This window comes from Pseudomonas siliginis, assembly GCF_019145195.1.
In the GTDB taxonomy this organism is placed as follows: domain Bacteria; phylum Pseudomonadota; class Gammaproteobacteria; order Pseudomonadales; family Pseudomonadaceae; genus Aquipseudomonas; species Aquipseudomonas siliginis.
The window spans coordinates 115,343-173,013 of the sequence record NZ_JAHSTW010000002.1; the positions used below are offsets into that span (position 1 = coordinate 115,343).

Below are 57,671 nucleotides of genomic sequence, written 5' to 3' on the forward strand. Positions count from 1 at the left end.
CTTCCGGCTCGCCCAGCAGCGCGGCGATCTGTTCGTGCAGCGGGGTGTCTTTGGACAGGTCGACGACCTCAAAGCCCTGTGCCTTGGCGTGGGCCAGGCGGATGGTGTTGACGTCGCCGACAATCACCACCGCCGCACCGAGCAAACGTGCGGAAGCGGCAGCGGCGAGGCCGACCGGACCGGCGCCGGCGATGTACACGGAGCTGCCCGGGCCAACACCGGCAGTAACCGCGCCGTGATAGCCGGTCGGGAGGATGTCGGAGAGGCAGGTCAGGTCGCGGATTTTCTCCATGGCCTTGTCGCGATCCGGCAGTTTCAGCAGGTTGAAGTCGGCGTACGGCACCAGCACGTATTCAGCCTGGCCACCGGTCCAGTCGCCCATGTCGACGTAACCGTATGCGCCGCCGGCACGGGCCGGGTTGACGGTCAGGCAGACGCCGGTGTGTTGCTCCTTGCAGGAACGGCAGCGCCCGCAAGCTACGTTGAACGGAACAGAGACCAGATCGCCGATCTTCAGGTTTTCGACGTCGGAGCCCTTTTCGATCACCTCGCCGGTGATTTCGTGACCCAGCACCAGACCGGTCTGCGCCGTGGTCCGGCCGCGCACCATGTGCTGGTCGGAGCCGCAAATGTTGGTGGAGACCACTTTGAGTATGACCCCGTGCTCGATCTTGCGACCACGCGGGTCCTGCATTTTCGGATAGTCGATTTTCTGCACTTCGACCTTGCCAGCGCCGAGATACACCACACCACGATTGCCAGACATGCTTTCACCTCGCTGTTGTTTTTATGGAACTGCGTTGCCCCGGTTGGGCAGCGCGTTGAGTGCTCGGGTATTGCTTGTTGGTCTTGCGTTGTTTGTTATGGCCCCTTCGCGAGCAGGCTCGCTCCCACATTGGAATGCATACCCCTGTGGGAGCGAGCCTGCTCGCGAAAGCGATCTAGAGAACGACGGTTCTGTTGGCGTTCAAGAACACCCGTCTTTCGATGTGATACCCAACCGCCCGCGCCAGCGTCAGGCCTTCGATATCGCGCCCCTTGGCGATCAGGTCCTCGGGGTAATGACTGTGATCCACCGCCTCGACGCCCTGGGCGATGATCGGCCCTTCATCGAGATCGTTGTTGATGTAATGCGCCGTCGCGCCCACCAGTTTCACGCCCTTGTTGTAAGCCTGGTGATAAGGCTTGGCGCCCTTGAAGCCCGGCAGCAGGGAGTGATGAATGTTGATCGCCTTGCCATCGAGCTTGCGGCACAGCTCCGGCGACAGCACCTGCATGTAGCGGGCGAGGATCACCAGTTCGGCACCGGCCTCTTCGATCACCTGCCAGACTTGACGCTCCTGCGCCGGTTTGTCATTGGGGTCGAGAGGGAAATGGTAGTAGGGAATCTGGTGCCAGTCGGCCAACGGCTTGAGATCCGGATGGTTGGACACCACCGCCGCGACGTCCATCGACAACTGGCCGATGCGCTGGCGGTAGAGCAAGTCGTTGAGGCAGTGATCGGCCTTGGAGACCATGATCACCACTTTCGGCCGGTAGTTCGGCGCGGTCAGCTCGAAGAGCATGCCGAACGCCTGTCCGCGCTCGGCCAGCCCGGCGCGGAAGGATTGCTCGTGGAAGCCGTCGGGCTGACGGAATTCCACGCGAATGAAGAAACGCCCGGAGAGGCGGTCATCGAACGAATGATGCTCGGTGACATAACAGCCCTGCTCGAACAGAAAACGCGTGACCGCGTCCACCGTGCCGAGGACGCTGGGACAGTCGGCGGTCAGAATCCATGTGTCTGGGGCGCGGCTCATGGTGCGGTGACTCCTGTTCGTTGTGCGGGGTGTCAGGTTTTTCCCTCACCCTAGCCCTCTCACAGAGGGAGAGGGGACTGACCGAGTTGTTTTCTCGTATTACGCCGACCTGAAATATCCCGTCGAACTCAGGCTCGAAAAACACACAAATCTGCTCCCTTTCCCCCTCTCCCCCTCAGGGGGAGAGGGCTGGGGTGAGGGGGTGGCTTTTGATCTTCAGGCCTGAACGCTCAGCCCGTACTCGGCCGAAGCATCCTGCAACCACAACCACCAGTAATCCGAGAAGCTGCGACGGATCAGCAATTCCCAGGTGTCTTCGGCGGTATGACGAATCATCAACTGCGACTTGGCGAACACCGTGCCCACCGCTTTGCCGACCGGGAAGTTGTTCGGGTGCACGTCGTAGCTGGTCGACTTCATCAGCACCTGACGCACGTTCGGGCCGCTTAATTCGAGAATCTGCTGGCCGCCGCTGACGTTGACGATGGCAATGTGCAGATCGCCCAGCGCTTCGCGCAGTTTCTGCTCGGCGGCGAATTCCTCACCGCTTGGCACGATCAGCAGCCACTCGTCCGGGCCCATCCATTGCAGGCTGGTTTCGCCTTTGACGATTACGCTCAGCGCACCGGGCAATTCAATGCCAAGCGCCTTGTGCACACCGGCAGCGAACGCGGCATCGTGACCATCACCACGAATGGTCAGGTGGCCGAGGAGTTTCTTTTCCCGCACGATCACGCCGGCGTTCTTGCGGCCCTTGCCGACCAGGCTGGCGAGGTCGGCATGGTGCAGCGACGATTCGGCCTTGGCGCCAGTGGTCGGGCGTTGCTGGTAAACATTGGCTGTGGTCATAAAGCACCTGTTGTTTGATTTGATCGTTCCCACGCTCTGCGTGGGAATGCCGCCATGGACGCTCTGCGTCCGCTCTTGGGACGCGGAGCGTCCCGGGATGCATTCCCACGCGGAGCGTGGGAACGATCAGTGTCAGATGTTCTGGCGATCACCCTTCGGATCGAAGAACACCGAAGAAACAATCTCCGCCTCGATCACGCTGCCATCGGCCAGCGGTGCGAACACCCGCTCGCCCATGCGCTTGAGACCGCCCTTGACCACACCCATGGCAAACGAATAACCGAGGGAGTTGTGCGCGTAGCTGGAGGTCACGTGGCCGACCATGGTCATCGGGATCGCCTGTTTGGTGTTGAACACCAGCTGCGCACCTTCCGGCAGCCATTTGGTCGGATCGATCGGCTTGAGGCCCACCAGTTGCTTGCGCTGGTCTTTCACGCAATCTTCGCGGTTCATGCCGCGCTGGCCGATCCACGAGAACGGTTTGGTGCGACCGACACACCAGCCCATGTTCAGGTCGTCCGGGGTCATCGAGCCGTCGGTGTCCTGGCCGACGATGATGAAGCCCTTCTCGGCCCGCAGCACGTGCATGGTTTCGGTGCCGTACGGGGTCAGGTTGTACTGCTTGCCGGCCTCGACGATTTTCTCCAGCACGCCCATCGCATAATCGGCCTGCACGTTGACTTCGTACGACAGCTCACCAGTGAACGAGATACGGAACACCCGCGCCGGCACGTCGCCGACCAGACCTTCTTTCCAGGTCATGAACGGGAACGCTTCGTTGCTCAGATCAATGTCGGTCACGGCGCTGAGCAGCTTGCGGCTGTTAGGCCCGGACAGGGTCATGGTCGCCCAGTGATCGGTAACGGAGGTGAAGTACACCTTCATATCCGGCCATTCGGTCTGGTGGTACAGCTCCAGCCATTGCAGCACGCGAGCCGCGCCGCCGGTGGTGGTGGTCATGACGAAATGGTTGTCGGCCAGGCAAGCCGTCACACCGTCGTCGAAGACCATGCCGTCTTCTTTGCACATCAAACCATAGCGAGCCTTGCCCACGTCGAGCTTGGTCCAGGCGTTGGTGTACACGCGGTTGAGAAACTCGCGGGCATCCGGGCCTTGAATGTCGATCTTGCCGAGGGTCGAAGCATCGAGCAGGCCAACGCTGTCGCGCACGGCTTTGCATTCGCGCTTGACCGCCGCGTGCAGGTCTTCACCGTTTTTCGGGAAGTACCACGGACGCTTCCACTGACCGACGTCTTCAAACTCGGCGCCGTTCTTCACATGCCAGGCATGCAGCGCGGTGTAGCGCACCGGTTCGAAGATGTGCCCGCAGTGTCGACCGGCCACGGCGCCGAAGGTCACCGGCGTGTAGTTCGGACGGAACATGGTGGTGCCCATCTGCGGGATGGTCACGTTCAGCGAACGGGCGGCAATGGCCAGACCGTTGACGTTGCCGAGCTTGCCCTGATCGGTGCCGAAGCCCAGCGCGGTGTAGCGTTTGACGTGCTCGACCGACTCGAAACCTTCGCGGGTCGCCAATTCGATACCACCGGCGGTGACGTCGTTCTGGAAGTCGACGAATTGCTTCGGTGCACGCGCCGAGTTCTTCTCGTGCGGCACCTGGAACAGCGCCAGGGTCGGCTCTTCGAGACGGCTCAGGGCTTTCGGCAACACGCCTTCGACGGTCTGGAAACCGGCTTCAGCGGCAGCGCGCACGCCACCTTCGAAACCGTCGGCCAGCGAATCGCCCAGCGCGTAGACGCCATTGATGCCACCGACGCACACGCGCTTCTGCGGTGCTTCGCCCGGTACGAAACCGAGAATGTCTTCGCGCCAGACCGGTTTGCCGCCGAGGTGCGAAGCCAGGTGAACCACCGGGCTGTAACCACCGGAGCTGGCCACCAGATCGCAGTCGAGCCATTCGCCCGGACTGGTTACGGCGTGTGCTTTGACGTCAATCGCGGCGACGCGGGCAGCGGTCACACGCTTGCTGCCACGCACTTCGATGACGGCGCTGCCGGTGAGGATGCGAATGCCTTTGGCGCGCGCTTCTTCGACCAATGCACCGCGCGGATTGCTGCGGGCATCAGCGATGGCGACCACTTGCAGACTGGCATCGAGCCAATCCAGAGCGACGCGATAGGCGTGATCGTTGTTGGTCGACAGCACCAGTTTTTTGCCCGGCGCTACGCCATAACGACGCACGTAGGTCGACACCGCGCCGGCTAGCATGTTGCCCGGCACGTCGTTGTTGCCGTACACCAGCGGACGCTCGTGGGCACCGGTTGCCAACACCACGCGCTTGGCGCGGACACGGTGGATGCGCTGCCGCACCTGTCCGATCGGCGCGCGGTCACCGAGGTGATCGGTGAGGCGTTCGTGAATGGTCAGGAAGTTGTGGTCGTGGTAACCGTTGACCGTGGCGCGCGGCAACAACAGCACGTCCGGGGTGTTCTTCAATTCAGCGATGACACTGGCGACCCATTCCATCGCCGGTTTGCCGTCGAGGCTTTCGCGCGAGTCGAGCAGGCTGCCGCCGAACTCTTCCTGCTCATCGGCCAGAATCACGCGGGCACCGCTGCGCGCAGCGGCCAGGGCAGCGGCGAGACCGGCCGGGCCGGCACCGACGATCAGCACGTCGCAGTGCTGGTTCATGTAGTCGTAGGTGTCCGGATCGTTCTCGGTCGGCGAACGGCCGAGGCCGGCAGCCTTGCGGATGTACTTCTCGTAAGTCATCCAGAACGATTGCGGGTACATGAAGGTTTTGTAGTAGAAACCCGGCGGCATCAGCTTGCCGCCGACCTTGCCGAGAATCCCCATCATGTCGTTGTTGACGCTCGGCCAGCCGTTGGTGCTGGTGGCGACCAGGCCCTGATACAACGCCTGTTGCGTGGCGCGCACGTTGGGAATCTGCGTGGCTTCGGTAGCACCGATCTGCAGCACCGCGTTCGGCTCTTCGGAACCAGCCGCGAAGATGCCGCGAGGGCGCGAATACTTGAAGCTGCGGCCGATGATATCGACGCCGTTGGCAATCAGTGCGGCGGCCAGCGAGTCGCCTTCATAGCCTTTGTAGGTCTGGCCGTTGAAGGTGAAGCTCAGCACTTTGTTGCGGTCGATCCGTCCACCGTTGGACAGGCGATTGGTCTGGCTCATACCTTCTCTCCCAGCGCCGTCGTGGCTGTTTTCGCAGTGCCAGCCTTGTCGGTGAATTGCGGCTTCTCGCCGATCTTGTAGCTCTCGAGAATCTCGTAGGTCACGGTATCGCGAGTGACGTTGAAGTACTGGCGGCAACCGGCAACGTGGTCCCACAACTCATGGTGCAGACCGCGCGGGTTATCGCGAAAGAACATGTAGTCGCCCCACTCTTCATCGGTGCAGGCGTTCGGATCCAGCGGCCGCGGGATATGCGCCTGACCGGATGCGTGGAATTCCTCTTCAGAGCGCAGTTCGCCGCAGTGAGGACAGAAGATATGCAACATGGGGATTTCTCCTGTTAGTGGGCAACCGCAGCAGCGCCGTGTTCATCGATCAACGCACCGTTGTGGAAACGGTCGATGGAGAAAGGTGCAGCCAATGGGTGCATTTCACCCTTGGCCAGACTCGCGGCAAACACGTTGCCCGAGCCGGGTGTGGCCTTGAAGCCACCGGTGCCCCAACCGCAGTTGAAGAACATGTTTGGTACCGGCGTTTTCGAGATGATCGGGCAAGCGTCCGGGGTGGTGTCGACGATACCGCCCCACTGGCGGTTCATGCGTACCCGCGAGAGCACCGGGAACATCTCGACGATGGCCTGGATGGTGTGTTCGATCACCGGGTACGAACCACGCTGGCCGTAGCCGTTGTAGCCGTCAATACCGGCGCCGATCACCAGGTCGCCCTTGTCGGACTGGCTGATGTAACCGTGCACGGCGTTGGACATGATCACGCTGTCGATAATCGGCTTGATCGGTTCGGACACCAGCGCTTGCAGCGGGTGGGATTCGATCGGCAGGCGGAAACCGGCAAGCTTGGCCATGTGCCCGGAGTTACCGGCCGTCACCACGCCGACGCGCTTGGCGCCGATGAAACCCTTGTTGGTTTCGACGCCGATGCACACACCGTTTTCCTTGCGGAAACCGATCACTTCGGTCTGCTGGATCAGGTCCACGCCCAAGGCATCGGCGGCACGGGCGAAGCCCCACGCCACGGCATCGTGACGGGCGACGCCGCCGCGACGCTGCACGGTCGCGCCCATGATCGGGTAGCGGGTGTTTTTCGAGCAGTCCAGGTACGGAATCTCGTCCGCAACCTGCTTGGCGTCGAGCAATTCGCCGTCGACGCCGTTGAGGCGGTTGGCGCTGACCCGACGCTCGGAATCACGGATGTCCTGCAGGGTGTGGCACAGGTTGTAGACGCCACGCTGGGAGAACATCACGTTGTAGTTGAGATCCTGCGACAGGCCTTCCCACAATTTCATCGCGTGTTCGTAGAGGTGCGCCGACTCGTCCCACAGGTAGTTGGAACGCACGATGGTGGTGTTGCGCGCGGTGTTACCGCCGCCCAGCCAGCCTTTCTCGACCACGGCGACATTGGTGATGCCGTGCTCCTTGGCCAGATAGTAGGCCGTCGCCAGGCCGTGCCCGCCGCCGCCGACGATGACCACGTCGTAGACTTTTTTCGGGGTGGGGGTGCGCCACATGCGCTGCCAGTTTTCGTGGTGGCTGAGCGAGTGTTTGAACAGGCCGAAGCCGGAATAGCGTTGCATAGTCATTACTCCAAAACCGACTCAGCGATAAACCGGGAAGTCTGCGCACAGGGCCGAGACCTGCTGGGCGACATTGGCCTCGACATCGGCGTCGCCGAGGTTGTCGAGGATGTCGCAGATCCAGCCGGCGAGGGTTTCGCACTGGCTGACCTTGAAGCCGCGCGTGGTCACCGCCGGGGTGCCGATGCGCAGGCCCGAGGTCACGAACGGCGACTGCGGGTCGTTCGGCACGGCGTTCTTGTTCACCGTGATGTGCGCACGGCCCAGCGCGGCATCGGCGTCCTTGCCGGTCAGGCCCTGACGGATCAGGCTGACCAGGAACAAGTGGTTGTCGGTACCGCCGGACACAACATCGTAGCCACGCTTGATGAACACGCTGGCCATCGCCTGGGCGTTGTCGATCACTTGTTGCTGATAGGCCTTGAAGCCAGGCTCCAGCGCTTCCTTGAAGCACACCGCCTTACCGGCGATGACGTGCATCAGCGGACCGCCCTGGGCACCGGGGAACACGGCGGCGTTGAGCTTCTTCTCGATCTCTTCGTTGGACTTGGCCAGGATCAGCCCGCCACGCGGACCGCGCAGGGTCTTGTGCGTGGTGGTGGTGACCACATCGGCGTACGGCAGCGGGTTCGGGTACAGGCCGGCAGCGACCAGACCGGCGACGTGAGCCATGTCGACGAACAGCAGCGCACCGACCTTGTCGGCGATCTGACGGAAGCGCGGGAAGTCCAGAGTCTTCGAGTAAGCCGAGAAACCGGCAACGATCATTTTCGGTTTGCACTCGACCGCCAGACGCTCGACTTCGTCGTAGTCGATCAGCCCGGTGTCGGTGTTGATGCCGTACTGCACGGCGTTGTAGAGCTTGCCCGAGGACGACACTTTCGCGCCGTGGGTCAGGTGACCGCCGTGGGCCAGGCTCATGCCGAGGATGGTGTCACCCGGCTGGATCAGCGCCAGGTACACGGCGCTGTTGGCCGAGGAGCCGGAGTGCGGCTGGACGTTGGCATAGTCGGCACCGAACAGTTGCTTGGCGCGTTCGATGGCCAGCGCTTCGACTTTATCCACATGCTCGCAGCCGCCGTAGTAGCGCTTGCCCGGATAGCCTTCGGCGTATTTGTTGGTCAGGCCGCTGCCTTGCGCCTGCATGACGCGCTTGCTGGTGTAGTTCTCCGACGCGATCAGCTCGATGTGATCTTCCTGACGTTGCTCCTCGGCATTCATCGCCGCCAGCAGTGCATCGTCGTAACCCTGGATCTGGTCTTGCTTGCTGAACATCGCGTCTCTCCCAGCGGCATCTGTGCGCCATTCGTCTCGGTAAGGCACCGGCAATCGCAGCGGTGCCCTTTGATGCGATGGTATGACCGGCACAGACAGCTCAAATGCCTGCGGACGCCACGCAAAGGTGCGTTTACGACATGGCTGGAAATGACCTTGTGGGAGCTGGCTTGCCAGCGATGGCGGCGGCACATCTGGCATGGATGGTGGCTGAACCACCGCTATCGCTGGCAAGCCAGCTCCCACAGGGTTAAGCGGCGAGCTGGCGGATAAGTAGCAGCAGGAGGAAATGCGCGGGATACAGCGCATATGCCCAGCGCCGCATCGGTGGTGGCTGCAGATGTCGCCCATGTCGCAACAAGAACATTCCCAGCATCGGCGCAAACAGACATGTCGCCAGGCCGAGAATCGCCACGCTGTTGCCGAAGCGCGCCGATTCGAGCAACACCTGCCATTGGTTCGCCGCCAGACACACCAGCCCCGGCAACAGGCTGAAATACCAGGGTCGGCAAAACACCAGCAGCAGCGCCAATGGCAACAATACGCCGAAGAAACCGAACATCAGTCGTTCTGAAAAAACCGCCGCAACCACCAGCGCGGCCAGTGCGAGCAATCGCGCCACCGATGCTGAATCCTGCCAGCCGCGCGCCACCAGCAGGCCCAGCGCCAGCGTCGGCATCACGTTGAACGTGTCAGGGTCGGGGATATAAAAGCGATAAGGGATTTCGCTGATTGCACTGAACAGCAACAGCCAGCCCAGATAGCGCCATTCCATTTTGCGCGAACCGTCTCGTGCCAGATTCGCCGCCATCGCCAGGCAAAACCATGGAAACGCCAGGCGACCGGGCACATAAAGCCAGTCGGCGAAGAAGCCGACATATCGCAGGTGATCGAGCAACATGCTCAGCAACGCCAGCCACTTCAGCAGATCCAGGGCACCGTCGCGTTGGCTCAGGTGCATAATCGGCCCATAAACTGGTAATTTTCCCCACCCGACATCGCATGTGCTCCCCGAAAGATCTTCGGTAAAGTGCGCATCCTCATTGACCACGAGCCTTCACAAGAGTCTCGATTACGGAAGCCGGCCATGACCGACAAGAGCCAACAATTCGCCAGCGACAACTATTCCGGGATCTGCCCTGAAGCCTGGGCTGCCATGGAACAGGCCAACCACGGCCACCAGCGCGCTTACGGCGACGATGAATGGACCGCCCGCGCGGCGGATCATTTCCGCAAACTGTTCGAAACCGACTGCGAAGTGTTCTTCGCCTTCAACGGCACCGCCGCCAACTCGCTGGCCCTGTCGTCGCTGTGCCAGAGTTACCACAGCGTGATCTGCTCGGAAACCGCCCACGTCGAAACCGACGAATGCGGCGCTCCGGAATTCTTCTCCAACGGCTCGAAGCTGCTGATCGCCGGCACTGAAAACGGCAAGATCACCCCGCAATCGATCCGTGAAGTCGCGCTCAAGCGTCAGGACATCCATTACCCGAAACCGCGCGTGGTGACCCTGACTCAAGCCACCGAAGTCGGCAGTGTCTACACCCCGGAAGAAGTCCGCGCCATCAGCGCCACCTGCAAAGAACTGGGCCTGCACCTGCACATGGACGGCGCGCGGTTCTCCAACGCCTGCGCATTCCTCGGCTGCTCGCCCGCCGACCTGACCTGGAAAGCCGGCGTCGACGTGCTGTGTTTCGGCGGCACCAAGAACGGCATGGCGGTGGGTGAAGCGATCCTGTTCTTCAACCACAAACTGGCCGAAGACTTCGACTACCGCTGCAAGCAGGCCGGGCAACTGGCATCGAAGATGCGCTTTTTGTCGGCACCGTGGGTCGGCATTCTGGAAAACGACGCCTGGCTCAAATACGCCCGCCACGCCAACCACTGCGCGCAACTGCTGGCAGAACTGGTCAGCGACATTCCCGGCGTCGAACTGATGTTCCCGGTGCAGGCCAACGGCGTGTTCCTGCAACTGTCCGAGCCGGCCATCGCCGCGTTGACTGCAAAGAACTGGCGCTTCTACACCTTCATCGGCAAGGGCGGCGCACGTTTCATGTGCTCCTGGGACACCGAAGAAGAGCGCGTGCGCGAACTGGCGCGCGATATTCGCGAGGTCATGTCGGCCTGATCCCCCCCGCATTGATCGTTCCCACGCTCCGCGTGGGAACGCCTCCCGGGACGCTCCGTGTTCCAGCCTCACCATTATCGACACGGTCAAGACCGCTATGACGCAGAGCGTGGGAACGATCTTTATCTCCACATCTGCCCCACCCTGATCGTTCCCACGCTCCGCGTGGTAACGCCTCCAGGGACGCTCCGCGTTCCAGCTTCACCCTTGGCGACAGGCTGAAAACCGCTATGACGCAGAGCGTCAGTGGCTGCATTCCCACGCAGAGCGTGGAAACGATCTTTGGACCGGAATGACTTTTCCCACCGTGGTACCAGAAGCCTCTTCTAGCGCAATTATGTCGCCCGCCCCATTCTGATCGTTCCCACGCTCCGCGTGGTAACGCATCCCGGGACGCTCCGCGTTCCATCTCCTTCGCACCGCAAGATTCAAGGATCGAATCCCATGGGCCGCAGCCGCTATACGATTACCGAAGCCGACAAACCGCATTTCCTGACCTGCACCGTAATGGAGTGGTTACCGTTATTCATCCGCCCGTACATCGTTGAGCACCTGCTCAACTGCTGGCGATATCAGCAGACACATCATGACTTGAAGCTATACGGCTACGTGATTCTGGAAAACCATCTTCACTTTGTCGCCCAAGCGCCTGACCTGAGCAAATGTCTCAGCCAGTTCAAGTCTTTCACTGCGCGACAGATCATCAACGACTTACAAACCAAAGGCGCAGACAAAGCCTTGCAACGCCTGCGCTTCAATAAGCGTGCACACAAACAGGATCGGGTTTATCAGCTGTGGCAAGAAGGTGCGCACGCGGAGATGGTCTACAGCGAATCGGTGATGCGTCAGAAGCTTGAATATATCCACAACAACCCGGTGAAACGCGGGTATGTGGATTTACCGGAGCATTGGCGTTATTCGAGTGCCAGGGACTACGCGGGAACTGAGGGACTGATCGAGGTTCAGCGCTGGTATTGAAATGGGACGCGGAGCGTCCCGGGCGGCATTCCCACGCGGAGCGTGGGAACGATCATAATTACTGATTAAAACTCAATCCGCACATCCCCCTTCGGCACGCTGCAGCACGACAGGATAAACCCTTCCGCCTCGTCGTCCTCGGTAATCCCGCCGTTGTGCTCCATCTCCACTTCGCCGCCCAGTTTCATCACCTTGCATGTCCCGCAAATGCCCATGCCGCAGGCTTTCGGGATCATCAGGCCGAGTTTGGCGGCGGCTGCGTGGACGGTTTCGCCCGGGCCGACGCGAATGCTTTTGCCGGAGGCGGTGAATTCGACCTGATGCAGATCCGCGGCGTCGATTTCCGGCGCATCGGCGGCTTGTTCGGCCTGTTCCACCGCGTCGGCGCGGGCCTCGGGTGGCGTGGCGCCGAAGGATTCTTCGTGGTAGCGCGACATGTCGTAGCCGGCCGCTTCCAGCAAGCGTTTGACCGCAGTCATGTACGGCGTCGGGCCGCAGCAGAACACTTCGCGTTCGAGGAAGTCCGGAACCATCAGTTCGAGCATCTTGTGGTTCAGGTAACCGCGATAACCGGCCCATGGCTCACCGAGGCCGTGTTTTTCGCAGATCAGGTGCAGGCTGAAGTTGTCGATCCGCGACGCCATGTGCTCAAGCTCGCGGTGGTAAATGATGTCTTTCGGCGACCGCGCGCTGTGCACGAACGTCATGTCGACATTGGCGTTGGTGTCGTAGAACCAGCGCGCCATCGACATGCACGGCGTGATGCCGACGCCGCCGCTCAGATACAGGACCTTCGGGCTCGGGAAGTCGATCGCGTTGAACAGCCCGACCGGGCCGTGCACCGCCAGCTCCTGACCTTCATGCAAAGTGTCGTGCAACCAGTTCGAGACCTTGCCGCCCGGCACGCGTTTGATCGTCACCGAGAAGCTGTACGGCACCGACGGCGAGCTGGAAATCGTGTACGAGCGCATGATCGGCTGGCCTTCGATTTCCAGCTCCAGCGTGACGAACTGCCCCGGTTTGAAGAAGAACAGGATCGGCTGGTCGGCCATAAAGCAGAAGGTGCGCACATCCCAGGTTTCCTGGATGACTTTGACGCAACGGACAATGTGTCGGCCATTGGCCCAGGTCTGGGTGGTGACCGGATTCAGGAAGCTGTTGGACATGCTGTTCTCCACGGCCGACTGTCGGCCTCTTGTCGGCGATTCTGCGTATAGCGCAGACCGTGCGTTTACCTATCCGCGACATTGACATACTTATCGCGACCAGCCCTTGAACACCGGGGCTTGCGCGTCGGGAACAGATTGCGCCATGTCGCGCATGGATAAGGTTCCCCCCAGCGCCGGCCCCACACTCGCCCCAACACAAGACGACTTCTTTACACCTTGCGTAGCAACCGTTTTGCAGCACACCTGATCAGCCACTTTCGCCGGCCACGCAGAGGGCCATGAGGATTACATCGATGGACGTCACCGCAAAAATCAGCCTGGGCGATCCGCTGGAACCCGCACGCAAGGCCACCGCACAAATGCTCCAGGAGCGCGAGCGCACTTTTTCGCTGCCACAGCCGTTCTACAGCGACGAGCGCCTGTTCGATATCGATATGCAGGAGATCTTCCAGAAGGAATGGTTGATCGCCGGCATGACCTGCGAGATCCCGGCCAAGGGCAACTACCTGACCCTGCAGGTCGGCAAGAACCCGATCATCGTCATTCGTGGCGCCGAGGGCGTGGTGCACGCGTTCCACAACGTCTGCCGCCACCGTGGCTCGCGCCTGTGCACCAATGAAAAAGGCAAAGTCGCCAAACTGGTCTGCCATTACCACCAGTGGACTTACGAACTGGACGGTCGCCTGCTGTTCGCCGGCACCGAGATGGGCGCCGACTTCGACATGAAGCAATACGGCCTGAAACCGGTGAACGTGAAAACCGCTGGCGGCTACATCTTCATCAGCCTGGCGGAGAACCCGCCGGCCATCGATGACTTCCTGTCGACGCTCAACCATTACATGGAACCGTACGACATGGAGAACACCAAGGTGGCGATCACCACCACCTTGATGGAAAAGGCCAACTGGAAACTGGTGCTGGAAAACAACCGCGAGTGCTACCACTGCAACGCGTCGCACCCGGAGCTGTTGAAAACTCTGCTGGAGTGGGACGACGTCACCGACCCGCGCGCCGATCAGGCCTTCAAGGATCACGTCGCCGCCTCCGCCGCTGCCTGGGAAGCGGAAAAGATCCCTTACGCCCACGCCAGTTTCGGCTTGCGCAACCGTATCGTGCGCATGCCGCTGCTCAAGGGCACCGTGTCGATGACCCTCGACGGCAAGCAAGGCTGCGCGAAACTGATGGGCCGGATCAAGAACCCGGACCTGGGCTCGATGCGCATCCTGCACCTGCCGCACTCGTGGAACCACTGCATGGGCGACCACATCATCGTCTTCACCGTGTGGCCGATCAGCGCTCAGGAAACCATGGTCACCACCAAGTGGCTGGTGCACAAGGATGCGGTGGAAGGTGTCGATTACGACGTCGAGCGCATGCGCCAGGTGTGGGACGCGACCAACGATCAGGACCGCCGTCTGGCCGAGGAAAACCAGCGCGGGATCAACTCCACCGCTTACCAGCCGGGGCCTTACTCGAAGACCTATGAATTCGGCGTGGTCAACTTCGTCGACTGGTACAGCGAGCGGATGTTGAACAACCTCGGGGCAGAGCCTGCGCCTTACCTCAAAGGTGTACCGGTTCAGGGCTGATCAGGAGCAAAAGATCGCAGCCTGCGGCGGCTCCTACAGGTGGAATGCATTCCCCTGTGGGAGCGAGCCTGCTCGCGAAGGCGTCCTGACCCACGCTACATCATTCAGTTGATCAATTTCCGACCAATCACCCCCGCCCCCATACCCACCAAGCCCTCCAGCCTTCCGCAAACAAGTTATCCACATACCCGCCCACAGCAAATGGGGGTAACTGTGGATGACTCAAAAAATATCCTGCTGATTTGCAAAGAAAAATCGTGACTTATGCTGAACCGCGATTTCTCAAAACAATTGATCATTTTTTGATCAAGCTCGTACACAGCACGGATTTAAAGGCCTGTAGCGGGTAGCGAACACGTTATCCACAGAAGCGCCAACAGAGATCGGGGACAACTTTCAATCTCCTGTGGAAAAACACCTATGACTGGGGAAAACCCCTCGCGTTGACAGCTCTCGGCGCCCTGGAATCACATTTGATCAATAATTGATCAAATCCATGTAAGCCCTGCTCCATATGGCCTACAGCTGGTAGCGAACATCTTATCCACAGAAGCGCCAACAGAGATTGGGGGCAACTTGTCGATTTATACCGAAGGAAAAGCCCGAGAAATCCGTGAGTTACGCTGATCGTTTTTTGATCTTATGGCTGAAAGGCTTGAATGGCGTGGGGTGCGAGCAAGGGCGAACACGTTATCCACAGCTTCGCCAACAGGGATTGTGGGTAAGCAGTACAGATTGGCGATGAGTGAATACCAAATGTGGGAGCGAGCCTGCTCGCGAAAGCGGACTATCAGCTGATACATGTATCGACTGACCCATCGCTTTCGCGAGCAGGCTCGCTCCCACAGTGGTTATTCCATGCCAGGAAGAGGTGACTAGCGGACAACGCCCTCTTCAATCAGCAGCTTCAGAATGGCTTCAGCCCCAGCCTGCGCGGTGACGCCTTTGAGCACCTGCCCCCCGCCGCCACTGGCCTTGGCTGTCGCGGCCTTCATCCGGTCGGCACCGCTCTTGGCCTTGATCACCTTCAAGCGCTTGGGCCGTGGCTTGGCCGGTTGCAGCGTGGCCACGGCCAACAATTGGTCCTCCACCACTTCAACGTCATCGGCGGCCAATTCGCCCCGTCGTGCCGGACCATACGCACTTTGCCGAGGCTTCGGCGCGGCGTTATCCACAGTGGCCAGAAACGGCAGTTTGACCTTCAAGCGGCGTCGCTGGCCGCGCGGCAACGCTTGCAGGACCAGCGCCGACCCGTCATTGATTGATTCGACCTGCGCTAGGCCCACCACCAGCGGCCAGCCCAGGCCTTCGGCCAGCAGGAACGGCAACATGCCCGAACCCTCACCGGTTTCCGCCTGGCTACCGGTCAGCACCACCTGCGCACCGGCATCGCGCAGGTACGCGGTCAGCGCCGGCAAGGCATCGGCGCCAGCGGGTTGTTCCAGCACATGCAGCTGTTCCAGGCCCATGCCCAGATAGGCACGAAGTGCCGGTTCGGCAACATCACCGGCGTGCAGCACCTGCAGGTTATCCCCAGCCAGTTGCAGGCCCAGTTCCACCGCGCGCGCATCCTGATCGGCGCGCCGTGGCCGACCTGAGGTCGGGTGAGCGCCGATCGAGACCAGACTGATAACGTTCGTGTTCATAGGGTTTCCTTAAGCCGCATCGCGCTTGGCTTCGTTGCGGTAAGCCGCGACCGCTTCGATCAACGCTTGCAGAATCTCTGCGCTTTCGCCGATTACCGAAAGGTCGGCACGCTTGATCATGTCGCAACCCGGATCGAGGTTGATCGCCACCACCTTGTCGCAAGCGCCAATGCCTTGCAGGTGCTGGATCGCGCCAGAGATACCCACAGCCACATAGACCCGCGCGGTGACCCAGGTGCCGGACGCGCCGACCTGACGATCTCGGGCCATGAAGCCATCGTCCACCGCAACCCGCGAAGCGCCTTCGGTGGCGCCGAGGGCCGCCGCTGTTTCGTGAAACAGCTGCCAATCCTTGACCCCGTTGCCGCCGGAGAAAATGAATTCCGCTTCGGCCATCGGAATCGCTGCCGGATCCACCGCCACGGCACCAAGATCTTCGATTCGCGACAAGCTGCGCGCGACGCTTGTGGATAACTCCACTGGCAACGCTTCGTGACGGGTTTCGCTGACCGGCTCCGCGCATTCGGCAGCGGCGAGAATCAACCGCGCCACCGGACGCGCCAGGTCTTGCAATCCGGCCCCGGCGCGGCCGATGCACTCCTGATCCTTGACCTGCCAGACCCGCGTGGCCGGGCGCTCGCCCAAGGCTGCAGCAAAGCGCCGGCCGAGTTCGCCGCCACCGCTGCGGCTGTCCGGCAGCAACCAGTGACGCGGGTTGAATTGGTTATCCACAGCGCGCAAACCCTGCACCCGCTGCTCCGGTGCATAACCGCTGAATTCCTCGCCTTCAAGCACCAGCAAGCGATCAACGCCCGCGGTTTCGAAAGCGCTTTCCTTGTGCTCGCCGAACACCACGGCGAGCACTGCACCATCTCTGCCGGCCAGTTGGTGAGCAAGGCCGAGCAGATCACGGTCGTGGCTGCTCAGGCGACCGCCGACCATATCCGGCACCACGCTGATGTAGAACGCCGGGGCCGGAACCTGATGCAGGGGCAATTGCTCTTCAACAGCAGCCGAGCGTTTGACCGCCCCACCCTGTTGCGCGCCGCTGCGGTCAATGCGTTTGATGCCGTTAGGGCCGATAAAACCCATGCCGTGCAGATTCTTGCGGATGACGCCGTTGGGACCCATCCAGCTGTGTTGCGCCGGTTGCATCGCCGCGTGCAGCGGGTGCAAACGGTTACGGGCAATCCATTCGGCGCGCGGGTCGCGGCGGATAATGTCGCTCATCAGTGCACCTCCGCAGGTTCACGTTTGGTCGGGCTGGCAGGCTTGCTTGGCGCGGCGTCCTCGAGCAACGCGTCGGCGACCAGTTCGGCGATGTCCTTGATCAGCGGACGCGGTTCGACCACGCCTTCGAGCATCGCCGTGCATTGTGGACAACCCACCGCCACCAGTTCGGCGCCGGTCTCGCGGATGTCTTCCATGCGCATGTCGGGGATACGCTGCTTGCCCGGAATGTCAGTGATCGGCGCGCCACCACCGCCGCCGCAGCAGCGTGAGCGGAAGCCGGAACGTTGCATCTCTTTGACCTCGATACCGAGTGCACGCAGCACTTCACGCGGTGCTTCATATTCGCCGTTGTAGCGGCCGAGGTAGCACGGATCGTGATAGGTCACGCTGTTGCCTTTGTGCTGACCGAGATTGAGCGCGCCGGCCTGAATGATCTCGGCCATGTAGCTGCTGTGGTGCTGCACCAGGTAGTTGCCATCGAAGGCGCCGTACTCGTTTTTCAGCACATGGAAGCTGTGCGGATCGCAAGTGACGATGCGGTTGAAGCTGTATTTGGCCAACGTCTGGATGTTGCGCTTGGCCAGCAACTGGAACGTCGCTTCGTCGCCGAGACGCCGCGCCACATCGCCGCTGTCACGTTCTTCAAGGCCGAGCACGGCGAAGTCGATGTTTGCCGCTTTCAGCACTTTGACGAACGCGCGCAGGGTGCGCTGGTTGCGCATGTCGAAGGCGCCGTCGCCGACCCAGAACAGCACGTCGGTGGATTTCTTCTCACTGAGCAGATTGAGGTTCAGATCCGCCGCCCAGTTCATCCGCCCGCCCGGGGCGAAACCGCCAGGGTTGTCGGTTGCAATAAGGTTCTCGAGAACTTCGGCACCCTTGTTCGGCGTCGCGCCTTTTTCCAGGGTCAGATGCCGGCGCATGTCGACGATCGCATCGACGTGCTCGATCATCATCGGGCACTCCTCGACGCAGGCGCGGCAGGTGGTGCACGACCACAGGGTTTCGGCATCGACCAGACCGTTGACGATCGGTTGATGCGGACTGCCGCCATGCTCGCCGATCGGTTTGCCTGGATACGGGCTGCCGGCGAACTTCGCGTCAGTGCCGCCGGCGAGGCCGGCGACCATGTCCTGAATCAGTTTTTTCGGGTTCAGCGGCTGGCCGGCGGCGAAGGCCGGGCACGCCGCTTCGCACTTGCCGCACTGCACGCAGGCGTCGAAACCGAGCAATTGGTTCCAGGTGAAATCCTTGGGTTTTTCCACGCCCAGCGGCGCATCGGGATTGTTCAGATCCAGCGGCTTCAGACCAGTCGAGCGCCCGCCGCCGAAACGTTCCGGGCGACGGTGCCAGGCCAGGTGCAGAGCACCGGCAAAGGCGTGCTTCATCGGCCCGCCCCAGGTCATGCCGAAGAACAGTTCCGACACGCCCCACAGCACGCCAACACCGAGGATGGCGGCGAGCACCCAGCCGCCGAAGTTTTCCGGCAGGATCCCCGCCACCGGCAGGGTCACCAGGAAAAACGACGCGGAGAAGGCCAGCAGGCTTTTCGGCAGGCGCATCCACGGGCCTTTCGACAACCGTGCCGGCGGGTTGCGCCGACGCAGGTAAACGAAGATCGCACCGACGAACATTACCGCCGTCATCAGCAGCAAGGCGTAACCGAGGATGCGGTTATGCAGGCCGAAACCGTGCACCAGAATGGCCAGCACAATTGACGCCACCGCACCGCCCGCCGTGGCGACGTGGGTGTTGGCAATGTATTTGTCCCGCGCGACGACGTGGTGCAGGTCGACCATGTAGCGCTTGGGCATGGCCAACAGACCGCCGAGCAGATCGACCTTCGCCGCCCGCCCCCGGCGCCACATGTTCATCCGCCGCAACGCGCCGAGGACCGCAAGGCCCAGGGCTGCGAACAACAGGATTGGAAGAAGGGTGTTCAACATAGGTGAAGCTCCCACCAGTGCAACCTGGAGAAACACGATCCGCTTTACTGTGGGAGCGAGCCTGCTCGCGAAAGCGGTGAGTCAGTCGACATCATCGTCAACTGACAGATTGCATTCGCGAGCAGGCTCGCTCCCACAGGGTTTGGTGCAAGCCGTCAGAAATCCTTGCACAACCGCAGTGCGTCGTAGATCGCGGCGTGTGTATTACGCTGCGCCACGCAATCGCCAATGCGGAACAGCAAGTAGCCGTCGCCCGCTTCGCTCAGCGAAGGTTGCGGCTGGATCGCGAACAGCGCTTCGACGTCGATCTGGCCCTTGTTGCGCGAGCCGTCCTTGAGCGCGTAGTAGATTTCTTCGTCCGGGCGTACGCCGTTTTCGACGACCACCTGATCGACCACCCGTTCCTCTTTCGCGCCGGTGTATTCGTTCTCCAGCACCGCGATCAGCTTGTCGCCTTCGCGGTAGACCTTCTCCAGCATCATGTCGCCGGTCATGATCACTTCTTTCGGGTACATGCTGCGGTAGTAGGTCGGGAACGACGTGCCGCCGATGGCCACGCCCGGTTTGATGTCGTCGGTGACGATCTCGACCTGGCTGCCCTTGTCGGCGAGGAAGTCGGCGACCGACATGCCGGTGAACTCGCAAATGGTGTCGTAGACCAGCACGTTCTTGCCCGGCGCAACCTTGCCGTCGAGCACGTCCCAGCTGCTGACCACCAGCCCTTCGGTCGCGCCCCAGTGTTCGTTCTGCTCAAGGTACGGATGACCGCCGACCGCCAGCACCACCACGTCCGGACGCAGGTCCATGATGGTGTCGGCATCCGCCGCCGTGCCCAGGCGCAGATCGACTTTCAAGCGCGCCAGTTCCAGCTGGAACCAACGAGTGATGCCGGCGATCTGGTCACGCTGCGGTGCTTTCGATGCGGTGGTGATCTGCCCGCCGATGAAGTCTTTTTTCTCGAACAGCGTGACGTCGTGGCCACGCTCAGCAGCCACGCGCGCGGCTTCCATCCCGGCCGGGCCGGCACCGACGATCACCACCTTGCGTTTCGGCCCGGTGGATTTCTCGATGATGTGCGGCACGCCCATGTACTCGCGGGAGGTCGCGGCGTTCTGGATGCACAGCACGTCCAGACCCTGATACTGACGGTCGATGCAATAGTTGGCGCCGACGCACTGCTTGATCTGGTCGATCTGGCCCATCTTGATCTTGGCGATCAGGTGCGGGTCGGCGATGTGCGCGCGGGTCATGCCGACCATGTCGACGTAACCGCCTTCAAGGATGCGCGTGGCCTGGTTCGGGTCCTTGATGTTCTGCGCGTGCAGCACCGGCACCTTGACCACTTCCTTGATCCCGGCAGCCAGATGCAGGAACGGCTCCGGTGGATAACTCATGTTCGGAATGACGTTGGCCAGGGTGTTGTGGGTATCGCAACCCGAGCCGACCACGCCGATGAAATCGAGCATGCCGGTGTCGTCGTAATACTTGGCGATCTGCTTCATGTCCTCGTGGGACAAGCCGTCCGGGTGGAACTCGTCACCGCACAGACGCATGCCCACGCAGAAGTCGTCACCGACCTCGGCCCGCACGGCTTTAAGCACTTCCAGACCGAACTTCATCCGCCCTTCGAAGCTGCCGCCCCATTCGTCGGTACGCTTGTTGACGCGCGGGCTCCAGAACTGGTCGATCATGTGCTGGTGCACGGCCGACAGTTCGACGCCATCGAGGCCACCGGCCTTGGCCCGGCGCGCGGCCTGGGCGTAGTTGCCGATCACCCGCCAGATCTCTTCCGGCTCGATGGTTTTGCAAGTGGCGCGGTGCACCGGTTCACGGATGCCCGAGGGCGACATCAAGGTCGGCCAGTTGAAACCGTCCCAGCGCGAGCGACGACCCATGTGGGTAATCTGGATCATGATCTTGGCGCCATGCTTGTGCATGGCGTCGGCCAGATTCTGGAAGTGCGGAATGATCCGGTCGGTGGACAGATTGACCGAACTCCACCATTCCTGCGGGCTGTCGATCGCCACGACGGACGAACCGCCGCAGATGGCCAGGCCGATACCGCCCTTGGCTTTCTCTTCGTAGTATTTGACGTAGCGGTCGGTAGTCATGCCACCGTCAGTCGCGTAGACCTCGGCGTGCGCGGTGCTGAGCACGCGGTTGCGGATGGTCAGTTTGCCGATCTGGATCGGCTGGAACATTGCTTCGAAAGCCATGGCGGGTTCCTCGGCTTACAACGGCTTGACGATGAACAGGCCGTCATCGTGGCCCTCTTCGGAGCCTCCGTAGACTTGTTCGGCCACAGTACGGATCTTGCTGCCACGGGCTTCGAGAATCTGGTCCATGGCGCCGGCGAACCAGCCGGTGAACATGTAATCGACCTTGCGCCCGACCTTGCCGTAGACATAGACGAATGCCGAGTGCTCGAGCTTGACGCTGGCGGTGCCTTTGTCGAGGTCGATGTCCTGAATCTTGAACAGGCCCCAGCCGCGCTGCGACAGGCGCTTCATGTAGTGCTCGAACACCGCGACGCCTTCCAGGCCGTGGCATTCGGCTTCTTTTTCACACCAGTGCCAGGCGGATTTGTAGCCGGCCTTGTAGAGGATCTCGGCATAGGCTTCAGCGCCGAGCACTTCCTCAATGCCCATGTGGTTGTTGACGAAAAAGTGACGCGGCACATACAGCATTGGCAGGGCGTCGGAGGTCCAGACACCGGTCTCGCTGTCGACTTCGATAGGCAATTGCGGGGCGATCTTGGCCATGGAAACTTAACTCCAGAAAATTTTGTGTGTTGCCCCCGGCGCGGATGGCCGGGGGAAAGGATTCAGAAGTGCGGCGGCTTATTCGCCCCAGACATCTTTCAGAACGTTCACCCAGTTCTCGCCCATGATCTTGCGCACCACGCGCTCGGAATGGCCGCGCTTGAGCAGGGTTTCGGTGAGGTTGGGGAATTCGCCGACGGTGCGGATGCCCAGCGGGTTGATGATCTTGCCGAAGCTGGTCAGGCGGCGGGCGTAACCCTTGTCGTGGGTCAGGTATTCGAAGAAGTCCTGGCCGTGACCCTGAGTGAAATCGGTGCCGATACCGATGGCGTCTTCGCCGACGATGTTCATGGTGTATTCAATGGCTTCGGCGTAATCGTCGATGGTCGAATCGATGCCCTTGGCGAGGAACGGCGCGAACATGGTCACGCCGACGAAACCGCCGTGGTCGGCAATGAACTTCAGCTCTGCATCGGATTTGTTGCGCGGGTGCTCTTTGAGACCCGACGGCAGGCAGTGCGAATAGCAGACCGGTTTTTTCGATTCGAGAATGACTTCTTCGGAGGTCTTGGAACCGACGTGGGACAGGTCGCACATGACGCCAACACGGTTCATTTCAGCCACAATTTCGCGACCGAAACCCGAGAGGCCGCCGTCACGTTCGTAGCAACCGGTGCCGACCAGATTCTGGGTGTTGTAGCACATCTGCACGATACCGACGCCGAGCTGCTTGAACACCTCGACATAGCCGATCTGGTCTTCGAAAGCGTGGGCATTCTGGAAGCCGAAGAGGATACCGGTCTTGCCCTGCTCCTTGGCCCGACGGATGTCGGCGGTAGTACGCACCGGCATCACTAGGTCGCTGTTTTCGCGGATCAGTTTCTGGCTGGCAGCGATGTTGTTCACGGTCGCCTGAAAGCCTTCCCACACCGACACAGTGCAGTTGGCCGCCGTCAGACCGCCCTTGCGCATGTCTTCGAACAGCTCGCGGTTCCATTTGGCAATGATCAGACCGTCGATAACGATGCTGTCGGCGTGTAATTCGGCTGGGCTCATCAGGCGTCCCCTTATTGGCGATTCATGCGCCGAATCGTCTGCCGGCGCTTTGGGGCCAGCATATGCCTCGGTGCCGGGGCGACCGGGTGCAAAAACGACAGGGGAATTGCCGAAAGCGTCAATCCGCGACAAAGGGTCGTCGGCCGCCCTCCTCGGCTGGCTGTTCAAGCCCGCGCGCTTACGCCAGAATCTGCCGCAGCCTGCACCTACCAACGGATTAGAGCGACCCCAATGAAATCGATCTTCCTCGCCTTGGCACTGATTGCGACCGGCGCCCACGCCGCCGAAGAATCCGAGAACAACCCGTGCGACGCGGTGGAAAACGACATCCAGACCCTGGAATGCTCCGCCTACAGCCGCAGCACCGCCGAAGACCTGCTCAAAGACAACTACGCCAGCCTCAACGAACGCATGCAGACCGCCTACGGCAAGAACCCGACGCAACTGGCCGACATCACCGCCAAACTGAAAACCGCCCAGCAACAATGGTTGAAGACACGGGATGCGGATTGCGCGGTGGAAGCGTTCCCGGCAACGGCGGGGAGCAAGGCTTTCACCATTGCGCAGAATGATTGTGTCGCGCGGATGAGTGATGAACGGTCGGAGTTTTTGGAGTCGATCGGGCAGGAATAAACATACAAAGGATAAATCAATGATTCCTCATGAAGTGGTCAGCCATATGGTTGACGGCGCAACACCGATCCGCGCCTGGCGCGAACATCTCAACCTGACTCAGGAAGAAGTGGCCAAGCGCATGGGCATCTCGCAACCGGCGTTTGCCCAGCAGGAAACAGTCGCCAAACCCCGCAAGGCCACCCGCGAGAAAATTGCGGCGGCCTTTGGAATCACTTCAGAGCAGCTTGAGCTCTAGTCGGTTACGGCGTGATTGCCTGCTGTAATAGCCAGGCATTCAGACCGCCACCCCTGCCCGCGTCAGTCGTGAAAAGGAGAGCGAGATTTCGCATGGTCGAGGATCAGACGTGGCCCCTCATATTCGTACCCCAAGTCAGCGATATCGCTGACGTACCGAGCAGTCTGAGCAAACGGCTCGAGCACGTCATCGTAGTTATGCCCTTTCGGACCATTGATCAGCGGCGCGTAATGCGGCGCCCAATGTTCGTTGCTCTGTAGCATCAGCGACTGCCAGTCTGCCCAGACTTTGTCGACAAAGCAGTGATGCAGAAAGAACACCGGATCATCGGGAGAGGTCATCGGCAGCATATTGCCGCCCACCCAGAGGTGGACGCGGTTATGCAGTTGCGAACCCGGAGTGGTTACCTGCGGATCACCGCGCTGGGTGATCCAGCCTTCCAGACGGTTGCGGAAGCCGCGCACAGTCGGGCCGGAATCATAAGGCGGGGTGTCGTAAAGGCTTTCACGTAACGCCATTTGCAGATCTTGCGGTGTCGGCAAAGAGTTCACGACCAGCCCGAACTGGCGCTTCAGACCAAGACCTGGCAAATCATCATCCGGATAGGAGGGAACCGGCCACTTGCCATTTTCATAAGCAAACGGCCCCGTTGCTACACGCCAGTCTTCGCGCTCTACACCATTACCCCCCATAAAATCCTCAGCCCATACCGGAGAATTGAGCGGATCGGCAGCATCTTCAGTCCAGTTCCAGTACGGAATCGTGATGGAAGGGTTAATCGCCTGAAGGTCATTTTCGAACTTCAGCAAAAATGCCCGATGCCAGGGCAGGAACGAAGGCCCCCTATGAGCGCCATTACGGTAGTTTGGATCGTTTGGTTCATGTGGCAAAACCGTGGGCTTCATGACTTGGTGATGCAGGTGCACATACTCATCGTATTGACCTGACTGTTTGAGCTGGAGGCAGGCATCGACGAAGTTGTCTTTTTCGATTGGGGTCAGCGAACGAATATTCTTGCGCAGCTTCATGTCTTCAATCCCTTGAGCGAGGTTAGGTGTGGAAAAGGTCGACATTCGTCCCAATCCTCCGACAACCAAGCTAGGCGCCAGTCGGAAGCGCGTCTACTGTCAGAAATTACAGGTCAATAACGATTTCAGACCAGCGGTACTGCTCCGCTGCGGCACCGACACGAGGTGACTTGACCGCCCGACTGCGTCAACATGACCGCCATCCAACTCGCTCATAAGGTCACTCGCCCATGAACATCTGCGGCATTGAAATCAAAGGCAGCGAAGCGATCATCGCCGTGGCTGCGCTCGACGGTTCGGTCCTGAGCCATATCGCCCTCAGCACCAAGAAAATCGCTCTCGAGGATGATGACGAGGCGGCCAACGTCAAACGTTTCGCGGCGCAGGTGGCGTCGTTTGTGCGGGAGAATTCGGTGGACCGGATTGCGATCAAGAAGCGCAGCAAGAAGGGTGAATTTGCCGGTGGGCCGACGACGTTCAAGATTGAGGGCGTGTTTCAGTTGCTTGATGGCTGTGAGGTGACGCTGCTGTCGCCGCAGACGATCAATGCCCAGGCCAAGAAGCACAATTTCGAGCTGCCGGGGACGTTGAACAAGTATCAGCATGAGGCTTACAAAGCGGCGTGTTCGGCGTTGGTGAAGAAATAACCCGATTCCCGAAATCACCTTCGAACCTGTGGGAGCGGGCTTGCCCGCGATGGCGGTGTGTCCGGCAATAACAATGTTGGATGTGCTGGCCTCATCGCGGGCAAGCCCGCTCCCACAGGGTTCTAGGGTGTTGCTGAAACCATTCAAGCCTGCGCGGTACGCCGGTCTTCCCGGGGGCAGCGGGCGAAACGCGCGCGATAACTGCGGGTGAAATACGACGGAGATTCAAAACCGCAGGCAATGCTGACTTCGAGCACGCTCATGTCGGTCTGGCGCAGCAATTGCCGGGCCTTCTCAAGCCTTAACCGCAGATAGAAGTTGCTCGGCGTATCGTTCAGGTGCAGCCGGAACAACCTCTCCAGTTGCCGCCGGGTCACCTTGATCGATTCCGCCAGTTGCAGCGTGGTCAGTGGCGGTTCGCTGTGCTGTTCCATTTCGCCGATCACCTGCACCAGTTTCTTGTTGCTGATGCCGTAACGCGTGGCGACTTCCATGCGCTGGTGATCCTTGCGCGGGCGGATGCGCCCGAGCACAAACTGCTCGCTGACCTGAATCGCCAGTTGCGGGCCGTGGGCCTGGGCGATCAGGTCGAGCATCAGATCAATCGAGGCCGTACCTCCCGCCGAAGTGATCCGCCGCCGGTCGATCTCGAACAGCTCCTGGGTGACGCTGAGCTGTGGATAAGATTCCTTGAAGGCATCGATCGCCTCCCAGTGCAGGGTCAGGCGATGGCCATCGAGCAGGCCCGCTTCGGCGAGGACGAAGCTGCCGGTGTCGATGGCGCCGAGGGTTACGCCTTCGTTGTCCAGCCTGCGCAACCAGTGCTCCAGCGTCGGCGTGATGAACTTCAGCGGTTCGAAGCCGGCCACCACCAGCAAGGTCGCACCTTTCTTCAGCGGCTCCAGCGCCGCATCGGCGTTGACCGACATGCCGTTGCTGGCCAGTACCGCGCCGCCATCGGCGCTGAGCACATGCCAGCGGTACAACTCGCCGCGAAAGCGGTTGGCCACGCGCAACGGTTCGATCGCGGAAATAAAGCCGATGGCGGAGAACCCCGGCATCAGCAAAAAGTAGAAATCCTGGGACATGGGCGCACTCGGTTGGCGGGTCGCGTGGCTCGTTGATACGCCGATTATCGGCGGCGTTCAAGCGTGCAGGTCGCTACAGTGCAAATGCCAGTCGCCGCAGTGCGCTTTCACGGGTGCATAGCTGCGTAACTTGGCCTCACCGGCGCGCAGATGCCGGGAACCACAATAATCGAACTGCCGAGGAACCCGACATGAAACGACTGATCAGCAGCTGCGTTCTTGCACTCAGCGGTACCGCTTTTTTCAGCACCGGCGTAATGGCAGCCGAACCGGCCTCCTGCAAGAACGTACGCATGGGCGTGGTCAACTGGACTGACGTGATCGCCACCAGTGCCATGACCCAGGTCCTGCTCGACGGCCTCGGCTACAACACCAAACAGACCAGCGCCTCCCAGCAGATCATCTTCGCCGGGATTCGCGATCAGCGCCTGGACCTGTTCCTCGGCTACTGGAACCCGCTGATGACCCAGACCATCACGCCGTTCGTCGAGGCCAATCAGGTGAAAGTGCTCGAAGCACCGAGCCTGAAAGATGCCCGCGCCACTCTCGCCGTGCCGACGTACCTGGCCGACAAGGGGCTGAAAACCTTCGCCGACATCGCCAAATTCGAGAAGGAATTGGGCGGCAAGATCTACGGCATCGAGCCAGGCTCGGGCGCCAACACGCAGATCAAGGCGATGATCGCCAAGAACCAGTTTGGTCTGGGCAAATTCCAGCTGGTCGAATCGAGCGAGGCCGGCATGCTCGCCGCCGTCGATCGCGCCGTGCGCCGCAAGGAAGCCGTAGTGTTCTTCGGTTGGGCGCCGCACCCGATGAACGTCAACATTCAGATGACCTATCTGACCGGCAGCGAAGACGCCCTCGGCCCGAACGAAGGCATGGCCACGGTGTGGACGGTCACGTCACCGAAGTACGCCGAGCAATGCCCGAACATCGGCCGCCTGCTGGCCAACCTGACCTTCACCGCCGAATCCGAGAGCCGGATGATGCAGCCGCTGCTCGATCACAAGGATGCCTTCGAGTCGGCGAAGCAGTGGCTCAAGGATCACCCCGAAGACAAACAGCGCTGGCTTAAAGGTGTGACGACTTTCGATGGCAAACCGGCTGCCGAAAACCTCCAGCTGACCAGCAAATAACCTTTATTGAACCCCCCTCTCCCAGATGGGAGAGGCAACTGAACCACGCTTCGCAGCCCCGCCACGGGCTGCGGACAGACCCATCACGCCTGAAGGAAACGCACCATGAACCACGACGTCATCATCACCTGCGCACTTACCGGTGCTGGCGACACGACCGCCAAGAGCCCACACGTGCCGGTCACCCCGAAGCAGATTGCCGCTGCCGCGGTGGAAGCGGCCAAGGCCGGCGCCACCGTCGTGCACTGCCATGTGCGCGACCCGCAGACCGGCAAGTTCAGCCGTGACGTGGCGCTGTACCGCGAAGTGATGGAGCGCATCCGCGAGGCGGACGTCGACATCATCGTCAACCTCACCGCCGGGATGGGCGGCGACCTGGAAATCGGCCCTGGCGAGAACCCGATGGAGTTCGGCCCGAACACCGATCTGGTCGGTCCGCTGACCCGTCTCGCCCATGTTGAAGAACTGCTGCCGGAAATCTGCACCCTCGATTGCGGCACGCTGAACTTCGGCGACGGCGACACCATTTACGTCTCTACCCCGGCGCAACTGCGCGCCGGCGCCAAGCGCATCACCGAACTGGGGGTGAAGGCCGAACTGGAGATTTTCGACACCGGGCATCTGTGGTTCGCCAAGCAGATGATCAAGGAGGGCTTGCTCGACAACCCGTTGTTCCAGCTGTGTCTGGGCATCCCGTGGGGCGCGCCGGCCGACACCACCACGATGAAAGCCATGGTCGACAACCTGCCCGCCGACGCAGTCTGGGCCGGCTTCGGCATCGGCCGCATGCAGATGCCGATGGCGGCGCAAGCGGTGCTGCTGGGCGGCAACGTGCGGGTCGGCCTGGAAGACAACCTGTGGCTGGACAAAGGGGTGCTGGCGACCAATGGCCAACTGGTCGAACGCGCCACGGAAATCCTCAGCCGCCTCGGTGCCCGCGTGCTCACACCCGCAGAAGGTCGCAAAAAAATGGGCCTGATTCAGCGCGGCTGAACCTCGCCCTTTCTCCCTGTGAACATAAATTTCGTGGTGAGGGGATTTATCCCCGATGGGTGGCGAAGCCGCCCCAAAACCTGACAAACCGCGGCATCAGATAGACCGAGAGCACAGGTTTTACGACTGCTTCGCAGCCGATCGGGAATAAATCCCCTCGTCACGAGAACAGAGTTTCCACAGGGATCACCGAACTCTTCAGGAGATCACCATGCGCTTTATCACTGAAATCAAAACCTTTGCCGCTCTCGGCAGCGGTGTCATCGGCAGTGGCTGGGTCGCCCGCGCCCTCGCCCACGGACTTGATGTAGTGGCCTGGGACCCGGCGCCCGGCGCCGAGGCGGCACTGCGCCAACGCGTGGCCAATGCCTGGGGCGCGCTGGAAAAAAACGGCTTGGCGCCGGGTGCTTCGCAGGATCGTCTGCGCTTTGTCGCAACCATCGAGGAATGTGTGCGTGACGCCGATTTCATCCAGGAAAGCGCCCCGGAACGGCTGGAACTGAAGCTCGACCTGCACAGCAAGATCAGCGCCGCCGCCAAGCCCGATGCGCTGATCGGCTCCAGCACTTCAGGCCTTTTGCCCAGCGAGTTCTACGAGAGTTCGACGCACCCTGAACGCTGCGTGGTCGGGCATCCGTTCAACCCGGTTTATCTGTTGCCGCTGGTCGAAGTCGTCGGCGGCAGAAACACCGCGCCGGAGGCGGTGCAAGCGGCGATGCAAGTCTACCAATCCCTCGGCATGCGCCCGTTGCATGTGCGCAAGGAAGTGCCGGGTTTCATCGCCGATCGCCTGCTCGAAGCGCTGTGGCGCGAGGCGTTGCACCTGGTCAACGACGGCGTCGCGACGACCGGCGAGATCGACGATGCAATCCGTTTTGGCGCTGGTCTGCGCTGGTCGTTCATGGGCACGTTCTTGACCTACACCCTGGCCGGCGGCGATGCCGGCATGCGCCACTTCATGTCGCAATTCGGCCCGGCGTTGCAGTTGCCGTGGACGTATCTGCCGGCACCGGAGCTGACCGACAAGTTGATCGATGATGTGGTCGATGGCACCACTGATCAGCTCGGTCGGCACAGCATTTCGGCGCTGGAGCGCTATCGTGATGATTGTTTGCTGGCGGTGCTCGACGCAGTGAAGACCACCAAAGAGAAGCACGGAATGAGTTTCAGCGAATAATCCGCCACCTGATCGTTCCCACGCTCTGCGTGGGAATGCAGCCCGGGAACGCTCCGCGTCCCAGAAGCGTGACGCAGAGCGTCACAGGAGGCGTTACCACGCAGAGCGTGGGAACGATCGCCGCCAGGAGAGACCATGCCCCACCTCACCACCTACCAAACCACCATCATCCCCGACTGGGTCGACTACAACGGCCACCTGCGCGATGCCTTCTACCTGCTGATCTTCAGCTACGCCACCGATGCGCTGATGGACCGCCTCGGCATGGACAGCAGCAACCGCGAAGCCAGCGGCCATTCGCTGTTCACCCTTGAGCTGCACCTCAATTACCTGCACGAAGTGAAGATCGCCACTGAGGTGGAAGTGCGCACGCAAATCATCGGCCACGACAGCAAGCGCCTGCACCTCTACCACAGCCTGCACAAAATCGGCGATGAGCAAGCGCTGGCCGGCAATGAACAGATGCTTTTGCACGTCGACCTCGCCGGCCCGCGCTCGGCGCCGTTCAGCCCTGATACGTTGCATCGCCTGCAAGCCATCGTCGCCGATCAGACCGACCTGCCCGCTCCCGCTTACATCGGCCGCGTGATCGCGCTGCCACCCGCTCGGTAAATCCCCACTGCCAAGGAGCCGCCATGAACACCGCCGTCGCTGTTGCCGATTTTCGTACTTATCCGTTGATCAGCGCGCTCGGTGGCGTGCAGGGTCTGGCGGATCGCGTTGTCATCGAATGGGCTGACGGACGTGTCAGCCCGTTTCACCACATATGGCTGCGCGACAATTGCCCGTGTGATCAATGTGTCTACAGCGTTACTCGCGAGCAAGTCTTCGAAAGCGTCGATGCCGCCGAGGATTTGCAACCGCTGGCCACGCGCATCGACACCGATGGTTGCCTGCGCATCGACTGGCAGGACGGTCACCTCAGCCGCTTCGATCCGGGCTGGCTGCGCGCACATGCCTATGACGATGAATCCCGCGCCGAACGCCTGGCCGGCAAACCGCAGCCCCGTTTGTGGCACAGCGATCTGCAGTTGCCGGTGTTCGACTACACCGCGCTGATGAACGACAACGCCGCGCTGCTGCAATGGTTGCTCGCCGTGCGCGACATCGGCCTGACCCAAGTGCGCGGCGTGCCCACCGAGCTGGGCTCGCTGAAGCTCATCGCGCAACGGATTTCGTTCATCCGCGAAAGCAACTTCGGCGTGCTGTTCAATGTGCAATCCAAAGCCGACGCCGACAGCAACGCCTACACCGCCTTCAACCTGCCATTGCACACGGATTTGCCGACTCGCGAGCTGCAACCGGGGCTGCAATTTCTGCATTGCCTGGTGAATGATGCCGAGGGTGGCGAGAGCATTTTCGTCGATGGTTTTGCGATCGCCGACGCCTTGCGTCAGGAGGAGCCGCAGCTGTTTGAGGCCCTGTGCGAAATCCCTGTGGAATTTCGCAACAAGGACCGGCACAGCGACTATCGCTGCCTGGCGCCGGTCATCGCTGTGGATGCGCTGGGCCGGGTGGCGGAGATTCGCATGGCCAACTTTCTGCGCGGGGCGTTCGATACGTCGGTGGCGCAGATGCCGCTGCTGTATCGAGCCTATCGGCGCTTGATTGCGATGACCCGCGAGCCGCGATTCCGGCTGATGCAGCGGCTCAAGCCGGGCGAATTGTGGTGCTTTGACAACCGCCGCACGCTGCATGCGCGCAATGCCTTTGATCCAGCCACCGGGGCGCGGCATTTTCAGGGCTGCTATGTCGACCGGGATGAGTTGTTGTCGCGGATTCTGGTGTTGCAACGTTGAACCGCGTCATCGTTCTTCGCGAGCAGGCTCGCTCCCAGAAAGGTACGCATTGCAAAGTGGGAGCGAGCCTGCTCGCGAAAGCGTCATTGGGAACAACAAATCTCTGGCTGATTCACAAGCAAAAAAAACTCCGATCAAGCCGTGACAGGATCGGAGCTGAGGAGGGTACTGTTGAGGAGCTGCCAGGCGAGGGTGACCAAACCTTCGTGAAGCGAGCTGGGGCCAGTGTGCCTAGTCGACAATCCAGTCGGTTAGCCGAAAACGACCTGTTCATAGTCGTCCCGGCCACCGCGACAAAACGCCCTTGCCGCGTCCGGTCGGGGCCACCAGAATCGAGCCAAGACCTCCGTTGCCACAGAAGGATTTGCGTAATGATGTACGCCGATTTGATTGACCAGGAAGATCTGTTGGGCCAGCTCAAGGCCTTGGGTATTCAGGTGCCGAGCGGTACCACCGCCGAGCAGGCCTGCGAGTGTGCGGTGCGTGGCCTGGACAATGTTCGCGCATTCGAACTGCGCAAGATGGTCAAGGACATGTACACCAGCGGCGCCAGCATTCAGCCGGCGGTGCGTCAGGCGATCGACAAGCAATTGTTGCCGGCCCTCTCGGATTATCAGCAGTCCCACAGCGCCTGAGAAAAGATCAAAAGATCGCAGCCTTCGGCAGCTCCTACAGGGGAACGTATTCCAAATGTAGGAGCTGCCGGAGGCTGCGATCTTTTGCTTTACAGCCTTACGCTGGCAAACGTCGACTCATTGCGCGCCTGACTCAGCGCCGACATCGGCCCCGACAGCGGCGACATCACGATGGCCTGCGGCAGTGGCAACATCGCCACTTGCTGGGTGGTGTTGGAGCCGACACGCTCGTCACGCGGCGGGATGCCGAAGTACTCGCGGTAGCACTTGGAAAAGTGCGGCGTGGAGACGAACCCACACACCGACGCCACCTCGATGATCGACATCGGCGTCTGTTTGAGCAGTTGCCGGGCGCGGATCAGGCGCAGCTTCAGGTAATAGCGTGACGGCGAGCAGTGCAGGTATTTCTGGAACAACCGCTCCAGCTGTCGACGCGACACCGCGACATACACCGCCAGTTCATCCAGATCGATCGGCTCTTCCAGATTGGCCTCCATCAGCGCGACGATTTCCTGCAGCTTCGGCTGGTTGGTGCCGAGCATGTGCTTGAGCGGCACGCGCTGGTGATCCTGTTCATTGCGGATGCGCTCGTAGACGAACATTTCCGAGATCGCTGCCGACAGTTCACGACCGTGATCGCGACTGATCAGGTGCAGCATCATGTCCAGCGGCGCGGTGCCGCCGGAGCTGGTAAAGCGGTTACGGTCGAGGGTGAACAGGCGTGTGCTCATGGCCACGCGCGGGAAAGCTTCCTGCATCGCCGCCAGACATTCCCAATGCACGCTGCAATCGAAGCCATCGAGCAGACCGGCGCAGGCCAGCGCCCAACTGCCGGTGCATACCGCGCCCAGACGCTTGGACTGGCGCGCCTGACTTTGCAGCCACGAGACGTGTTCACGGGTCACGGTGCGTTGAATGCCAATGCCGCCGCAGACAATCACAGTGTCCAGAGGTGGTGCTTTGTGCATGGAGGCGTCGGGAGTGATCTGCAGACCATCACTGGCCCAGACCTGGCCGCCATCGACGGTGAGGGTGCTCCAGCGATACAGCTCGCGACCGGACAACTGGTTGGCCATGCGCAGCGGCTCAACGGCGGACGCCAGGGAAATCAGCGTGAAATTGTCCAGCAGCAGAAAGCCGATGGATTGAGGCGCACGGTTCTGGGGTTGGGCCCCGGAGTTGAACGACGTCATCGCGGTATCTCCTCACACAAAGCGGGTGGCGGCCTCAGGCGGAGGCTCTTGTTATTGCCCGCGTCTCACAGAGAAAGCAGGCTTTGTTATGACAGAGCAATTGCCGTGCCTGAAATTGGACGGCCATTCAATAACTCCTGAAAACGACCTCGCGACGCGTCTATACGAGACCTCGGAACACGCCATTTCGAAGTGCCATCAGATGCCGCGAGAGCCCTGCCGCGCAGCCCGTGAGCAGATCGGTAGCACTTGTGGGAACTGGCCTGCAGAGGATTTGCACAGAGTGTCACCGCAAGCACGGGCGACGGACGGTCAGGTAACGACTGACGAGTCACGACAGACAATGACGCATGTCTGAATGCGACGCGCCAAAAGGTGGCGCGGCTGGATCGAGGTGTTCTTTTGTCGAGCAGTTTTGACTGGTCTGGGGCCTTCGCGAGCAGGCTCGCTCCCACATTGGAATCTGGGGTCCACAAATATTGTGTTCACTGGAGATCTATTGTGGGAGCGAGCCTGCTCGCGAAGCATTCACCCCGGTGTGGCTGGCTCAGCACTCAACCGCACTGACCGCCAAGCCACCGCGCGAAGTTTCTTTATATTTGTCATGCATATCGGCGCCGGTATCGCGCATGGTGCGGATCACTCGGTCCAGCGAGATAAAGTGCTGCCCGTCGCCGCGCAGGGCCATTTGCGCCGCGTTGATCGCTTTCACTGCCGCGATTGCATTGCGCTCGATGCACGGCACCTGCACCAGGCCACCGACCGGGTCGCAGGTCAGGCCCAGATTGTGCTCCAGGCCGATTTCCGCCGCGTTGCACAATTGCTCGGGCGTGGCGCCGAGAATCTCCGCCAGCCCCGCCGCTGCCATAGCGCAGGCCGAACCGACCTCGCCCTGGCAGCCGACCTCGGCCCCCGAGATCGACGCATTCTTCTTGCACAGAATGCCGACTGCCGCCGCGCAGAGGAAATAGTCGACGACGTTGGCGTCGGTGACCGCTTCGCTGAACTTCATGAAGTAGTGCAGCACCGCCGGGATGATCCCCGCCGCGCCGTTGGTCGGTGCAGTGACCATACGCCCGCCAGCGGCATTCTCTTCATTGACGGCCAGGGCGAACAGGTTGACCCACTCCATGGCGCTCAGGGTCGAGCCGATGACGTTCGGTTTGTTCAGCTCTTGCAGGCTGCGGTGCAACTTCGCCGCCCGCCGCCGCACGTTCAAGCCGCCGGGCAGAATGCCTTCGTGCTTGAGGCCTTGCTCGACGCAATCCTGCATCGCCCGCCACAGCTTCATCAGCCCGGCACGGATCTCTTCTTCGCTGCGCCAGACCTTTTCGTTGGCCATCATCAGTTCGGCAACGCGCAGGTTGTGTTTCTTGCACAACTCCAGCAGCTCGACCGCACTGGAGAAGTCGTAAGGCAATTCGGTGCGATCCAGATCGACCACACCGCTGGCCGCTTGCGCCTCATCAACGACAAAGCCGCCGCCGACCGAATAGTAGGTGTCACGGTGCAGCTCAGCGAACTCGCCTTCGGCCACCAGCGTCATGGCGTTGGGATGGAATGGCAGGTTTTCATCGATCAGGCGCATGTCCCGCGCCCACACAAACGGCACCGACAGGCGACCATCCAATAAAAGCGTATGGGTTTCGCGCAGCGCCTGAATGCGCGGGCCGATCTGCACCGGGTCGATTGCGTCCGGCCACTCGCCCATCAGGCCCATGATCACCGCGTTGTCGCTGCCGTGACCGATGCCGGTGGCCGACAGCGATCCGAACAACTGCACCTCGATGCGCCGCACCTGTTCCAACTGGTGCTTGCCGCGCAGCGACTCGACGAACAATGCGGCGGCGCGCATCGGTCCGACGGTGTGGGAACTGGAAGGGCCGATGCCGATTTTGAACAGGTCGAAAACGCTGATAGCCATTGCTGCGAAGCTCCTGAGAATACCGGTCCGGGCGGCAAAAGCGCCCGCTGGCGGAGCTGCTACGCTCAAGCTGCGATCCGCCGAATGCCGGCATCATCGGGCTTTTGTCGGCGCGCTCGGCGTCTGACACCGACGCAGTCATGTCCAGCAGCGTCGTTACGTTTTCGCCCCGCAAATACGCCGTTTTTATGCAGTCGAGCAGGTCATCGGGGGCGGAAAAAAGCTGTAAGCGACGTCACCGACACTGGAAGCGACCATCCCTGTACTGGATACGACCCTCCCTGTAGGCGTCAGATTTTCACTGGTACATGATCGGGATGACTCGATTGCAAGGCGCTGCGGTAGAGCTGTCGTCAGAACGCCACCAACCGCAACCCATAAGTGCGGTGGTCCACAGTCGGAACACTGCCAAAAAAAACACCAAGGAGTCCATCCATGAAAGGTTCCCCGTCGTTGTTGTTGGCCGCCCTGCTGAGTCTGCCGTTACTGGCGCAAGCCGCAGAACCGGCACAGTGCAGCCTCGTTAACTTCTCCGATGTCGGCTGGACCGACATCACCGCCACCACCGCTACCACTTCCGTTGTTCTCAACGCCCTCGGCTACAAGACCAAGACCACCATGATCTCCGTGCCCGTGACCTACAAGTCGCTGGCCGACGGCAAGAACATGGACGTGTTTCTCGGTAACTGGATGCCGACCATGGAGAACGACATCAAGCCGTATCGCGATGCCGGCACCGTCGACACCGTGCGCACCAACCTCAAGGGTGCCAAATACACCCTCGCCGTGCCGCAAGCCCTGTACGACAAAGGCCTGCATGACTTCGCCGACATCGCCAAATTCAAGAAAGAACTCGACGGCAAGATCTACGGCATCGAGCCGGGCAACGACGGTAACCGGCTGATCCAGAGCATGATCGACAAGGATGCCTTCGGCCTGAAAACCGCTGGCTTCAAGATCGTCGAATCTTCCGAGGCCGGCATGCTCTCGCAAGTCGACCGGGCGCAGAAGCGCGACACCGCCGTGGTCTTCCTCGGCTGGGCACCGCACCCGATGAACAAGCGCTTCAAGATTCAATACCTGACCGGCGGCGACGATTTCTTCGGCCCCGATTTCGGCGCAGCCACCGTAGCGACCAACACCCGCAAGGGTTACGCCGAAGAATGCAGCAATGTCGGTCAGCTGTTGAAAAACCTGGAGTTCACCGTCGACATGGAAAGTGAACTGATGGGCAACATCCTCGACGACAAGATGAAGCCTGACGCGGCCGCCAAGGCCTGGCTGAAAAAGAATCCACAGGTGCTCGATACCTGGCTCGCTGGCGTGACCACCATTGACGGTAAACCAGGCCTGGAGGCCGTGAAAGCCAAGCTCGCGCCTTGATTTGAGGGGCACCGCTTATGCCGGGCAGGCGTACCTGCCCGGGCTGTTAATTTCCTTGCATGCGGACGTTCACTACCATGCTGATTGATCAGAAAATACCTTTAGGCCAGTACATCGCGGGCTTCGTCGAATGGTTGACGCAACACGGCGCCAACACCTTCGACGCAATCGCCGTGACACTGGAAACGATGATCCACGGCGTGACGTTTGCGCTGACCTGGTTCAACCCGTTGGTGCTGATTGGCCTGATTGCCATCATTGCCCATCTGATTCAACGCAAGTGGGGCCTGACCGCGTTCGTGGTCGCCTCGTTCCTGCTGATCCTCAACCTGGGTTACTGGCAGGAAACCATGGAAACCCTCGCCCAGGTGCTGTTCGCCACCCTGGTCTGCGTGTTGATCGGCGTGCCGCTGGGCATCGTCGCCGCGCACAAACCGATGTTCTATACCATGATGCGGCCGGTGCTCGATCTGATGCAGACCGTACCGACCTTCGTTTACCTCATTCCTACCCTGACCCTCTTCGGGCTGGGTGTGGTTCCGGGCCTGATCTCCACGGTGGTGTTCGCCATCGCGGCGCCGATCCGCCTGACCTACCTGGGCATCCGTGATGTCCCGCAAGAACTGATGGACGCCGGCAAGGCCTTCGGCTGCTCGCGTCGCCAATTGCTTTCAAGGATCGAATTGCCGCACGCCATGCCGAGCATCGCGGCCGGCATCACCCAGTGCATCATGCTGTCGCTGTCGATGGTGGTGATCGCGGCACTGGTCGGCGCCGACGGACTCGGCAAACCGGTGGTCAACGCACTGAACACTGCTGATATTGCGCTGGGCTTCGAAGCAGGCCTGGCAATCGTACTGCTGGCGATCATGCTCGACCGTATCTGCAAACAACCCGACGCTAAAGTAGGGGGTGACGCATGAGCATAATTCGCTTCGAAGACGTCGACGTAATCTTCTCCAAAGACCCGCGCGAGGCACTCAAGCTGCTCGATCAGGGCATGACCCGCAACGAGATCCTGAAGAAGACCGGTCAGATCGTCGGCGTGGAAAAAGCCACGCTGGACATCAACAAAGGCGAGATCTGCGTGCTGATGGGCCTCTCCGGCTCGGGCAAATCGAGCCTGCTGCGCTGCATCAACGGCCTCAACACCGTGAGCCGCGGCAAGCTGTTCGTCGAGCATGAAAACCGCCAGATCGACATCGCGTCCTGCACGCCCGCCGAGCTGAAGATGATGCGCACCAAGCGCATTGCCATGGTGTTCCAGAAGTTCGCCCTGATGCCCTGGCTGACAGTGCGCGAGAACATCAGTTTCGGTCTGGAAATGCAGGGTCGACCGGAGAAGGAACGCAAGAAACTGGTCGATGAGAAACTCGAACTGGTCGGCCTGACCCAATGGCGCAACAAGAAGCCTGATGAGCTATCCGGCGGCATGCAGCAGCGCGTCGGCCTCGCCCGCGCGCTGGCCATGGACGCCGACATTCTGCTGATGGACGAACCGTTCTCGGCCCTCGACCCGCTGATCCGCCAGGGCCTGCAGGATGAACTGCTGGAACTGCAACGCAAGCTGAGCAAGACCATCGTGTTTGTGAGCCACGACCTCGATGAAGCACTCAAACTCGGCAGCCGCATCGCGATCATGAAAGACGGCCGGATCATCCAGTACAGCGTGCCGGAAGAGATCGTGCTCAACCCGGCGGACGACTATGTGCGCACCTTCGTCGCCCACACCAATCCGCTCAACGTGCTCTGCGGCCGCAGCCTGATGCGCACGCTGGACAAGTGCAAACGCATCAACGGCTCGGTGTGCCTGGATCCTGGCGGCGACTCGTGGCTGGACCTGGCCGAAGGCAACACCATCAAAGGCGCACGGCAGAACGGCTCGGTGCTGAACCTGCAGAACTGGGCACCTGGCCAAGCGGTGGAAGGCCTGGAGCGCAAGCCAACACTGGTGGACTCGAACATCGGCATGCGTGATGCGCTGCAGATCCGTTATCAGACCGGCAACAAGCTGGTGCTGCACGATAACAATCATGTGGTGGGGATTCTCGGCGACAGCGAGTTGTATCACGCGCTGTTGGGCAAGAATCTGGGGTAACCCCCACAGACACAAAAACGCCGCGATACTCTCGCGGCGTTTTTGTTCGTACAGATATTCAACTGCAAACAGAGAACCTGTGGCGAGGGGATTTATCCCCGATGGGGCGCGAAGCGGCCCCAAGTCGTCAATCGCGGTAATTGAGTAAAACCGCGTTTGACGGTTTCAGGGCTGCTTCGCAGCCCAACGGGGATAAATCCCCTCGCCACAATGGTTCAGCGGTGCAGCTGACTGCACCGCTGAATCTCAAGGTTTAGCTATACACCCGGCCAAGAAGCTGCCGATGGCTTTCAAACTGATCCAGCACATCCCGCGTAATCTGCTCCGGCGTGAAGCCCATCAAGTCATAGTCCTGACTGCCATTGTGCAAATACACCTCAGCGCGGTAATAACGCTGACGCGCTTCATCGGACTGCGCCGACTCGGTCGGGGTCGCCAGATAACCATCCAGGCTCACTTCGTAGACGAAAGGGTTGCCCTCTTCCATCTCGACCCGCACACCCATGCAACGCTTGGCTTTGCCCAGCAGCGTCTGCACTTCAATGCCCTGATTGCGCAATTGCGCTGCTGCATCTTCCAGCGCCGGGGTGACGTGCTTGTCCATGAAGCGCTGCACCACCGATTGGCTCGGCTGAAGATCCAGTTGCGTCAGGCGCTCGCTGAAACCACGGCGTCCGCGCTCGGCCAGTTGCGCTTGCTCCTGTTCGATCTGCACGTCCTGGCGCATCGCCTTGTGCAGGCCGAACATGAAACAGATCAGCACCACCGAGAACGGCAGGCCGGCCAGCACGACCATGGTCTGCATGGCTTCGAAGTTGCCAGCGAACAGCAGGCCGATGGTCACCAGCGTGATCACCACCGACCAGAATATCCGCAGCCAGTGCGGCGCGTCTTCGTCGACGTTGCCGCCCTTGCAGGAAAGATTCGCCATCATCACCGCGCCGGAGTCGGCCGGGGTCAGGAACAGCACGAAACCGACAAAAATCGACACACCAATCACGACTTTCGACGCCGGGTAATGCTCAAGCAACTGATAGATCGCCATCGACGGCTGTTCCAGCGCCGTCTTGCCCAGCTCCACCGCGCCCTGATTCATCACCAGATCCAGCGCCGAGTTGCCGAAGATCGACAGCCACGCCAAGGTGAAGCCCAGCGGAATCAGCAGCACGCCAGCAACCAGTTCACGCACGCTGCGGCCACGGGAAATCCGCGCAATGAACATGCCTACGAATGGCGCCCAGGAAATCCACCAGGCCCAGTAGAACAGCGTCCACAGGCCCAACCAGCGGTCGGACTTGGCGCTGTCGCCTTCATAGACGTACAGGTCGAAAGTCTTCAGCACGACGCCGTTGAGGTAGTCGCCAATGTTCTGCACGAAACCGTTGAGCAGGTGCAAAGTCGGGCCGAACAGCAGAACGAAAATCAGCAGGCCGCTGAACAGCACGATGTTCAGGTTGGACAGACGACGAATGCCGTTTTCCACACCCGACACTGCAGCGATGGTCGCCACGGTGCTCATAACGATGATGACGATCAGCAGGTTGGTGTTGCTGTGCTCCATGCCGAACAGGTTTTCCAGCCCGGACGACACTTGCAGCGAGCCAATCCCCAGGTTGGTCACCAGCCCCAGCAGGGTCACGAACATGCCGAAGCCATCCACCGCGTGCCCGGCGGCGCCTTTGACCCAACGCTCGCCGACCAATGGATACAGCGCCGAACGCAACGCCAGCGGCTGATTATGCCGATAGGCGAAATACGCCACGGCAAGGCCGACCAAAGCGTAGATCGCCCAGCCGTGCAGGCCCCAGTGCAGGAAGGTCAGTTGCACTGCCTGACGCGCGGCCAGATTGCTGGCCGAGGTGCCTTCCGGCGGATTGAAGTAGTGATCCAGCGGCTCGGACGCGCCGAAGTACAACAGCGAAATGCCGATGCCCGACGAGAACAGCATCCCCGCCCAGGCGCCGTAACTGAAATCCGGGGTGTCGTCCTTGCTGCCCAGTTTGAGTTTGCCGTACGAGGAAAACGCCAGACCGACCACGAACACCAGGTAGGCGGCGATCACCACCATGTAGTACCAGCCGAAGCTGCGCGACAACCAGGCCTGGGCCATGCCCAACATTCTGCCGGCCTCTTGCGGGGCGATGATCAGAATGGCGGTCAACAACAGAATCAACGCGGTCGAGGTGTAGAACACCCAACCGTTGACCGTCACCTTCTCGGGCGGGGTCTTTATTAGCGAGGCAGAACTCATGGCACAAATGCTCCAGGCAGTGCGAGAGAAGAACACAAGGCATCACGGAACCCGACCAATCGGTTAGTTGGCAGCCGACCGGCGGGTGATATAAAGACACTCCGAAAAAAGCCCGAACCTGCCGAAATGGCGTTGCGTATTCGCTTTCGTGGCCAGAGGCGACGGACGTTCATCCGAAACCTGGCCCCAAGCGTCTTGCCCTTTCAACACGTCCATCGAATCGCGAACCGCGCCATGCCCCACACAGGTTTCGAGCCGTTTCAGGTGTCGGTTTTTATCGTCATTACGCGTAGGAATTTTCTGTAGGCAGCGACGAATTGTCGCAGATCTTATTCTTTGTTGATTGAACGTTCAATCAAAACAAAATAGACTGGCCCTCAATCCGATCGGCGTCATTCGCCCCTCGGAAGGCCTAAGGAGATGTGCAAGATGCCCAAGGTCGGTATGCAACCCATCCGCCGCCAACAACTGATCGAAGCCACTTTGCAAGCGGTCGATCAGGTCGGAATGGGGGACGCCAGCATTGCGCTGATCGCCCGTTTGGCCGGTGTCTCGAATGGCATCATCAGTCATTACTTTCAGGACAAGAACGGCCTGATCGCCGCCACGATGCGGTACCTGATGACCGCCCTCAGCGAGAGCGTCACCGCGCGCCGTCAGGCGCTGGCAGATGACAGCCCACGGGCGCATCTGCAGGTGATCATCGAAGGCAACTTCGACGCCAGCCAGGTCAATGGCCCGGCAATGAAAACCTGGCTGGCCTTCTGGGCCACCAGCATGCACCAGCCGTCTTTGCACAGGTTGCAGCGGATCAACGATCACCGTCTGTATTCCAACCTGTGCTGTCAGTTCCGCCGTGTGTTGCCGCTCGAAGATGCGCGCAATGCCGCCCGAGGCCTGGCAGCTTTGATCGACGGTTTGTGGTTGCGCGGCGCGCTGTCGGGAGACGCTTTCGACACCGCTCAGGCGCAACAGATCGCTTACGAATACATGGATTTCCAATTGGCCAAGAAGGTGAGCTAGAGCACAAAGAAAATGCTCGGCCCCTGAACTCCACCGCAGCGTGATCGCGGTGGTCAACGCCAACCACCAATGCACTTGCGAGGACACTATGGCCCGTTTCGAACTGCAAAAACTCTACATCGATGGCGCGTACACCGACGCCGGCAGCGACGCCACCTTCGAAGCCATCAACCCGGCGAACGGTGAAGTCCTCGCACTGGTGCAACGTGCGACCAAAGACGACGTCGAGCGCGCCGTGGTCAGCGCCGAAAAGGGCCAGAAAATCTGGGCCGCGATGACCGCCATGGAGCGTTCGCGCATCCTGCGTCGCGCCGTCGACATCCTGCGCGAGCGCAACGATGAGCTGGCCGCGCTGGAAACCCTGGACACCGGCAAATCCTTCTCCGAAACCAAGTACGTCGACATCGTCACCGGCGCTGACGTGCTGGAATACTACGCAGGCCTGGTGCCCGCCATCGAAGGCGAGCAGATCCCGCTGCGTGACACCTCTTTCGTTTACACCCGTCGCGAACCGCTGGGCGTGGTCGCCGGTATCGGCGCGTGGAACTACCCGATCCAGATCGCCCTGTGGAAATCCGCTCCAGCCCTGGCGGCCGGTAACGCGATGATCTTCAAGCCAAGCGAAGTCACCTCGCTGACCACTCTGAAACTGGCCGAGATCTACACCGAAGCCGGCGTGCCGAACGGCGTGTTCAACGTCCTGACCGGCAGCGGCCGCGAAGTCGGCACCTGGCTGACCGAGCACCCGCGCATCGAGAAAATCTCCTTCACCGGCGGCACCGACACCGGCAAGAAGGTGATGGCCAGCGCTTCGGCTTCGTCGCTCAAGGACGTGACCATGGAACTGGGCGGCAAGTCGCCGCTGATCATCTGCGACGACGCCGATCTCGATCGCGCCGCCGACACCGCGATGATGGCCAACTTCTACAGCTCCGGTCAGGTCTGCACCAACGGCACTCGCGTGTTCGTACCGGCGCACCTGAAAGCGGCGTTCGAGGCCAAGATCGTTGAGCGCGTTGCCCGCATCCGCGTTGGCAACCCGGAAGACGAAAACACCAACTTCGGCCCGCTGGTCAGCTTCCCGCACATGGAAAGCGTGTTGGCTTACATCGCCAAGGGTAAAGAAGAAGGCGCACGCGTACTGTGTGGTGGCGGTCGACTGACCGACGGCGAATTCGCCAAAGGCGCGTTCGTGGCGCCAACCGTGTTCACCGACTGCACCGACGATATGACCATCGTCCGCGAAGAAATCTTCGGCCCGGTGATGGCGATCCTCTCCTACGAAACCGAAGAAGAAGTGATCCGCCGCGCCAACGACACCGACTTCGGCCTGGCCGCCGGTATCGTCACCAAAGACCTGAACCGCGCGCACCGCGTGATCCATCAACTGGAAGCCGGTATCTGCTGGATCAACGCCTGGGGCGAGTCCGACGCAAAAATGCCGGTCGGCGGCTACAAGCAGTCGGGTGTTGGCCGTGAGAACGGGATCAGCTCGCTCAATAACTTCACCCGCATCAAATCGGTACAGGTCGAGCTGGGCGATTACGTCTCGGTGTTCTGATCAGCTAGCTGATCTGCTGCAAGCGGCAAGTTTCAAGCTGCAAGTAAAAGCAGTTTGGGGTTGCCGCCCTCCCCGATTTCGAAGCCACCGCTCGCTGCTTTTCCTTGCAGCTAGAAGCTAGTGGCTTGTAGCTCCCGCAGGAGAATTTATGACTCAAGAATACGACTACATCATCATAGGCGCCGGCTCTGCAGGTAACACACTTGCCACCCGTCTGACTGAAGACGAAGGCGTCACCGTTCTGTTGCTCGAAGCCGGGGGGCCGGACTACCGCCTCGACTTTCGTACCCAGATGCCCGCTGCGCTGGCCTTCCCGCTGCAGGGTCGTCGCTACAACTGGGCCTACGAAACCGATCCAGAGCCGCACATGGACGGTCGCCGGATGGAATGCGGTCGCGGCAAAGGCCTTGGCGGCTCTTCGCTGATCAATGGCATGTGCTACATCCGTGGCAACGCGATGGACTACGACGGCTGGGCGAAACTGCCGGGCCTGGAAGACTGGTCGTACCTCGATTGCCTGCCGTATTTCCGCAAAGCCGAAACCCGTGACATCGGCCCGAACGATTACCACGGTGGCGACGGCCCGGTCAGCGTGACCACACCGAAAGCCGGCAACAACCCGCTGTTCCACGCCATGGTTGAAGCCGGCGTGCAGGCCGGTTACCCGCGTACCGAAGACCTCAACGGTTACCAGCAGGAAGGCTTCGGCCCGATGGACCGCACCGTGACGCCGAACGGCCGCCGTGCTTCCACCGCGCGTGGCTACCTCGACATCGCCAAAAAACGCTCGACCCTGACCATCGTCACCCACGCCCTGACCGACAAGATTCTCTTTGAAGGCAAGCGCGCGGTCGGCGTGCGTTACCTGATCGGTGACGCCGAAGAGCGCGTGGAAGCCAAGGCGCGCAAGGAAGTCCTGCTGTGCTCCGGCGCCATCGCTTCGCCGCAGATTCTGCAGCGCTCCGGTGTCGGCCCGGCGAAACTGCTGGAAAGCCTCGACATCCCGGTGGTCCACGATCTGCCGGGCGTCGGTGAAAACCTGCAGGATCACCTCGAGCTGTACCTGCAATACGCCTGCACCCAACCGGTTTCGCTGTACCCGTCACTGCTCTGGTACAACCAGCCAGCGATCGGTGCCGAGTGGCTGTTCAACGGCACCGGCATCGGCGCCAGCAACCAGTTCGAGGCCGGCGGTTTCATTCGTTCGCGTCCGGAATTCGAATGGCCGAACATCCAGTACCACTTCCTGCCGGTGGCGATTAACTACAACGGTAGCAACGGTGTGAAAGAGCACGGTTTCCAAGCGCACATGGGTTCCATGCGTTCGCCGAGCCGTGGTCGCATCCAGGTCAAATCCAAGGACCCGCGCCAGCACCCGAGCATCCTCTTCAACTACATGGCCACCGAGCAGGACTGGCAGGAATTTCGCGACGGCATCCGCCTGACCCGCGAAATCATGCAGCAACCGGCACTCGATCAATACCGTGGTCGTGAAATCAGCCCGGGCATCGACGTGCAAACCGATGAGCAGCTCGACAAGTTCATCCGCGAGCACGCCGAAACCGCGTTCCACCCGTCCTGCTCGTGCAAGATGGGCACCGACGAGATGGCCGTGGTCGATGGCGAAGGCCGCGTGCACGGCATGCAGAGCCTGCGCGTGGTCGATGCCTCGATCATGCCGATCATTACCACCGGTAACCTCAACGCACCGACGATCATGATGGCCGAGAAAATCGCCGACAAGATCCGCGGCCGCAAGCCGCTGCCGCGCAGCACCGCTGCTTATTACGTCGCGAACGGCGCACCGGTCAAAGGCAAGCCAATGCGGGATATCACCCCGGTTACGCAGTAAGTCGTAGTACCGAGGCGCGGCCTTCGCGAGGCTCGCTCCCACACTGGATCTGTGGCATTCACAAATCCCCTGTGGGAGCGAGCCTGCTCGCGAAGAGGCCCTCACAGCAACACACACTTCCCCGCTGCACAGTAAATCCCCCTACACCCCCTCTTCACTTGATCCTACCCCCACGCAGGCCTACTCTAGACCTCGCGCAACCGTTTCACCCCTCCCCGCTGTCGCCATGCCGCTACTCCATTACAAGGAGGTTCCCGAATGTTCGATTTCCACCCCCAGCTCAAGCAGCGCTTTGCTGCCTTGCGCACGGGCGCTGAATTTTTTTCCCTGCGGTATGTGCGCGAGTCCGGGCAGTTTCTGTCGGTGCGCAAGAACGTCGCCGAACCGCCGAGCCTGAGCCGCGATGAAGGGGCGATGCTCACCGTGCGCGTCAATGGCGTCGAAGCCTATGCGGCGACCAATGACCTCTCGCAACAAGGCCTGCAAGCCGCCCTCGACCGCGCCGAGCAACAGGCCCGCCGGCTCAAGCCGCACGCCTTGCTCGATCTGCGCGAGCAGCCGCTTTCCAGCGACCGCGCTGATTATTTTTCACCCAATCTCGAACAGCCCTTCCCGTCCCTGAGCGAATGCTTCGATCTGCTCGGCGCGGAATCCGCCTCGGTGCCCAAGGATGAACGCCTGGTCAATTGGCAGGTGAGCATCGGCATCACTAACGTCGAGCAGATCTACCTGAGCAGCGCCGGCGCCGAATTGCGCCAGGCCCAGCGCTTCGTTTATCCGAGCCTCGACGTCACTGCCTACGACGGCAACGACAGCCAGACCCGCAGCCTCGGCCGCGAGAACTTCGGCCAGCAGGGTGGCGCCGATGTCATCAGCCGTTGCGGCCTGGTCGGCGCCGGCCCGCAAGTCGCCGATCAGGCCCTGCAACTGCTGCTTGCGCCGAACACCCCGCAAGGCCCGCGCGACCTGCTGCTGATGCCCGATCAGATGATGCTGCAGATCCACGAGTCCATCGGTCATCCGCTGGAGCTCGACCGCATCCTCGGCGATGAGCGCAATTACGCCGGCACCAGTTTCGTCAAGACCAGCGATTTCGGCAGCCTGCAATACGGCTCGAATTTGCTCAACGTGACTTTCGACCCCGGCATCCCGGAAGAACTCGCCAGCTACGGCCATGACGACGACGGCACTGCGGCGAGCAAACAATTCTTGATCCGCGACGGCCTGTTGCTGCGCCCATTGGGTGGGGCACTGTCGCAGTATCGTGCCGGCCTCGAAGGCGTTGCCAACAGCCGCGCCTGCGGCTGGAACCGGCCACCGATCGACCGCATGGCCAACCTCAACATCGAGCCGGGCGATCAGACGCTGGAGCAGATGATCGGCGGTATCGAGCACGGCATTCTGATGAGCACCAACCGTTCGTGGTCGATCGACGACGCGCGCAACAAATTCCAGTTCGGCTGCGAATGGGGCCAGTTGATCGAGCATGGTGAACTTAAAGGCGTGGTGAAAAATCCCAACTACCGGGCCATTTCCGCGCACTTCTGGAAGAGCCTGCGCGCCGTCGGCGATGCCAACACCGTCAAGGTGCTGGGCACGCCGAACTGCGGCAAGGGCGAACCGAACCAGGTGATTCGCGTCGGCCATGCTTCGCCGGCCTGCGTATTCAGCAACATTGATGTGTTTGGGGGAGACGCCTGATGAGCATTTCGAAGCGTCAGTCCGACGCCTTCAAGGTCATGGTCAACTGGCTGCGCGACAGCGTGCGCGAGCCGGAACAGTTCACGCTCAGCTACGCCGCCGAAGCCTCGGCGTTCGTGCGCTTCAATCACGCCAAGGTGCGCCAGGCCGGGCAAGTACAGCAGGCCAACATCGGCCTGAAACTGATCGACGACGGTCGCCACGCCGACCTGCAGATCACCTTGTCCGGGGATCAGGAAGCCGATCTGCAACGGCTCGCCGAGGGCCTGCAACAACTGCGCGAAACCCTGCCGCTGCTGCCGCAGGATCCGTACCTGCTGCTCAATCACAACAGCTGGCAGAGCACGCATGTACAAGCGCATCCGCTGCCGGACACCGAAGATGTCGTCGGGCAAATCTGCGCCGCCGCTGAAGGTCTCGATCTGGTCGGTTTTTATGCTGCCGGTCCGATCAGCCGTGGCTTCGCCAGCTCCGCTGGTGCGTTCGGCTGGCATGAAGCCAACAGCTTCAATTTCGATTTCAGCCTGTTCCACGAAAACGGCGAAGCGGTGAAGGCCAGCTATGCCGGCCACGATTGGAGCGACGAGGGCTTCGCCCGGCGTTTCGCCCAAGCACGCGAACAGCTTGAGTTTCTCGGCCGACCGTTACGCACCCTGGCACCGGGGCAGTACCGCGCCTATCTGGCACCGGCGGCACTGGAAGAAATCATGGGCATGCTCAGTTGGGGCGGGTTCTCGGCGCAATCGATCGCCAGCAAGAGCAGTCCGTTGCAGAAACTCTACGTCGGCGATCAGGCGTTCAGTCCGCTGGTGTCGCTGGATGAGAAAGTCAGCGAATCCCTGAGCCCGGCGTTTTCCGCCGAGGGTTATCCGCGCAGCGATCTGCGTCTGATCATCGAAGGCCGGGCCGGTGATCAACTGGTCGGCTCGCGCAGCGCCGCCGAATATGGTCTGGCGGCGAACGGCGCGGGCGGCGGCGAGATGCCCAGTGCGTTGAACATGGCCGCCGGTGATCTGTCGCAGCAAGAGATCCTCAAGCAGTTGGGCACCGGGCTGTACATCAGCAACCTGTGGTACCTGAACTACTCGGATCAACCGGCGGCGCGCATGACCGGCATGACCCGTTTCGCGACCTTCTGGGTCGAGAACGGCGAAATCCAGGCGCCGGTCAGCACCATGCGCTTTGATGATAGCGCCTACAACCTGCTCGGTTCGCAGTTGGAGGCACTGACCACCGAGCGTGAGCTGCTGCTCTCGGCGAGTACGTACAGCCAGCGCAATACCTCGTCATCGCTGTTGCCGGGGGCGCTGGTCAGCCGACTCACGCTGACGCTGTAAATGCAAAACCTGTGGGAGCGAGCCTGCTCGCGAAAGCGGTAGATCAATCGACATCAATGTTGAATGAAATGGCCTCTTCGCGAGCAGGCTCGCTCCCACACTGACCGCGCTCGACTCTGAATATGCACTGACACAAGAGGTTCCATGCCCAACCGCCCGCCTCTCGACGCCATCACCGCCCGCTGGTTGCCGTGGGTCGTCGCCATTGCGTTCTTCATGCAGTCCCTCGACGGGACCATCCTCAATACCGCGCTGCCGGCCATGGCCAGCGATCTGGCCGAAGACCCGTTGCGCATGCAGGGTGTGATCATCGCCTACATGCTCACCGTGGCCCTGCTGATCCCGGCCTCCGGCTGGATCGCAGACCGCTTCGGCACCAAGAAAATCTTCTTCGGCGCGATTCTGCTGTTCAGCTTGGGCTCGCTGCTCTGCGCGTTATCCAGCAGCCTGAGCATGCTTATCGGCGCACGGGTGATTCAGGGCCTCGGCGGTGCGCTGATGTTGCCGGTCGGGCGGCTGGTGGTGCTGCGTGCCTACCCGCGCTCGGAACTGGTGCGGATCATGGGTTTCATCACCATTCCCGGCCTGCTCGGCCCGCTGATCGGCCCGACCATGGGCGGCTGGATGGTGGAATACGTGACGTGGCACTGGATCTTCCTGATCAATCTGCCGGTCGGGGTGATCGGTTGCTACGCGGTGTGGAAATTCATCCCCGACCTGCGCGGCACGGAGCGCACGCGCTTCGATAGCCTCGGTTTTCTGTTGTTCGGCGCAGCGATGATCCTCATCACCATTGCCATGGAAGGCCTTGGCGAACTGCACCTGCCGCACTTGCGGGTAATGTTGCTGCTGTTCGCCGGCATGGCCTGTCTGGCGGCGTACTGGCTGCGCGCCGGGCACATCGAAAACCCGTTGTTCGCGCCGTCATTGTTCAAGACCCGCACGTTTGCCGTGGGCATTCTCGGCAACCTGTTCGCGCGACTGGGCAGCGGCGCCCTGCCGTTTCTGGTACCGCTACTGCTGCAAGTCGCGTTGGGTTACTCGCCGTCGCAAGCCGGGATGAGCATGTTGCCGCTGGCCGCTGCGGCGATGGTCGCCAAGTGGGTCGCGCGGCCGCTGATCGAACGCCTCGGCTATCGCATCGTCCTCACCGGCAACACCCTGGCGCTGGGGATCATGCTGGCGAGCATGGGCCTGGTCAGCGAGCAGACGCCGTACTGGCTGCTGCTGTGCCTGCTAGCCGTGCTGGGTGCGATCAACTCGCTGCAATTCACCGCGATGAATACGGTGACGCTGATCGACCTCGACGATGCCAGCGCCAGCAGCGGCAACAGTCTGCTGTCGGTGGTCGCGCAGTTGTCGCTGAGCCTCGGCGTGGCTTGCGCCGGTGCGCTGCTCGGCGGCTTCACTGCGAAGGTCGGCAACGATGGCGTGGAAACCGTACTCGGCGCGTTCCAGCTGACCTTCGTCACGGTCGGCGTGATGGCGATGCTGGCGGCGACGATCTTTTCGCAACTGTCCAAGGAAGACGGGCGCCGGGCGAAACGGCCGCAGGAGCACATCGAACACTGATGTGTGGGGGGGAGAGCTCTGTGGCGAGGGGATTTATCCCCGCTGGGTTGCGCAGCAGCCCCAAAAAGGTTGGATGCGGTCAGCCGGATGAATCGAGGTGGCAGGTATTGGGGGTGCTGCGCACCCCATCGGGGATAAATCCCCTCGCCACAGATAAATCCCCTCGCCACAGATAAATCCCCTCGCCACAGGTAATCCCTGCCTCGGGTTCAATCGCTGTTCGTCCAGAACTGTCGAGGAAACTGGCAAGGGGCTGCTACACTGCGCGACATTTTGTTTTGCAGGCCAGTCCCGTGACCACCATCGCCACCGCTTTTAATACTCTGCCGCTGTCCGCCGCCATGCTGGCTAACCTCGAATCACTCGGTTATGCCCAGATGACGCCGATCCAGGCGCAGAGCTTGCCGGTGATCCTCAAGGGGATGGACCTTATCGCCCAGGCCAAGACCGGCAGCGGCAAGACCGCCGCATTCGGCATCGGCCTGCTCAACCCGATCAACCCGCGCTACTTCGGTTGCCAGGCGCTGGTGATCTGCCCGACCCGCGAGCTGGCCGACCAGGTGGCCAAGGAAGTCCGCCGTCTGGCCCGCGCCGAAGACAACATCAAGGTCCTGACCCTGTGCGGCGGCGTGTCGTTCGGCCCGCAGATCGCTTCGCTGGAACACGGCGCGCACATCATCGTCGGCACCCCGGGGCGCATTCAGCAGCACTTGCGCAAGGGTTCGCTGGTGCTCGATGGCCTGAACACGCTGATCCTCGACGAAGCCGACCGCATGCTCGACATGGGCTTCTACGACGCGATCGAAGACATCATCATCAAGACCCCGGAGCGCCGGCAGACTCTGCTGTTCTCCGCGACCTACCCGGTGGGCATCAAGCAATTGGCTTCGAAATTCATGCGCGATCCGCAGACCGTCAAGGCTGAAGCCTTCCACGACGACACGCAGATCGAGCAGCGCTTCTACGAGATTTCCCCGGAAGAGCGCATGAGCGCGGTGACCAAAGTCCTGCACCACTTCCGTCCGGCGTCCTGCGTGGCGTTCTGCTTCACTAAGCAGCAAGTGCAGGAAACCGTCGATCACCTGACCGCCAAAGGCATTTCCGCCGTCGGCCTGCACGGCGATCTGGAACAGCGTGACCGCGATCAGGTGTTGGCGATGTTCGCCAACCGCAGCACCTCGGTGCTGGTTGCCACCGACGTCGCCGCCCGTGGTCTGGATATCGATGCGCTGGACATGGTGATCAATGTCGAGCTGGCGCGCGATTCGGAAATCCACATCCACCGCGTTGGCCGTACCGGTCGTGCGGGCGAGAAAGGCATCGCCATCAGCTTGGTCGCGCCGTCCGAAGCTCATCGTGCGCAAGCCATCGAACAACTGCAGAAAGCGCCGCTGAACTGGGATCAGATCGACAACCTCAAGTCCCAGGGCCTGGCGCCGCTGCAACCGCCGATGACCACCCTGTGCATCGGCGCTGGCCGCAAAGACAAAGTGCGCCCGGGCGACATTCTTGGCGCACTGACCGGCGAAGCGGGCATTCCCGGTGCGCAGGTCGGCAAGATCGCGATCTTCGATTTCCAGGCCTACGTCGCCGTTGAACGCACCGTGGCCATGCAGGCCTTGCAGCGCCTGAACGACGGCAAGATCAAGGGCCGCTCGTTGCGCGTGCGTATTCTCTGACCTGATCGTTCCCACGCTCTGCGTGGGAATGCATCCCGTGACGCTCCGCGTCACAAAACAACGGACGCAGAGCGTCCATGGCGGCATTCCCACGCAGAGCGTGGGAACGATCATTGTGTGAGGACACCGTTTTGCGCTCTACCGAAGTCGTGATCATTGGCGCTGGCGCCGCCGGCTTGATGTGTGCCCTGACCGCCGCCGGGCGCGGGCGTCAGGTGTTGCTGCTCGACCACGCGAACAAGGCCGGCAAGAAAATCCTCATGTCCGGCGGCGGTCGCTGTAATTTCACCAACATGTACACCGAACCGAGCAATTTCCTCTCGCAAAATCCGCATTTCTGCAAATCGGCGCTGGCGCGTTACACCCAGTGGGATTTCATCGGCCTGGTCGGCAAACATGGCGTGCCGTACCACGAGAAGAAACTCGGCCAACTGTTTTGCGATAACAAATCCAGCGACATCCTCGGCATGCTCCTTGATGAATGCGATCAGGCCGGCGTCGAGCTGCACCTGGACACCTCGATCCAGACCATCGAAAAAACCGACAGCGGTTATCTGCTCGACACCACACTCGGCCAGGTCCAGTGCCAATCGCTGGTGATCGCCACCGGCGGGCTATCGATTCCGACCCTGGGCGCCACCGGTTTCGGTTATCAAGTCGCCAAACAGTTCGGCCATGAACTGCTGCCGACCCGCGCCGGGCTGGTGCCGTTCACCATTACCGACCAGCTCAAGGAGTTGTGCACAGAGCTGTCCGGCACCTCGGTGGATTGTCTGGTCAGCTGCAATGATCAGAGCTTTCGCGAGAACATTCTGTTCACTCACCGTGGCCTCAGCGGCCCGGCGATTCTGCAGATTTCCTCGTTCTGGGAGTCTGGCGATACGGTAGAGATCAACCTGCTGCCGGATCACGACGCGGCGAGCTGGTTGCAACAGCAAGTCGCCGAGCGTCCGAACAGCGAGCTGAAGACTTTACTTGGCGAGATCTTCACCAAGAAGATGGCCAATCTGCTGGCGGACAACTGGTTTGTCTCCAAACCGATGAAGCAGTACACCCATGCTGAACTGGCGGAGATTGCCGAGAAACTCGGCAGCTGGAAGGTTGTGCCGGCGGGAACTGAAGGCTATCGCACGGCTGAGGTGACCCTGGGCGGCGTCGACACCCGCGAGGTGTCGTCGAAGACCATGGAGTCGCTGAAAAGCCCCGGCCTGTACTTCATTGGTGAAGTGCTCGACGTCACCGGGCACCTGGGCGGCTTCAATTTCCAGTGGGCCTGGGCCTCTGGTTACGCCGCCGCGCAGTACGTTTAACTCAAGGCCAGATACAAAACCCTGTGGGAGCGAGCCTGCTCGCGAATGCGGTGTACCAGTCGACATCAATGTTGAATGACACTCCGCTTTCGCGAGCAGGCTCGCTCCCACAATGGTTTGTGGTGTAAGTAAAAGGAACACTTTTTGCTGTCAGATGTGCTCGGCGCCATTGCGTCGGCGCCATTACTGGCTCAATTTAGCGGCATCGCCTCGGAAGGCCTTCGCACTTCATGTCCTCGACCTCGTTTCGTCAGTCTTTGCGGCGCCTTTGGGCGCTGGATAAATTCAGCTACAGCGTGCGGGTATTCATCGCCCTGACCGGCAGCATGGCGCTGTGCTGGTATCAGGATGAAATGGGCCTGCTGATCCCGTTGTTCCTCGGCATCATCGCCAGCGCCCTGGCCGAGACCGACGACAGTTGGCAGGGTCGTCTCAACGCCCTCGCGGTGACACTGGTGTGTTTCAGCATCGCCGCGCTGTCGGTGGAATTGCTGTTTCCCTACCCGATCATTTTCGCCGTGGCCCTGGCACTGGCCAGTTTCGGCCTGACCATGCTCGGCGCGCTGGGCGAGCGTTACGGCGCGATCGCCTCGGCGACGCTGATTCTCTCGGTGTACACGATGATCGGCGTTGATCAGCGCGGCGGCGCGGTCACTGATTTCTGGCATGAACCGATGCTGCTGGTCGCTGGCGCGGCGTGGTACGGCCTGCTCTCGGTGCTGTGGCAGGCGCTGTTTTCCAATCAACCGGTGCAGCAAAGTCTGGCGCGGCTGTTCCGCGAACTGGGCCTGTATCTGAAGCTGAAATCCTCGCTGTTCGAGCCGATCCGGCAGATGGACGTCGAAGCCCGCCGCCTCGAACTGGCGCAGCAGAATGGCCGGGTGGTCGCCGCACTGAACACGGCCAAGGAAATCATCCTGCACCGGGTCGGCAATGGTCGACCGGGCTCGAAAGTCAGCCGTTATCTGAAGCTGTACTTCCTCGCGCAGGATATTCACGAACGCGCCAGTTCGTCGCACTACCCTTACAACGCGCTGGCCGAGGCGTTCTTCCATAGCGACGTGCTGTTCCGCTGCCAGCGCCTGCTGCGCCAGCAGGGCAAGGCCTGCCGGGCCTTGGCCGAATCCATCCAGATGCGCCAGCCGTTCACCTATGACGCCAGTTTCGCCGAAGCCCTGAACGACCTGCATGCCTCCCTCGAACACTTGCGCATCCAGAGCAATCCGGCATGGCGCGGCCTGCTGCGCTCGCTGCGCGCACTGGCGGCCAACCTCGGCACCCTCGACCGCCTGCTCAGCGACGCCAGTAACCCCGATGCTCTGGCGGACGCCACTGACAGCAGCCTGCTCGACCGTTCACCGCGCAATCTCAAGGACGTGTGGATTCGCCTGCGTACACAACTGACGCCGACCTCGCTGCTGTTCCGTCATGCCCTGCGCCTACCGCTGGCACTGAGCATCGGCTACGGCATGGTGCACCTGATTCACCCGTCCCAAGGCTACTGGATCATCCTCACCACGCTGTTCGTCTGCCAGCCGAACTACGGCGCCACCCGGCGCAAACTCGGCCAGCGGATCATCGGCACGGCCATTGGTCTGACGGTGGCGTGGGCGCTGTTCGATCTGTTCCCCAACCCGGTGGTGCAATCGTGCTTCGCCATCGCTGCCGGTGTGGTGTTCTTTACCAACCGCACCACCCGCTACACCCTGGCAACGGCGGCGATCACCATCATGGTGCTGTTCTGCTTCAATCAGGTCGGCGATGGCTACGGGCTGTTCCTGCCACGGCTGTTCGATACCTTGCTCGGCAGCCTGATCGCGGGTCTGGCGGTGTTCCTGTTCCTGCCGGACTGGCAGGGCCGGCGCCTGAACAAAGTGCTGGCCAACACCCTGACCTGCAACAGCATCTACCTGCGCCAGATCATGCAGCAATACGCCGCTGGCAAGAGCGATGACCTCGCCTATCGCCTGGCCCGACGCAACGCCCATAACGCTGACGCGGCGCTGTCGACGACACTGGCGAACATGCTCATGGAGCCGGGACACTTCCGTAAGGAGGCGGATGTCGGCTTCCGTTTCCTGGTGCTGTCGCACACGTTGCTCAGCTATTTGTCAGGGCTCGGCGCGCACCGTGAAACACAATTGCCAGCGGAGGTGCGGGAGCATCTGATCGAAGGCGCCGGGGTGAAACTGGCGACCAGCATCGACGAAATCGCCCATGGTTTGGCGAGCAAGCAGCCGATTGCGATTCAGAGTGATGACGAGGAAGCGCTGGCCAATGAGCTGGAACAGATGCCGGATGAAATCGATGAAGGGCAGCGACTGGTGCAGACACAATTGGCGCTGATTTGCCGGCAGTTGGGACCGCTTCGGACATTGGCGGCGCATTTGATCAAAGAGGTCTAGCTGCAAGCTACAAGCCGAACGCAACCCCGCTTCTAACTTGAAGCTTGCAGCTTGAAACTTGTAGCTCCCCCACTACATTCCATGCCGCCGCAATAACTTCTCATAAGTCCCGTCAGCCTTCATCGCCTCGATCGCTCGATCAAACCCGGCGACGATCTGCTCATGCTGCGGGTTCTTCAGGCTGACCAGAATATGCAGGCTGTTCTCACTCAACGGCTTGGGTAAAAACTCCACCGAATTGCGTACCTTGGCCGATTCCCGTGCCAGGTAATACTTGGCCACGTACTCATCCTCCAGGGTCAGCTTGACCCGGTCCGCCGCGAGCATGCGCACGCCCATGGCGAAGTTGTGCACAGGGACTTTCTGCATCGCCGTATCGGCATCGAAAGGTGCGGAATAGGCGTACCCGCGCACCACGGCAATCGGGTAAGTGTGCAGTTGCTCGAGGTTGCTGTAGTCGATGGGTGCGTCTTTGCGCTTGAGGAAGCGGATGCGATTGATCAGGTACTCACCGGAAAACTGACCGATCTGCGTGCGTTCGTCGTTGTACCAGGCATTGACCAGTACGTCGTAACGCCCCTCGCCAATCCCCAGCAATGCTCGCGCCCACGGCACTTGTTCGTAACCGCTGGCATAACCGGCGCGAGCCAGTGCAGTGCTGACAATGTCGGTGGCCAGTCCACCGTTGACCAGTGCATCGTCGGTAAACGGCGGCCAATTATCGAACGCCAGCCGCAGCTTCTGCGCCGCAGCATCCTGGCCCAGCACCAGCAGTCCGATCAAAGCAACGGCTTGAAGCAATCGCAGCATGCTTGAACATCCTCAGCGGGCAACCGCCCGACGTGGTTTCACGTCAAAACCCAAGGCCCCTTACCGGCAAAACCCAAGCATTGAACGTTAGCTCATGGGAGCCAGTGGACAGTGCTCTTGAGCAGATTACACAAAGTCGCAGCCAGCGTGAGAAAGGAATAGTGGCATTTTGACCTTTATCACAGACTGTTGCGCCATACAGACATATGGCGCAGCTGCGCTTAGTATCGGGCGACATGGTCAAGGAATCGAAAAATGACAATCGAGTGGATCTGCAAACATCATCGTGATCTGGGCAAAGAGCAGTTGTACGCCTTGTTGAAGCTGCGCTCTGACGTATTCGTGGTCGAACAGAAATGTGCCTATCCGGATCTCGACGGCCAGGATCTGGAGGGCGATACCCATCACCTGATGGGCTGGGAGGATGATCAACTGATGGCTTATCTGCGCCTGCTGGATCCGGAATCCCAGGGCGGCGACGTGGTGATTGGCCGCGTGGTGACGGCGCCCGCCGGCCGTGGCAAAGGGTTGGGCCACGCGATGATGGAACAGGCGCTGAAGCAGGCCGAAAAGCACTGGCCGCAGGTGCCGATCTATCTGTCGGCGCAGGCACACTTGCAGGGGTATTACGGCCAGTACGGGTTTGTCGCAGTCGGTGAGGAATATCTTGAGGATGGCATTCCACATATCGGGATGCGTCGGTCCTGAAGGCCCTTTCGCGAGCAGGCTCGCTCCCACAGGGAATGCATATCCATTGTGGGAGCGAGCCTGCTCGCGAAGGCGTAAGAACCGTCGGCGCAGAAATCAGGGGTATTCCAGCACCGCTTTTATCTGCCGCAAATTGCGCTCGATCCACCCCCGATCAATCGCTCCCCATTCACGAATCCGATAGCGCCCGGCATGATTGCGTGCGCCCTCTTCCTGTTCGAACTCGCAGATGATGTCCAGATCGGCCAGCGCGGCAATCGTGTCCTGCGCCGTGCGTCGCGGCATGCCGGTGACTTCGGTCAGCGTCGGCACACTCGGC

46 protein-coding genes and 1 pseudogene (2 of these 47 running past the window's edge) are annotated in these 57,671 nt (G+C 61.0%); 25 read left to right on the forward strand and 22 right to left on the reverse strand.

Annotated elements, in window-relative coordinates:
- The 8 genes from fdhA to KVG87_RS04405 all read right to left on the reverse strand — a co-directional run.
- Nucleotides 1-766: the 5' portion of a formaldehyde dehydrogenase, glutathione-independent gene (gene fdhA / locus KVG87_RS04370; RefSeq protein ID WP_016772834.1), read on the reverse strand. Its footprint begins 434 nt before the window's first position; the window shows 766 of its 1,200 coding nt (coding positions 1-766); its start codon is at nt 764-766; its stop codon lies off the left edge, out of view.
- Between the two features lie 175 nt (nt 767-941).
- A complete protein-coding gene (gene purU / locus KVG87_RS04375) occupies nt 942-1,799 on the reverse strand; it encodes a formyltetrahydrofolate deformylase (protein ID WP_217849501.1) in 858 nt (285 codons plus the stop codon).
- 216 nt (nt 1,800-2,015) lie between these two features.
- Nucleotides 2,016-2,648 carry a sarcosine oxidase subunit gamma gene (locus KVG87_RS04380; RefSeq protein WP_041476747.1) on the reverse strand — a complete coding sequence of 211 codons (633 nt, stop codon included), beginning with the start codon at nt 2,646-2,648 and terminating at the stop codon, nt 2,016-2,018.
- A 132-nt stretch (nt 2,649-2,780) separates the two neighbouring features.
- The gene (locus KVG87_RS04385; RefSeq protein ID WP_041476748.1) at nt 2,781-5,798 is read right to left on the reverse strand and encodes a sarcosine oxidase subunit alpha; all 3,018 of its coding nucleotides are present in this window, start codon (nt 5,796-5,798) and stop codon (nt 2,781-2,783) included.
- Nucleotides 5,795-6,124 carry a sarcosine oxidase subunit delta gene (locus KVG87_RS04390; protein WP_016772830.1) on the reverse strand — a complete coding sequence of 110 codons (330 nt, stop codon included), beginning with the start codon at nt 6,122-6,124 and terminating at the stop codon, nt 5,795-5,797. Before KVG87_RS04390 ends, KVG87_RS04385 begins: the two co-directional genes overlap by 4 nt.
- A gap of 14 nt (nt 6,125-6,138) precedes the next feature.
- Nucleotides 6,139-7,389 carry a sarcosine oxidase subunit beta gene (locus tag KVG87_RS04395; protein ID WP_016772829.1) on the reverse strand — a complete coding sequence of 417 codons (1,251 nt, stop codon included), beginning with the start codon at nt 7,387-7,389 and terminating at the stop codon, nt 6,139-6,141.
- Nucleotides 7,390-7,410: 21 nt separating this feature from the next.
- Nucleotides 7,411-8,664 (reverse strand): serine hydroxymethyltransferase, encoded by a 1,254-nt coding sequence (glyA, locus tag KVG87_RS04400; protein WP_024014589.1) that lies wholly within the window; start codon nt 8,662-8,664, stop codon nt 7,411-7,413.
- Nucleotides 8,665-8,914: 250 nt separating this feature from the next.
- A complete protein-coding gene (locus KVG87_RS04405; RefSeq protein ID WP_217849503.1) occupies nt 8,915-9,625 on the reverse strand; it encodes a TraX family protein in 711 nt (236 codons plus the stop codon).
- A gap of 126 nt (nt 9,626-9,751) precedes the next feature.
- On the opposite strand from KVG87_RS04405, the gene KVG87_RS04410 reads away from it, so the two are divergent.
- Both KVG87_RS04410 and KVG87_RS04415 read left to right on the forward strand, forming a co-directional pair.
- Nucleotides 9,752-10,792, forward strand: coding sequence for a threonine aldolase family protein (locus KVG87_RS04410; RefSeq protein ID WP_016772826.1), 1,041 nt, complete (start codon nt 9,752-9,754; stop codon nt 10,790-10,792).
- Between the two features lie 444 nt (nt 10,793-11,236).
- A complete protein-coding gene (locus KVG87_RS04415; protein WP_076564387.1) occupies nt 11,237-11,770 on the forward strand; it encodes an REP-associated tyrosine transposase in 534 nt (177 codons plus the stop codon).
- A gap of 65 nt (nt 11,771-11,835) precedes the next feature.
- Here the strand turns inward: KVG87_RS04415 and gbcB are convergent, their stop codons facing one another.
- Nucleotides 11,836-12,936: a glycine betaine monooxygenase reductase subunit gene (gbcB, locus tag KVG87_RS04420; protein WP_016772824.1), complete on the reverse strand. Its 1,101-nt coding sequence runs from the start codon at nt 12,934-12,936 to the stop codon at nt 11,836-11,838.
- A 296-nt stretch (nt 12,937-13,232) separates the two neighbouring features.
- On the opposite strand from gbcB, the gene gbca reads away from it, so the two are divergent.
- On the forward strand, nt 13,233-14,528 hold the full coding sequence (gbca, locus tag KVG87_RS04425; RefSeq protein ID WP_076564388.1) for a glycine betaine monooxygenase oxygenase subunit: 1,296 nt from the start codon (nt 13,233-13,235) through the stop codon (nt 14,526-14,528).
- 875 nt (nt 14,529-15,403) lie between these two features.
- On the opposite strand, the gene etfB is transcribed toward gbca, so the two are convergent.
- The 6 genes from etfB to KVG87_RS04455 all read right to left on the reverse strand — a co-directional run bounded on the left by etfB (nt 15,404) and on the right by KVG87_RS04455 (nt 23,171).
- On the reverse strand, nt 15,404-16,174 hold the full coding sequence (gene etfB, locus KVG87_RS04430; RefSeq protein ID WP_024014592.1) for an electron transfer flavoprotein subunit beta: 771 nt from the start codon (nt 16,172-16,174) through the stop codon (nt 15,404-15,406).
- A 9-nt stretch (nt 16,175-16,183) separates the two neighbouring features.
- A complete protein-coding gene (etfA, locus tag KVG87_RS04435; RefSeq protein WP_217849505.1) occupies nt 16,184-17,404 on the reverse strand; it encodes an electron transfer flavoprotein subunit alpha in 1,221 nt (406 codons plus the stop codon).
- Nucleotides 17,404-19,353, reverse strand: a complete 1,950-nt coding sequence (dgcB, locus tag KVG87_RS04440) for a dimethylglycine demethylation protein DgcB (RefSeq protein ID WP_217849507.1) — start codon at nt 19,351-19,353, stop codon at nt 17,404-17,406. The genes etfA and dgcB overlap by 1 nt, the downstream gene beginning before the upstream one ends.
- Before the next feature lie 155 nt (nt 19,354-19,508).
- Nucleotides 19,509-21,569, reverse strand: coding sequence for a dimethylglycine demethylation protein DgcA (dgcA, locus tag KVG87_RS04445; protein WP_217849509.1), 2,061 nt, complete (start codon nt 21,567-21,569; stop codon nt 19,509-19,511).
- Nucleotides 21,570-21,584: 15 nt separating this feature from the next.
- A complete protein-coding gene (locus KVG87_RS04450; protein ID WP_039757633.1) occupies nt 21,585-22,115 on the reverse strand; it encodes a 4-vinyl reductase in 531 nt (176 codons plus the stop codon).
- A gap of 78 nt (nt 22,116-22,193) precedes the next feature.
- Nucleotides 22,194-23,171, reverse strand: a complete 978-nt coding sequence (locus KVG87_RS04455; protein ID WP_007962626.1) for a dipeptidase — start codon at nt 23,169-23,171, stop codon at nt 22,194-22,196.
- 231 nt (nt 23,172-23,402) lie between these two features.
- Here KVG87_RS04455 and KVG87_RS04460 point away from each other — a divergent pair, with 231 nt between their 5' ends.
- Both KVG87_RS04460 and KVG87_RS04465 read left to right on the forward strand, forming a co-directional pair.
- Nucleotides 23,403-23,804 carry a lysozyme inhibitor LprI family protein gene (locus KVG87_RS04460; protein WP_073476459.1) on the forward strand — a complete coding sequence of 134 codons (402 nt, stop codon included), beginning with the start codon at nt 23,403-23,405 and terminating at the stop codon, nt 23,802-23,804.
- Nucleotides 23,805-23,814: 10 nt separating this feature from the next.
- Nucleotides 23,815-24,042, forward strand: a pseudogene (locus tag KVG87_RS04465) (helix-turn-helix domain-containing protein); the annotation flags it as partial.
- A gap of 62 nt (nt 24,043-24,104) precedes the next feature.
- On the opposite strand, the gene KVG87_RS04470 reads toward KVG87_RS04465, so the two are convergent.
- Nucleotides 24,105-25,115, reverse strand: coding sequence for a tyrosinase family protein (locus KVG87_RS04470; RefSeq protein WP_225930774.1), 1,011 nt, complete (start codon nt 25,113-25,115; stop codon nt 24,105-24,107).
- Between the two features lie 185 nt (nt 25,116-25,300).
- On the opposite strand from KVG87_RS04470, the gene KVG87_RS04475 reads away from it, so the two are divergent.
- Entirely contained in the window at nt 25,301-25,717 is a 417-nt protein-coding gene (locus tag KVG87_RS04475) for a DUF3010 family protein (RefSeq protein WP_217849511.1), read from the forward strand.
- 143 nt (nt 25,718-25,860) lie between these two features.
- Here the strand turns inward: KVG87_RS04475 and KVG87_RS04480 are convergent, their stop codons facing one another.
- The gene (locus KVG87_RS04480) at nt 25,861-26,805 is read right to left on the reverse strand and encodes a GlxA family transcriptional regulator (protein WP_217849513.1); all 945 of its coding nucleotides are present in this window, start codon (nt 26,803-26,805) and stop codon (nt 25,861-25,863) included.
- 191 nt (nt 26,806-26,996) lie between these two features.
- Here KVG87_RS04480 and KVG87_RS04485 point away from each other — a divergent pair, with 191 nt between their 5' ends.
- The 6 genes from KVG87_RS04485 to KVG87_RS04510 all read left to right on the forward strand — a co-directional run bounded on the left by KVG87_RS04485 (nt 26,997) and on the right by KVG87_RS04510 (nt 32,545).
- Complete coding sequence (locus KVG87_RS04485; RefSeq protein WP_217849515.1) at nt 26,997-27,941, forward strand: choline ABC transporter substrate-binding protein; 945 nt, start codon at nt 26,997-26,999, stop codon at nt 27,939-27,941.
- 105 nt (nt 27,942-28,046) lie between these two features.
- Nucleotides 28,047-28,934 carry a 3-dehydrocarnitine:acetyl-CoA trimethylamine transferase CdhC gene (gene cdhC / locus KVG87_RS04490; RefSeq protein WP_076564397.1) on the forward strand — a complete coding sequence of 296 codons (888 nt, stop codon included), beginning with the start codon at nt 28,047-28,049 and terminating at the stop codon, nt 28,932-28,934.
- A gap of 211 nt (nt 28,935-29,145) precedes the next feature.
- Nucleotides 29,146-30,111 carry an L-carnitine dehydrogenase gene (locus KVG87_RS04495; protein WP_076564398.1) on the forward strand — a complete coding sequence of 322 codons (966 nt, stop codon included), beginning with the start codon at nt 29,146-29,148 and terminating at the stop codon, nt 30,109-30,111.
- A 135-nt stretch (nt 30,112-30,246) separates the two neighbouring features.
- Entirely contained in the window at nt 30,247-30,723 is a 477-nt protein-coding gene (locus tag KVG87_RS04500) for a thioesterase family protein (protein WP_095181368.1), read from the forward strand.
- Nucleotides 30,724-30,746: 23 nt separating this feature from the next.
- Entirely contained in the window at nt 30,747-31,910 is a 1,164-nt protein-coding gene (locus tag KVG87_RS04505; protein ID WP_217849517.1) for a gamma-butyrobetaine dioxygenase, read from the forward strand.
- Nucleotides 31,911-32,281: 371 nt separating this feature from the next.
- Nucleotides 32,282-32,545, forward strand: coding sequence for a hypothetical protein (locus KVG87_RS04510; protein WP_016772808.1), 264 nt, complete (start codon nt 32,282-32,284; stop codon nt 32,543-32,545).
- An 89-nt stretch (nt 32,546-32,634) separates the two neighbouring features.
- Here the strand turns inward: KVG87_RS04510 and gbdR are convergent, their stop codons facing one another.
- Nucleotides 32,635-33,738, reverse strand: coding sequence for a choline metabolism transcriptional regulator GbdR (gbdR, locus tag KVG87_RS04515; protein WP_007949927.1), 1,104 nt, complete (start codon nt 33,736-33,738; stop codon nt 32,635-32,637).
- A gap of 547 nt (nt 33,739-34,285) precedes the next feature.
- Nucleotides 34,286-35,662, reverse strand: coding sequence for an L-serine ammonia-lyase (locus KVG87_RS04520; RefSeq protein ID WP_217849520.1), 1,377 nt, complete (start codon nt 35,660-35,662; stop codon nt 34,286-34,288).
- A 435-nt stretch (nt 35,663-36,097) separates the two neighbouring features.
- Between KVG87_RS04520 and KVG87_RS04525 the strand changes: the two genes are divergently transcribed.
- From KVG87_RS04525 to choV, 3 genes are all read left to right on the forward strand, one after another.
- The gene (locus KVG87_RS04525; protein ID WP_016772806.1) at nt 36,098-37,045 is read left to right on the forward strand and encodes a choline ABC transporter substrate-binding protein; all 948 of its coding nucleotides are present in this window, start codon (nt 36,098-36,100) and stop codon (nt 37,043-37,045) included.
- A gap of 77 nt (nt 37,046-37,122) precedes the next feature.
- Nucleotides 37,123-37,968: a choline ABC transporter permease subunit gene (choW, locus tag KVG87_RS04530; protein ID WP_016772805.1), complete on the forward strand. Its 846-nt coding sequence runs from the start codon at nt 37,123-37,125 to the stop codon at nt 37,966-37,968.
- Entirely contained in the window at nt 37,965-39,143 is a 1,179-nt protein-coding gene (choV, locus tag KVG87_RS04535) for a choline ABC transporter ATP-binding protein (protein ID WP_016772804.1), read from the forward strand. The genes choW and choV overlap by 4 nt, the downstream gene beginning before the upstream one ends.
- 253 nt (nt 39,144-39,396) lie before the next feature.
- Here the strand turns inward: choV and KVG87_RS04540 are convergent, their stop codons facing one another.
- Entirely contained in the window at nt 39,397-41,337 is a 1,941-nt protein-coding gene (locus tag KVG87_RS04540; protein ID WP_223259140.1) for a BCCT family transporter, read from the reverse strand.
- Between the two features lie 486 nt (nt 41,338-41,823).
- On the opposite strand from KVG87_RS04540, the gene betI reads away from it, so the two are divergent.
- The 9 genes from betI (at nt 41,824) to yccS (ending at nt 55,834) form a co-directional block, all read left to right on the forward strand.
- Entirely contained in the window at nt 41,824-42,417 is a 594-nt protein-coding gene (gene betI / locus KVG87_RS04545) for a transcriptional regulator BetI (RefSeq protein WP_024014607.1), read from the forward strand.
- Between the two features lie 88 nt (nt 42,418-42,505).
- Nucleotides 42,506-43,978 carry a betaine-aldehyde dehydrogenase gene (gene betB / locus KVG87_RS04550; protein ID WP_024014608.1) on the forward strand — a complete coding sequence of 491 codons (1,473 nt, stop codon included), beginning with the start codon at nt 42,506-42,508 and terminating at the stop codon, nt 43,976-43,978.
- A 148-nt stretch (nt 43,979-44,126) separates the two neighbouring features.
- Nucleotides 44,127-45,830 carry a choline dehydrogenase gene (gene betA / locus KVG87_RS04555; RefSeq protein WP_217849522.1) on the forward strand — a complete coding sequence of 568 codons (1,704 nt, stop codon included), beginning with the start codon at nt 44,127-44,129 and terminating at the stop codon, nt 45,828-45,830.
- Between the two features lie 258 nt (nt 45,831-46,088).
- Entirely contained in the window at nt 46,089-47,531 is a 1,443-nt protein-coding gene (locus tag KVG87_RS04560; RefSeq protein ID WP_217849524.1) for a TldD/PmbA family protein, read from the forward strand.
- A complete protein-coding gene (locus KVG87_RS04565) occupies nt 47,531-48,868 on the forward strand; it encodes a TldD/PmbA family protein (RefSeq protein ID WP_217849526.1) in 1,338 nt (445 codons plus the stop codon). Before KVG87_RS04560 ends, KVG87_RS04565 begins: the two co-directional genes overlap by 1 nt.
- 144 nt (nt 48,869-49,012) lie before the next feature.
- Nucleotides 49,013-50,440 (forward strand): multidrug transporter subunit MdtD, encoded by a 1,428-nt coding sequence (mdtD, locus tag KVG87_RS04570; protein ID WP_041476772.1) that lies wholly within the window; start codon nt 49,013-49,015, stop codon nt 50,438-50,440.
- A 293-nt stretch (nt 50,441-50,733) separates the two neighbouring features.
- On the forward strand, nt 50,734-52,119 hold the full coding sequence (gene dbpA, locus KVG87_RS04575) for an ATP-dependent RNA helicase DbpA (protein ID WP_024014613.1): 1,386 nt from the start codon (nt 50,734-50,736) through the stop codon (nt 52,117-52,119).
- 131 nt (nt 52,120-52,250) lie between these two features.
- Nucleotides 52,251-53,429 carry a BaiN/RdsA family NAD(P)/FAD-dependent oxidoreductase gene (locus KVG87_RS04580; RefSeq protein WP_217849528.1) on the forward strand — a complete coding sequence of 393 codons (1,179 nt, stop codon included), beginning with the start codon at nt 52,251-52,253 and terminating at the stop codon, nt 53,427-53,429.
- A 230-nt stretch (nt 53,430-53,659) separates the two neighbouring features.
- Nucleotides 53,660-55,834: a YccS family putative transporter gene (gene yccS / locus KVG87_RS04585; RefSeq protein WP_217849531.1), complete on the forward strand. Its 2,175-nt coding sequence runs from the start codon at nt 53,660-53,662 to the stop codon at nt 55,832-55,834.
- 72 nt (nt 55,835-55,906) lie between these two features.
- On the opposite strand, the gene KVG87_RS04590 is transcribed toward yccS, so the two are convergent.
- The gene (locus tag KVG87_RS04590) at nt 55,907-56,644 is read right to left on the reverse strand and encodes a substrate-binding periplasmic protein (protein ID WP_041476775.1); all 738 of its coding nucleotides are present in this window, start codon (nt 56,642-56,644) and stop codon (nt 55,907-55,909) included.
- A 255-nt stretch (nt 56,645-56,899) separates the two neighbouring features.
- On the opposite strand from KVG87_RS04590, the gene KVG87_RS04595 reads away from it, so the two are divergent.
- Nucleotides 56,900-57,352: a GNAT family N-acetyltransferase gene (locus tag KVG87_RS04595; protein ID WP_217849533.1), complete on the forward strand. Its 453-nt coding sequence runs from the start codon at nt 56,900-56,902 to the stop codon at nt 57,350-57,352.
- A 96-nt stretch (nt 57,353-57,448) separates the two neighbouring features.
- Here the strand turns inward: KVG87_RS04595 and KVG87_RS04600 are convergent, their stop codons facing one another.
- Nucleotides 57,449-57,671, reverse strand: the 3' portion of a protein-coding gene (locus KVG87_RS04600; RefSeq protein ID WP_016772794.1) for a winged helix-turn-helix domain-containing protein. 74 nt of this gene lie beyond the right edge of the window; 223 of the gene's 297 nt are visible here — the last part of the coding sequence; its start codon lies beyond the right edge, outside the window — the gene reads right to left on this strand; the stop codon is at nt 57,449-57,451.

What these genes read in the sequence shown, in the direction of transcription:
- purU (WP_217849501.1), bottom strand. Translation starts at nt 1,799, where the DNA reads ATGAGCCGCGCCCCAGACACATGGATTCTGACCGCCGACTGTCCCAGC.
- KVG87_RS04380 (WP_041476747.1), bottom strand. Translation starts at nt 2,648, where the DNA reads ATGACCACAGCCAATGTTTACCAGCAACGCCCGACCACTGGCGCCAAG.
- KVG87_RS04385 (WP_041476748.1), bottom strand. Translation starts at nt 5,798, where the DNA reads ATGAGCCAGACCAATCGCCTGTCCAACGGTGGACGGATCGACCGCAAC.
- KVG87_RS04390 (WP_016772830.1), bottom strand. Translation starts at nt 6,124, where the DNA reads ATGTTGCATATCTTCTGTCCTCACTGCGGCGAACTGCGCTCTGAAGAG.
- KVG87_RS04395 (WP_016772829.1), bottom strand. Translation starts at nt 7,389, where the DNA reads ATGCAACGCTATTCCGGCTTCGGCCTGTTCAAACACTCGCTCAGCCAC.
- glyA (WP_024014589.1), bottom strand. Translation starts at nt 8,664, where the DNA reads ATGTTCAGCAAGCAAGACCAGATCCAGGGTTACGACGATGCACTGCTG.
- KVG87_RS04405 (WP_217849503.1), bottom strand. Translation starts at nt 9,625, where the DNA reads ATGCACCTGAGCCAACGCGACGGTGCCCTGGATCTGCTGAAGTGGCTG.
- KVG87_RS04410 (WP_016772826.1), top strand. Translation starts at nt 9,752, where the DNA reads ATGACCGACAAGAGCCAACAATTCGCCAGCGACAACTATTCCGGGATC.
- KVG87_RS04415 (WP_076564387.1), top strand. Translation starts at nt 11,237, where the DNA reads ATGGGCCGCAGCCGCTATACGATTACCGAAGCCGACAAACCGCATTTC.
- gbcB (WP_016772824.1), bottom strand. Translation starts at nt 12,936, where the DNA reads ATGTCCAACAGCTTCCTGAATCCGGTCACCACCCAGACCTGGGCCAAT.
- gbca (WP_076564388.1), top strand. Translation starts at nt 13,233, where the DNA reads ATGGACGTCACCGCAAAAATCAGCCTGGGCGATCCGCTGGAACCCGCA.
- etfB (WP_024014592.1), bottom strand. Translation starts at nt 16,174, where the DNA reads ATGAACACGAACGTTATCAGTCTGGTCTCGATCGGCGCTCACCCGACC.
- etfA (WP_217849505.1), bottom strand. Translation starts at nt 17,404, where the DNA reads ATGAGCGACATTATCCGCCGCGACCCGCGCGCCGAATGGATTGCCCGT.
- dgcB (WP_217849507.1), bottom strand. Translation starts at nt 19,353, where the DNA reads ATGTTGAACACCCTTCTTCCAATCCTGTTGTTCGCAGCCCTGGGCCTT.
- dgcA (WP_217849509.1), bottom strand. Translation starts at nt 21,569, where the DNA reads ATGGCTTTCGAAGCAATGTTCCAGCCGATCCAGATCGGCAAACTGACC.
- KVG87_RS04450 (WP_039757633.1), bottom strand. Translation starts at nt 22,115, where the DNA reads ATGGCCAAGATCGCCCCGCAATTGCCTATCGAAGTCGACAGCGAGACC.
- KVG87_RS04455 (WP_007962626.1), bottom strand. Translation starts at nt 23,171, where the DNA reads ATGAGCCCAGCCGAATTACACGCCGACAGCATCGTTATCGACGGTCTG.
- KVG87_RS04460 (WP_073476459.1), top strand. Translation starts at nt 23,403, where the DNA reads ATGAAATCGATCTTCCTCGCCTTGGCACTGATTGCGACCGGCGCCCAC.
- KVG87_RS04470 (WP_225930774.1), bottom strand. Translation starts at nt 25,115, where the DNA reads ATGTCGACCTTTTCCACACCTAACCTCGCTCAAGGGATTGAAGACATG.
- KVG87_RS04475 (WP_217849511.1), top strand. Translation starts at nt 25,301, where the DNA reads ATGAACATCTGCGGCATTGAAATCAAAGGCAGCGAAGCGATCATCGCC.
- KVG87_RS04480 (WP_217849513.1), bottom strand. Translation starts at nt 26,805, where the DNA reads ATGTCCCAGGATTTCTACTTTTTGCTGATGCCGGGGTTCTCCGCCATC.
- KVG87_RS04485 (WP_217849515.1), top strand. Translation starts at nt 26,997, where the DNA reads ATGAAACGACTGATCAGCAGCTGCGTTCTTGCACTCAGCGGTACCGCT.
- cdhC (WP_076564397.1), top strand. Translation starts at nt 28,047, where the DNA reads ATGAACCACGACGTCATCATCACCTGCGCACTTACCGGTGCTGGCGAC.
- KVG87_RS04495 (WP_076564398.1), top strand. Translation starts at nt 29,146, where the DNA reads ATGCGCTTTATCACTGAAATCAAAACCTTTGCCGCTCTCGGCAGCGGT.
- KVG87_RS04500 (WP_095181368.1), top strand. Translation starts at nt 30,247, where the DNA reads ATGCCCCACCTCACCACCTACCAAACCACCATCATCCCCGACTGGGTC.
- KVG87_RS04505 (WP_217849517.1), top strand. Translation starts at nt 30,747, where the DNA reads ATGAACACCGCCGTCGCTGTTGCCGATTTTCGTACTTATCCGTTGATC.
- KVG87_RS04510 (WP_016772808.1), top strand. Translation starts at nt 32,282, where the DNA reads ATGATGTACGCCGATTTGATTGACCAGGAAGATCTGTTGGGCCAGCTC.
- gbdR (WP_007949927.1), bottom strand. Translation starts at nt 33,738, where the DNA reads ATGACGTCGTTCAACTCCGGGGCCCAACCCCAGAACCGTGCGCCTCAA.
- KVG87_RS04520 (WP_217849520.1), bottom strand. Translation starts at nt 35,662, where the DNA reads ATGGCTATCAGCGTTTTCGACCTGTTCAAAATCGGCATCGGCCCTTCC.
- KVG87_RS04525 (WP_016772806.1), top strand. Translation starts at nt 36,098, where the DNA reads ATGAAAGGTTCCCCGTCGTTGTTGTTGGCCGCCCTGCTGAGTCTGCCG.
- choW (WP_016772805.1), top strand. Translation starts at nt 37,123, where the DNA reads ATGCTGATTGATCAGAAAATACCTTTAGGCCAGTACATCGCGGGCTTC.
- choV (WP_016772804.1), top strand. Translation starts at nt 37,965, where the DNA reads ATGAGCATAATTCGCTTCGAAGACGTCGACGTAATCTTCTCCAAAGAC.
- betI (WP_024014607.1), top strand. Translation starts at nt 41,824, where the DNA reads ATGCCCAAGGTCGGTATGCAACCCATCCGCCGCCAACAACTGATCGAA.
- betB (WP_024014608.1), top strand. Translation starts at nt 42,506, where the DNA reads ATGGCCCGTTTCGAACTGCAAAAACTCTACATCGATGGCGCGTACACC.
- betA (WP_217849522.1), top strand. Translation starts at nt 44,127, where the DNA reads ATGACTCAAGAATACGACTACATCATCATAGGCGCCGGCTCTGCAGGT.
- KVG87_RS04560 (WP_217849524.1), top strand. Translation starts at nt 46,089, where the DNA reads ATGTTCGATTTCCACCCCCAGCTCAAGCAGCGCTTTGCTGCCTTGCGC.
- KVG87_RS04565 (WP_217849526.1), top strand. Translation starts at nt 47,531, where the DNA reads ATGAGCATTTCGAAGCGTCAGTCCGACGCCTTCAAGGTCATGGTCAAC.
- mdtD (WP_041476772.1), top strand. Translation starts at nt 49,013, where the DNA reads ATGCCCAACCGCCCGCCTCTCGACGCCATCACCGCCCGCTGGTTGCCG.
- yccS (WP_217849531.1), top strand. Translation starts at nt 53,660, where the DNA reads ATGTCCTCGACCTCGTTTCGTCAGTCTTTGCGGCGCCTTTGGGCGCTG.
- KVG87_RS04590 (WP_041476775.1), bottom strand. Translation starts at nt 56,644, where the DNA reads ATGCTGCGATTGCTTCAAGCCGTTGCTTTGATCGGACTGCTGGTGCTG.
- KVG87_RS04595 (WP_217849533.1), top strand. Translation starts at nt 56,900, where the DNA reads ATGACAATCGAGTGGATCTGCAAACATCATCGTGATCTGGGCAAAGAG.